This is a genomic window from Azohydromonas sediminis (genome assembly GCF_003574675.1).
Classification (GTDB): domain Bacteria; phylum Pseudomonadota; class Gammaproteobacteria; order Burkholderiales; family Burkholderiaceae_C; genus Calidifontimicrobium; species Calidifontimicrobium sediminis.
This window is the reverse complement of sequence record NZ_QOAZ01000002.1, coordinates 169673-225090: the sequence shown is the minus strand read 5'-3', so window position 1 is coordinate 225090 and position 55418 is coordinate 169673. Positions and strand designations below refer to the sequence as shown.

At 72.0% G+C, this 55418-nt stretch carries 52 protein-coding genes and 1 pseudogene (2 of these 53 running past the window's edge); 18 read left to right on the top strand and 35 right to left on the bottom strand.

The annotated features are described in order from the left end of the window. The 7 genes from dnaK to rpoD form a co-directional block, all read right to left on the bottom strand. Positions 1-993 carry the 5' portion of a molecular chaperone DnaK gene (gene dnaK / locus DRV96_RS02570; protein ID WP_119287353.1) on the bottom strand. The gene continues 936 nt to the left of window position 1, outside the view, so only the first 993 of its 1929 coding nucleotides appear in the window; the start codon lies at positions 991-993; its stop codon lies beyond the left edge, outside the window. A gap of 84 nt (positions 994-1077) precedes the next feature. Then, positions 1078-1596: a nucleotide exchange factor GrpE gene (gene grpE / locus DRV96_RS02565; RefSeq protein ID WP_119287351.1), complete on the bottom strand. Its 519-nt coding sequence runs from the start codon at positions 1594-1596 to the stop codon at positions 1078-1080. Between the two features lie 112 nt (positions 1597-1708). Then, a complete protein-coding gene (locus tag DRV96_RS02560; protein ID WP_119287479.1) occupies positions 1709-2176 on the bottom strand; it encodes an RNA-binding S4 domain-containing protein in 468 nt (155 codons plus the stop codon). Between the two features lie 8 nt (positions 2177-2184). After that, a complete protein-coding gene (gene hemH / locus DRV96_RS02555) occupies positions 2185-3276 on the bottom strand; it encodes a ferrochelatase (RefSeq protein WP_119287348.1) in 1092 nt (363 codons plus the stop codon). 63 nt (positions 3277-3339) lie between these two features. After that, positions 3340-6513: a hybrid sensor histidine kinase/response regulator gene (locus tag DRV96_RS02550; protein ID WP_162910923.1), complete on the bottom strand. Its 3174-nt coding sequence runs from the start codon at positions 6511-6513 to the stop codon at positions 3340-3342. A gap of 7 nt (positions 6514-6520) precedes the next feature. After that, on the bottom strand, positions 6521-7489 hold the full coding sequence (locus DRV96_RS02545; RefSeq protein ID WP_119287343.1) for an adenylate/guanylate cyclase domain-containing protein: 969 nt from the start codon (positions 7487-7489) through the stop codon (positions 6521-6523). A 138-nt stretch (positions 7490-7627) separates the two neighbouring features. After that, positions 7628-10012 (bottom strand): RNA polymerase sigma factor RpoD, encoded by a 2385-nt coding sequence (gene rpoD / locus DRV96_RS02540; protein ID WP_119287341.1) that lies wholly within the window; start codon positions 10010-10012, stop codon positions 7628-7630. Between the two features lie 391 nt (positions 10013-10403). On the opposite strand from rpoD, the gene dusA reads away from it, so the two are divergent. The 3 genes from dusA to DRV96_RS02525 are packed head-to-tail and all read left to right on the top strand — an operon-like array spanning position 10404 to position 13145. Beyond that, positions 10404-11402 carry a tRNA dihydrouridine(20/20a) synthase DusA gene (gene dusA / locus DRV96_RS02535; RefSeq protein WP_119287339.1) on the top strand — a complete coding sequence of 333 codons (999 nt, stop codon included), beginning with the start codon at positions 10404-10406 and terminating at the stop codon, positions 11400-11402. Further along, entirely contained in the window at positions 11399-12490 is a 1092-nt protein-coding gene (gene mtnA / locus DRV96_RS02530) for an S-methyl-5-thioribose-1-phosphate isomerase (RefSeq protein WP_119287337.1), read from the top strand. Before dusA ends, mtnA begins: the two co-directional genes overlap by 4 nt. After that, complete coding sequence (locus tag DRV96_RS02525) at positions 12483-13145, top strand: class II aldolase/adducin family protein (RefSeq protein WP_119287334.1); 663 nt, start codon at positions 12483-12485, stop codon at positions 13143-13145. Before mtnA ends, DRV96_RS02525 begins: the two co-directional genes overlap by 8 nt. On the opposite strand, the gene DRV96_RS02520 is transcribed toward DRV96_RS02525, so the two are convergent. The 14 genes from DRV96_RS02520 to aptA all read right to left on the bottom strand — a co-directional run bounded on the left by DRV96_RS02520 (position 13114) and on the right by aptA (position 30298). Next, positions 13114-14061: a DMT family transporter gene (locus DRV96_RS02520; protein ID WP_119287332.1), complete on the bottom strand. Its 948-nt coding sequence runs from the start codon at positions 14059-14061 to the stop codon at positions 13114-13116. The two genes, DRV96_RS02525 and DRV96_RS02520, sit on opposite strands and share 32 nt — an antisense overlap. A gap of 58 nt (positions 14062-14119) precedes the next feature. After that, positions 14120-15454 (bottom strand): type III glutamate--ammonia ligase, encoded by a 1335-nt coding sequence (gene glnT, locus DRV96_RS02515; protein WP_119287329.1) that lies wholly within the window; start codon positions 15452-15454, stop codon positions 14120-14122. A 7-nt stretch (positions 15455-15461) separates the two neighbouring features. Further along, positions 15462-16733 (bottom strand): 4-aminobutyrate--2-oxoglutarate transaminase, encoded by a 1272-nt coding sequence (gene gabT / locus DRV96_RS02510; RefSeq protein WP_119287327.1) that lies wholly within the window; start codon positions 16731-16733, stop codon positions 15462-15464. 10 nt (positions 16734-16743) lie between these two features. Next, positions 16744-18243 (bottom strand): aldehyde dehydrogenase, encoded by a 1500-nt coding sequence (locus DRV96_RS02505; protein ID WP_119287324.1) that lies wholly within the window; start codon positions 18241-18243, stop codon positions 16744-16746. Positions 18244-18302: 59 nt separating this feature from the next. Continuing rightward, complete coding sequence (locus tag DRV96_RS02500) at positions 18303-19682, bottom strand: DUF3138 family protein (RefSeq protein ID WP_119287322.1); 1380 nt, start codon at positions 19680-19682, stop codon at positions 18303-18305. 55 nt (positions 19683-19737) lie between these two features. Beyond that, on the bottom strand, positions 19738-20580 hold the full coding sequence (locus tag DRV96_RS02495) for an ABC transporter permease (protein WP_119287477.1): 843 nt from the start codon (positions 20578-20580) through the stop codon (positions 19738-19740). A gap of 2 nt (positions 20581-20582) precedes the next feature. After that, on the bottom strand, positions 20583-21560 hold the full coding sequence (locus tag DRV96_RS02490) for an ABC transporter permease subunit (protein ID WP_119287320.1): 978 nt from the start codon (positions 21558-21560) through the stop codon (positions 20583-20585). Between the two features lie 7 nt (positions 21561-21567). After that, a complete protein-coding gene (locus tag DRV96_RS02485; RefSeq protein ID WP_119287318.1) occupies positions 21568-22668 on the bottom strand; it encodes an ABC transporter ATP-binding protein in 1101 nt (366 codons plus the stop codon). A 49-nt stretch (positions 22669-22717) separates the two neighbouring features. After that, positions 22718-23845 (bottom strand): polyamine ABC transporter substrate-binding protein, encoded by a 1128-nt coding sequence (locus tag DRV96_RS02480; RefSeq protein ID WP_119287316.1) that lies wholly within the window; start codon positions 23843-23845, stop codon positions 22718-22720. A gap of 133 nt (positions 23846-23978) precedes the next feature. After that, complete coding sequence (locus tag DRV96_RS02475; protein ID WP_119287314.1) at positions 23979-25382, bottom strand: aspartate aminotransferase family protein; 1404 nt, start codon at positions 25380-25382, stop codon at positions 23979-23981. 14 nt (positions 25383-25396) lie between these two features. Then, positions 25397-26764: a glutamine synthetase family protein gene (locus DRV96_RS02470; protein WP_119287312.1), complete on the bottom strand. Its 1368-nt coding sequence runs from the start codon at positions 26762-26764 to the stop codon at positions 25397-25399. A gap of 65 nt (positions 26765-26829) precedes the next feature. Further along, positions 26830-27597, bottom strand: coding sequence for a gamma-glutamyl-gamma-aminobutyrate hydrolase family protein (locus DRV96_RS02465; protein WP_119287310.1), 768 nt, complete (start codon positions 27595-27597; stop codon positions 26830-26832). A 35-nt stretch (positions 27598-27632) separates the two neighbouring features. After that, complete coding sequence (locus DRV96_RS02460) at positions 27633-28937, bottom strand: NAD(P)/FAD-dependent oxidoreductase (RefSeq protein ID WP_119287308.1); 1305 nt, start codon at positions 28935-28937, stop codon at positions 27633-27635. Positions 28938-28990: 53 nt separating this feature from the next. Then, positions 28991-30298 (bottom strand): omega-aminotransferase AptA, encoded by a 1308-nt coding sequence (aptA, locus tag DRV96_RS02455; protein WP_119287306.1) that lies wholly within the window; start codon positions 30296-30298, stop codon positions 28991-28993. A 161-nt stretch (positions 30299-30459) separates the two neighbouring features. On the opposite strand from aptA, the gene DRV96_RS02450 reads away from it, so the two are divergent. Beyond that, the gene (locus tag DRV96_RS02450) at positions 30460-30939 is read left to right on the top strand and encodes an Lrp/AsnC family transcriptional regulator (RefSeq protein ID WP_119287304.1); all 480 of its coding nucleotides are present in this window, start codon (positions 30460-30462) and stop codon (positions 30937-30939) included. On the opposite strand, the gene DRV96_RS02445 is transcribed toward DRV96_RS02450, so the two are convergent. Both DRV96_RS02445 and speB read right to left on the bottom strand, forming a co-directional pair. Further along, on the bottom strand, positions 30936-31502 hold the full coding sequence (locus tag DRV96_RS02445) for a hemerythrin domain-containing protein (RefSeq protein WP_119287301.1): 567 nt from the start codon (positions 31500-31502) through the stop codon (positions 30936-30938). The genes DRV96_RS02450 and DRV96_RS02445 overlap by 4 nt on opposite strands. Before the next feature lie 81 nt (positions 31503-31583). Then, positions 31584-32510 (bottom strand): agmatinase, encoded by a 927-nt coding sequence (gene speB / locus DRV96_RS02440; protein ID WP_119287299.1) that lies wholly within the window; start codon positions 32508-32510, stop codon positions 31584-31586. A gap of 40 nt (positions 32511-32550) precedes the next feature. Here speB and DRV96_RS02435 point away from each other — a divergent pair, with 40 nt between their 5' ends. The 4 genes from DRV96_RS02435 to DRV96_RS02420 all read left to right on the top strand — a co-directional run bounded on the left by DRV96_RS02435 (position 32551) and on the right by DRV96_RS02420 (position 37316). Continuing rightward, positions 32551-33918 (top strand): transaminase, encoded by a 1368-nt coding sequence (locus tag DRV96_RS02435; protein ID WP_119287297.1) that lies wholly within the window; start codon positions 32551-32553, stop codon positions 33916-33918. Beyond that, positions 33915-34622 carry a type 1 glutamine amidotransferase gene (locus DRV96_RS02430; RefSeq protein WP_119287295.1) on the top strand — a complete coding sequence of 236 codons (708 nt, stop codon included), beginning with the start codon at positions 33915-33917 and terminating at the stop codon, positions 34620-34622. The genes DRV96_RS02435 and DRV96_RS02430 overlap by 4 nt, the downstream gene beginning before the upstream one ends. 230 nt (positions 34623-34852) lie before the next feature. Beyond that, positions 34853-36166 carry an isocitrate lyase gene (aceA, locus tag DRV96_RS02425; RefSeq protein ID WP_119287293.1) on the top strand — a complete coding sequence of 438 codons (1314 nt, stop codon included), beginning with the start codon at positions 34853-34855 and terminating at the stop codon, positions 36164-36166. 199 nt (positions 36167-36365) lie between these two features. After that, positions 36366-37316 carry a hypothetical protein gene (locus DRV96_RS02420; RefSeq protein WP_119287291.1) on the top strand — a complete coding sequence of 317 codons (951 nt, stop codon included), beginning with the start codon at positions 36366-36368 and terminating at the stop codon, positions 37314-37316. A gap of 17 nt (positions 37317-37333) precedes the next feature. Here DRV96_RS02420 and DRV96_RS02415 read toward each other — a convergent pair whose 3' ends face one another. Continuing rightward, positions 37334-38482 (bottom strand): iron-containing alcohol dehydrogenase, encoded by a 1149-nt coding sequence (locus DRV96_RS02415; RefSeq protein ID WP_119287289.1) that lies wholly within the window; start codon positions 38480-38482, stop codon positions 37334-37336. Between the two features lie 93 nt (positions 38483-38575). On the opposite strand from DRV96_RS02415, the gene DRV96_RS02410 reads away from it, so the two are divergent. After that, entirely contained in the window at positions 38576-39499 is a 924-nt protein-coding gene (locus DRV96_RS02410; RefSeq protein WP_119287474.1) for an alpha/beta hydrolase, read from the top strand. Continuing rightward, positions 39496-40377 carry a YbgC/FadM family acyl-CoA thioesterase gene (locus tag DRV96_RS02405; RefSeq protein ID WP_119287287.1) on the top strand — a complete coding sequence of 294 codons (882 nt, stop codon included), beginning with the start codon at positions 39496-39498 and terminating at the stop codon, positions 40375-40377. Before DRV96_RS02410 ends, DRV96_RS02405 begins: the two co-directional genes overlap by 4 nt. Positions 40378-40385: 8 nt before the next feature. Here the strand turns inward: DRV96_RS02405 and DRV96_RS02400 are convergent, their stop codons facing one another. Beyond that, entirely contained in the window at positions 40386-40706 is a 321-nt protein-coding gene (locus DRV96_RS02400; protein ID WP_119287285.1) for a DUF4936 family protein, read from the bottom strand. A gap of 8 nt (positions 40707-40714) precedes the next feature. After that, the gene (gene ygfZ / locus DRV96_RS02395; protein WP_419187031.1) at positions 40715-41677 is read right to left on the bottom strand and encodes a CAF17-like 4Fe-4S cluster assembly/insertion protein YgfZ; all 963 of its coding nucleotides are present in this window, start codon (positions 41675-41677) and stop codon (positions 40715-40717) included. Positions 41678-41741: 64 nt separating this feature from the next. Between ygfZ and mltG the strand changes: the two genes are divergently transcribed. From mltG to DRV96_RS02360, 7 genes are all read left to right on the top strand, one after another. Further along, a complete protein-coding gene (gene mltG / locus DRV96_RS02390; protein ID WP_119287282.1) occupies positions 41742-42743 on the top strand; it encodes an endolytic transglycosylase MltG in 1002 nt (333 codons plus the stop codon). A 15-nt stretch (positions 42744-42758) separates the two neighbouring features. Then, positions 42759-43373, top strand: coding sequence for a dTMP kinase (gene tmk, locus DRV96_RS02385; protein WP_119287280.1), 615 nt, complete (start codon positions 42759-42761; stop codon positions 43371-43373). Further along, on the top strand, positions 43370-44419 hold the full coding sequence (gene holB / locus DRV96_RS02380; protein ID WP_119287278.1) for a DNA polymerase III subunit delta': 1050 nt from the start codon (positions 43370-43372) through the stop codon (positions 44417-44419). Before tmk ends, holB begins: the two co-directional genes overlap by 4 nt. Then, positions 44416-44808 (top strand): PilZ domain-containing protein, encoded by a 393-nt coding sequence (locus tag DRV96_RS02375; RefSeq protein WP_119287276.1) that lies wholly within the window; start codon positions 44416-44418, stop codon positions 44806-44808. The genes holB and DRV96_RS02375 overlap by 4 nt, the downstream gene beginning before the upstream one ends. Positions 44809-44869: 61 nt before the next feature. Beyond that, entirely contained in the window at positions 44870-45667 is a 798-nt protein-coding gene (locus tag DRV96_RS02370) for a TatD family hydrolase (RefSeq protein ID WP_119287274.1), read from the top strand. Then, positions 45664-46308: an ankyrin repeat domain-containing protein gene (locus DRV96_RS02365; RefSeq protein WP_119287271.1), complete on the top strand. Its 645-nt coding sequence runs from the start codon at positions 45664-45666 to the stop codon at positions 46306-46308. Before DRV96_RS02370 ends, DRV96_RS02365 begins: the two co-directional genes overlap by 4 nt. 124 nt (positions 46309-46432) lie before the next feature. Next, positions 46433-46657 (top strand): hypothetical protein, encoded by a 225-nt coding sequence (locus DRV96_RS02360; RefSeq protein ID WP_119287470.1) that lies wholly within the window; start codon positions 46433-46435, stop codon positions 46655-46657. 24 nt (positions 46658-46681) lie between these two features. Here DRV96_RS02360 and DRV96_RS02355 read toward each other — a convergent pair whose 3' ends face one another. The 8 genes from DRV96_RS02355 to DRV96_RS02320 form a co-directional block, all read right to left on the bottom strand. Further along, a complete protein-coding gene (locus DRV96_RS02355) occupies positions 46682-48091 on the bottom strand; it encodes a homospermidine synthase (RefSeq protein WP_119287268.1) in 1410 nt (469 codons plus the stop codon). Positions 48092-48110: 19 nt separating this feature from the next. Next, on the bottom strand, positions 48111-48572 hold the full coding sequence (locus DRV96_RS02350; RefSeq protein ID WP_119287266.1) for a CBS domain-containing protein: 462 nt from the start codon (positions 48570-48572) through the stop codon (positions 48111-48113). 109 nt (positions 48573-48681) lie between these two features. Further along, complete coding sequence (locus DRV96_RS02345; protein ID WP_119287264.1) at positions 48682-49566, bottom strand: helix-hairpin-helix domain-containing protein; 885 nt, start codon at positions 49564-49566, stop codon at positions 48682-48684. A 5-nt stretch (positions 49567-49571) separates the two neighbouring features. After that, complete coding sequence (locus tag DRV96_RS02340) at positions 49572-50027, bottom strand: host attachment protein (RefSeq protein ID WP_119287262.1); 456 nt, start codon at positions 50025-50027, stop codon at positions 49572-49574. After that, positions 50028-50699 carry a phosphoribosyltransferase gene (locus DRV96_RS02335; protein WP_119287260.1) on the bottom strand — a complete coding sequence of 224 codons (672 nt, stop codon included), beginning with the start codon at positions 50697-50699 and terminating at the stop codon, positions 50028-50030. After that, entirely contained in the window at positions 50696-51352 is a 657-nt protein-coding gene (locus tag DRV96_RS02330) for a dienelactone hydrolase family protein (protein ID WP_119287258.1), read from the bottom strand. Before DRV96_RS02330 ends, DRV96_RS02335 begins: the two co-directional genes overlap by 4 nt. Positions 51353-51511: 159 nt before the next feature. Further along, entirely contained in the window at positions 51512-52366 is an 855-nt protein-coding gene (locus DRV96_RS02325; protein WP_162910922.1) for a Gfo/Idh/MocA family oxidoreductase, read from the bottom strand. A 58-nt stretch (positions 52367-52424) separates the two neighbouring features. Then, positions 52425-53753 (bottom strand): nicotinate phosphoribosyltransferase, encoded by a 1329-nt coding sequence (locus DRV96_RS02320; RefSeq protein ID WP_119287254.1) that lies wholly within the window; start codon positions 53751-53753, stop codon positions 52425-52427. A 142-nt stretch (positions 53754-53895) separates the two neighbouring features. On the opposite strand from DRV96_RS02320, the gene DRV96_RS02315 reads away from it, so the two are divergent. Next, positions 53896-54363, top strand: a complete 468-nt coding sequence (locus DRV96_RS02315; protein ID WP_119287251.1) for a YbhB/YbcL family Raf kinase inhibitor-like protein — start codon at positions 53896-53898, stop codon at positions 54361-54363. 13 nt (positions 54364-54376) lie between these two features. Here DRV96_RS02315 and DRV96_RS02310 read toward each other — a convergent pair. Continuing rightward, a pseudogene (locus DRV96_RS02310) lies at positions 54377-55418 on the bottom strand (CapA family protein) (it continues 68 nt past the right edge of the window).

Here is a 55418-nt window from a genome sequence, read left to right as displayed (position 1 = left end):
CTTGATGCCGGCGTCCTTGATCGCGATGCGGCACGGCTCGATCGTGCGCTCGATCAGGTCCTCGACGAGGGCCTCGAGCTTGGCGCGCGTGAGCTTGATGTTCAGGTGCTTCGGCCCGCTCGCGTCGGCCGTGATGTACGGCAGGTTGATGTCGGTCTGCGTCGTGTTCGACAGCTCGATCTTGGCCTTCTCGGCGGCTTCCTTCAGCCGCTGCAGCGCGAGCACGTCCTTCGTCAGGTCGACGCCCTGTTCCTTCTTGAACTCGGTGACGATGTAGTCGATGATGCGCTGGTCGAAGTCCTCGCCGCCGAGGAACGTGTCGCCGTTGGTCGACAGCACCTCGAACTGCTTCTCGCCGTCGACGTCGGCGATCTCGATGATGGAGATGTCGAACGTGCCGCCGCCGAGGTCGTAGACGGCGATCTTGCGGTCACCCTTGCCGGCCTTGTCGAGGCCGAACGCGAGCGCGGCCGCCGTCGGCTCGTTGATGATGCGCTTGACTTCCAGCCCGGCGATGCGGCCGGCGTCCTTCGTCGCCTGGCGCTGGCTGTCGTTGAAGTACGCCGGCACTGTGATGACGGCTTCGGTCACCGGCTCGCCGAGGTAGTCCTCGGCGGTCTTCTTCATCTTGCGCAGCACTTCGGCGCTGACCTGCGGCGGCGCGAGCTTCTTGCCGCGCACCTCGACCCACGCGTCACCGTTGTCGGCGGGCACGATCTTGTAGGGCATCAGGTCGATGTCCTTCTGCACTTCCTTCTCGGTGAACTTGCGTCCGATCAAGCGCTTGACGGCGAACAGCGTGTTCTTCGGGTTCGTGACCGCCTGGCGCTTGGCGCTGGCGCCGACGAGGATCTCACCGTCCTCCTGGTAGGCGACGATCGACGGCGTCGTGCGCGCGCCCTCGCTGTTCTCGATCACCTTCGGCGTGTTGCCTTCCATGATGGCCACGCACGAGTTCGTGGTGCCGAGGTCGATGCCGATGATCTTTCCCATGTCGTTGGACTCCTGGATGCGGAATTTGGATGTCGGTGAGTTGCGGCTGCGGCACGGGCTTTCAAGCCCCGCGTGCCGCTGGCGTCATTTCGCGGCGGCGACGGTGACGAGCGCCGGGCGCAGCACGCGGTCGGCGATCAGGTAGCCCTTTTGCAGCACCGCGACGACGGTGTTGGGCTCCTGGTCGGCGGGCACGACGCTGATCGCCTGGTGCTGGTGCGGGTCGAACTTGGTGCCCACCGGCGGGTTGACCTCGACGACCTTGTTGCGCTCGAGCGCGGCCACGAGCTGGCGCAGCGTCGCGTGCACGCCCTCGAGCACCTGCTCGGGGGTGGCGTTGGCGTTGGCGATCGCCGCCTCGAGGCTGTCGCGCACCGGCAGCAGGCTCTCGGCGAACGACTCGACGGCGTACTTGCGCGCCTTGGCGATCTCTTCCTCGGCGCGGCGGCGGGTGTTCTCGACTTCGGCTTTCGCGCGCAGGTAGGCGTCGGCCATCTCGGCGTGCTTGGCCTCCAGTTCGGCCAGCCGCGCCTCGGGCGAGGCGGCGGACTCGGCGGCGGCGGGGCCCTCGGCGGCGGCCGGGCTCGGTTCGTTGGAATTCATCGTGTGGGCTGGGGCGGTCGGTGGGCGAGTCGTTGACAGAAACGAACGGACAGCGGCGAAGTGGGGACGGCGGCAGGGATTTCAAGGGCCGGCGCCGCGGCGGCGCGGCGCGTCAGTCGCCGTCGAGCGACGCGCTCCAGCGCTGCCACGACGCCTTGACGCGCGTCAGCTCACGCCGGTCGTGCTTGGTCGGGCGGCCGTGGGTGATCGCCAGCGCCGGCTCGACGCCCTGGCGGCGCCGCTCGGCGGCCTCGCGGCGCGCCTGCACGCTGGCCGGCGTTTCCTCGTACAGCGCCTGCGCCACCGGCGCCGGGCCCCGCACCGTCGCCAGCGCGACGACGCGCACCTCGCGGCGCACGTCGCCCTGGCGGATCGTCAGCACGTCGCCGGGCTTGACGTCGCGCGCCGGTTTGGCCGGCGCGCCGTTGACGAGCACGCGTCCGCGCTCGACTTCGTCGGCGGCCAAGCTGCGCGTCTTGAACCAGCGCGCGGCCCACAGCCACTTGTCCAGGCGCACACGGCCCGCGGGGTGGCCGTGGTCGGCGGCGGTGTCGCGCGGCGCGTCGGCGGGCCGGACCATCGGCACGCTCAGTCCTTCGCGCCCAACGCCAGCGCCAGCTCGCGCTGCCGCCGCAGCGCCGCCTCGTCGGGCGGGCTGGTCGTGTCCCAGCCCTGCAAGTGGCGCGTGGCGATGTCGGCCAGCGCGGCGATCCACTCGGGGCGGTCGTTCAGGCACGCGATGTAGTGAAACTCGCGGCCGCCGGCGTGCAGGAAGGCCTGTTTGGCCTCGCCGGCGATTTCTTCCAGCGTCTCGAGGCAGTCGGCGACGAAGCCGGGGCATATCACGTCGACGCGCCTGACGCCCTGCGCGGCGAGCTGGCGCAGCGTCGGCTCGGTGTACGGCTCGAGCCAGCGCGCCTTGCCGAAGCGGCTCTGGAACGCGACGACGACGTCGTCGGGCGACAGCCCGAGGCGCTCGCCGAGCAGGCGCGCCGTCTTGCGGCACTCGCAGTGGTACGGGTCGCCGAGCATCAGCGTGCGGTGCGGCACGCCGTGGAACGACAGCAGCAGCCGCTCGCCGCGGCCGTGCGCCTGCCAGTGGTCGAGCACGCGGCGCGCAAGCGCGTCGATGTAGCCGGCGTCGTCGTGGAAGCGCGCGACGAAGCGCAGCTCGGGCAGCTGGCGCACGTGGCGTGCCCACGCGCCGACCGCGTCGACGACGCTGGCGGTGGTGGCTGCCGCGTACTGCGGGTACAGCGGCAGCACGAGCACGCGCCGCACGCCCTGCGCCTTGAGCTCGTCGAGCACGCGCGCCACCGACGGCTCGCCGTAGCGCATCGCGTGGCGCACCAGCACGCGGTGGCCGCGCGCGCCGAGGTAGCCGCCGAGCAGCTTGGCCTGCTTGTCGGTCCACACGGCCAGCGGCGAGCCCTCGGGCGTCCACACGGTGGCGTACTTGGCCGCCGACTCGGCCGGCCGCTTGCGCAGGATGACGCCGTGCAGGATCAGCCACCACCACGGGTTCGGGATCTCGACCACGCGTGGGTCGCTGAGGAACTGACGCAGGTAGCTGCGCAGCGCCGGCGCGGTGGGCGCCTCGGGCGTGCCCAGGGCCACCAGCAGCACCGCCGTGCGCGGCGGCTGTCCGTGGTGGTACGGGGGTTCGGGGTGGAAGTCCATCACGACGATTGTCGGCGATGCGCGCCCGGCGCCGGCCGGCAGGGGCTGCGCGGGGCCGGCGCGTCAGCGCGGGCCGAGCAGCTGTGCGCGCAGCGCGTGCAGCTCGTCGAGTACGGCGTCGATGTCCAGTGGCTTGGTCCAGTAGCCGCGGAAGCCCGCGGCGAGGGCACGCTGCACGTCCTCGGGCATCGCGTCGGCCGAGCACATGAACGCCGGCGCATCGGCCAGCGGCGGGTGCTCGCGCAGGCGGCGCAGCACCTCGTGGCCGCTGGCGCCGGGCAGGTTCGCGTCGAGCACGAGCACGTCGGGGCACCACTGGCCGACGAGCTCGAGCGCCTCGCGGCCGTCCTCGGCCACGCGCAGCTCGAACTCGGTGTGGCGGCGCAGCGCCTCCTCGAACAGCAGCGCGTTGATGCGGTTGTCCTCGACGTACAGCAGCCGCAGCGGCGCCGGCGAGAGCGGCAGCGGGCGCGACGGCGTGGCCGGCAGCGCCTCGACCTCGGCCGGCGCGGCGGCCGCCGGCAGCTCGATGCGCACCTGCGTGCCGGCGCCGGGCTCGCTGGCGAGCGTCAGGCGGCCGTGCATCGCCTCGACCAGGCGCCGTGCGATGACGAGCCCGAGCCCGGTGCCCTCGATCGTCGAGGTCTCGCGCCCGAGGCGCTCGAACGGCTGGAACAGGCGCGCGAGCTGGTCGGGCGTCATGCCGGCGCCGGTGTCGGCGATCGTGACGACGACGCGGCCGGCCTCGCCGGCGGCGACGGACCATTCGACGCGACCGGCGGGGCGGTTGTACTTGACCGCGTTCGAGCCGATGTTGAGCAGCACCTGGCGCAGGCGCTGCGCGTCGGCCAGCGCGTGCAGCGGCGCGGCGTCGGGGTCGCGGCGCTGGTGCACGGCGCGCGCGTCGGCCAGGGGGCCGAGCATCGTCAGGCACTCGTCGATCAGTGGGCTCAGCGCCACCGGGCGCAGCTGCAGCGCGAGCTCGCCGGCCTCGACGCGCTGCAGGTCGAGCACGTCGTTGACCAGCGTCAGCAGGTGGCGCCCGGCGTCGAGGATGTGGTCGACGTGGTCGAGCCGCGCCCCCGAGCCCAGCCGCAGCAGCTGCGCGAAGCCGATGATCGCGTTCAGCGGCGTGCGCATCTCGTGGCTCATGCGCGACATGAACTCGGTCTTGCTGCGGCTGGCCATCTCGGCGACGAGCTTCTCCTGGCGCGCCTTCTCGGCCTGCTGACGCTCGCTGAGGTCGTGCAGCAGGCCGATCAGGTGCGTCGTGCGGCCGGCGGCGTCGCGCGCGGCGACGATCGTCAGCTCGTTGACGAAGCGGCTGCCGTCGCGCCGACACCCGTCGACGATGACGGTGGCGTCGCCGCGACAGCGCAGCGCCTCGGTCAGCAGCGCACGGCCGGGGGCGTCGGGGGCGGCGAAGAAGTCGAACGGGCGGCCGATGACCTCGTCGCGACGCCAGCCGCCGAGCTGCTCGAACGCGGTGTTGACGTAGACCAGCGCCGGTGCCCCATGCTGCGCGTCGGCGATCATGATCGGAAGCGACGCCGGCGATTCGAACACGCGCTGCATCAGCAGCACGTCGCGTTCGAGGCTGCGCAGCTCGGTCAGGTCGCGCGTCAGGTGCAGCAGCTCGCCGCCGGGCATCGGCGACACCCGCGCCTCGAAGTGGCGCTCCTGGCCGTCGGCCGTCGTCAGCGTGTACTCGAAGCGCTGCACGCGCCCGAGCGTGCGCGCGCGCTGCATCGCCTCGGTGGCCAGCGCAGCCACCGCCGGCGGCAGGCCGTCCTCGAACGGGCGTCCGACGAGGTCCTCGAACGGGCGCATCAGCGACGGGTGGCGCGGCGAGCTGACGCGCGCGTAGCGACCCTGCGCGTCGATGACGAACCACAGGTCGGGCACCGCGGCGAGGACCGCGCTGAGCTGCGCGTCGGACTCGAGCTGGCGCCGCTGCAGCGCCGCGAGCGCGCGCTCGGCGTTCTTCTGCGCGGTCTGGTCGACCGACAGGTGCACGACGTGGCCGCTGGGCAGCCGCTGGTCGATCACGAGCCCCCAGCCGTTGCGCCAGCGCAGCTCGCGCGGCGTGGGCTGCTCGGCGTCCAGGCCCAGCCGCCACGCGATGAACTCCTCCTCGCGGCCCACCGCGTCGGGGTAGTGCCCCTGGTACGCGAAGTGGCGCACCAGCGACGGCCACGTCAGCGGGCCGGGCGGCGTGTTCGAGTCACCGAGCTGCGCGTACCACGCGCGGTTGGCGAGCACGACGCGCCCGGCGGCGTCGCTGACGGCCACGCCGGCCGGCAGGCCATCGAGCGTGTCGCGCAGCAGCGCCTCGGCGCGGCGGGCGGCGAGCTGCGCCACGAGCTCGTCGGTGACGACGCGGCCGGCACCGCGGTAGCCGCTGAAGTGGCCACCGAAGTCGAACACCGGCACGCCGCCGAACGCGACGCTGACGCGCCCGCGTGGCGTGTCGGTGTCGCCGATCGCGTCGTCGAAGGCGCAGCGCTCGCGCCACGCGGCGGCGAAGGCGTGCCACTGCGCGGCGGTCTCGTCGCCACGCGGGCGGTGCAGCTCGGCCAGCGGCACGCCGAGCAGCGCGTCGGCGTCGAGCCCGAGGTGCGTCGTGACGTCGTCGGAGACCCACACGATGCGGCCGTCGGCGTCGGTCTCCCACAGCCAGTCGGAGCCGGCGCGGCTGGCGTCGCGCACGCGCTGCTGGCGCAGCTGGCTCTGCTGTTCGCGGCGCCGCGCCTCGAGCAGTGCCGAGGCGACGCGGGCCAGGTCGCGCAGGTGCGCCAGCGTGTCGTCCCCCCAGTCGGGGCGCGGCACCGTGTCGATGGCGCACAGCGTGCCCACCGGCAGTGCGTCGACGTGCACCGGCACGCCGGCGTAGGCGTGCACGCCGGGCAGCCCGCTGGCCGCGGGCGTCGTGGCCGCGAGCAGGCGTGCGGCCTCCGCGGCGACGACGTCGGCGCACGCGCTGCCGGCGCGCGCGACGGTGACGGCGAGCGGACCGTGGGCGGCCTTCGGCCACACGTGCTGCGCCGTGACGAGGTGCAGCCGCGCGCCGCCGGCGCCGGCGGCGTGGGCGGCGGCACGCACGAGGGCGTCGAAGGCGGGCTCGGGGGCGGTGTCGAGGATGGCCAGCGCCTCGAGCGCACGCAGGCGGGCGACTTCCTGACGGTGCAGCAGCGGCGCGCGCGCCGGCATCGGTTCGAGGGTCGGCAGCGACGGCACGGAACGCTCAGGCGCGCACCGACGGCCGGCCGGCGGCACTCGACGGTGTCGTCGCGTGCGGGCGCAGCACCTCGAAGCGCACGATCGTGGGGCTCACGTCCAGCGGCGAGGCCCCGAGCCCGATGACGCCGCTGCCGTGCAGCGCGCAGGTGCCGCGGCGCAGCGACAGCACCTCGGTTTCGGTGCCGAAGCGCACGTAGGTGCCGTTGAAGCTCAGGTCGGTGAGCTGGAACGCGCCGCTGTGCCAGTCGATGCGCGCGTGCGAGCGCGACACGCGCGAGTCGTCGACGCAGAAGCTCGCCTGCGGGCTGCGGCCGAGCACGACGGGCAGCTCGTGCAGGTCGAATTCGCGGCAGTGGTCGAGCCAGGTCAGGCGCAGCCCCTGGGGCTCCTCGGGCGGCGGCACGTCGCCGAACTGCGTCGTCTGCTCGTCGGGCGGGCCGGTCTTGCTCAGCAGGTGCACCTGCACCGGCTCGGCACGGCCGCGCAGCCGGATGCGGTCGAGGTCGCGGAAGCGCCGGCGGTGCTCGCCGGCGAATCCCTGCAGGACCTCGGCGGTGACGAGCGTCTCGTTGTCGCCGGCGTGCTCGAGCAGGCGCGCGGCGACGTTGACGGCGTCGCCGTAGCAGTCGCCGGCCATCTCGACGACCTCGCCGCGCGCCATGCCGACTTGCAGCCGCAGCCCGCGCAGCCCCGACGACGCGCCGCGTTCGCCACCGCGCGACACCAGGCGGGCGAGCGTGTCGTGCATCGCATCGGCCGCGTCGAGCGCCTGCTGCGGGCGGTCGAACACCGCCATCAGCCCGTCGCCGAGCGTCTTGACGACGTGTCCGCCGTGCGCCGCGACGGTGCTGCACAGCGCGCCCACCGTGTGCGTGACGACCGACGTCGCCTCGGCGTTGCCGAGCGTCTCGTACAGCCCGGTGCTGCCGCGCAGGTCGGCGAACATCACGGTGCGTTCGAGGATGCGCGTCATGGCGCGCCGAGTGTACCGGCCGGTCATGGCAAAAGGCCCGGCGCAGCCGGGCCTTGTCACACGACGGTTACAGATCGGGGCGGCGGCGGGCCGGCGTGCCCGCGATGGGCGCGCCGGCCGGTGTGCCGCGCGAGCCGGTCAGAGGTTGTCGAGGTAGGTGCGCAGCTTGTCGCTGCGGCTCGGGTGCTTGAGCTTGCGGATCGCCTTGGCCTCGATCTGGCGGATGCGCTCGCGCGTGACGTCGAACTGCTTGCCGACTTCCTCGAGCGTGTGGTCGGTGCTCATCTCGATGCCGAAGCGCATGCGCAGCACCTTGGCCTCGCGCGGCGTCAGCGAGTCGAGGATCTCCTTGACGACCTCGCGCAGGCCGGCCTGCATCGCCGCGTCGACCGGCGCGACGCTGTTCGTGTCCTCGATGAAGTCGCCCAGGTGCGAGTCGTCGTCGTCGCCGATCGGTGTCTCCATCGAGATCGGCTCCTTGGCGATCTTCATGATCTTGCGCACCTTGTCCTCGGGCATCTCCATCTTCTCGGCCAGCGTCGGCGCGTCGGGCTCGTAGCCGAACTCCTGCAGGTGCTGGCGGCTGATGCGGTTCATCTTGTTGATCGTCTCGATCATGTGCACCGGGATGCGGATCGTGCGCGCCTGGTCGGCGATCGAGCGCGTGATCGCCTGGCGGATCCACCAGGTGGCGTAGGTCGAGAACTTGTAGCCGCGGCGGTATTCGAACTTGTCGACCGCCTTCATCAGGCCGATGTTGCCTTCCTGGATCAGGTCGAGGAACTGCAGCCCGCGGTTGGTGTACTTCTTCGCGATCGAGATCACCAGGCGCAGGTTGGCCTCGATCATCTCTTTCTTCGCGTCGCGGCTGGCCTTCTCGCCCTCGTTCATGCGCTTGTTGATCTCCTTGAGATCCTCGAGCGGCACGACGGCCTTGGCCTGGATGTCGATCAGCTTCTGCTGCAGCTCCTGCACCGCAGGCAGGTTGCGCGCGAGCACGGCGCTGTAGGGCTTGCCGGCAGCGGCTTCCTTCTCGGCCCACTTCAGGTTCAGCGCGTTGGGCGGGAAGGTCTTGATGAAGTGCTCCTGCGGCATGCCGCACTTGTCGACGACGATCTTGCGGATCTCGCGCTCGTAGCGGCGCACGTCGTCGACCTGCGAGCGCAGGATGTCGCACAGCTTCTCGATCGTCTTGACCGTGAAGCGGATCGTCATCAGCTCGTCGCTGATGGCCTGCTGCGCCTTGTTGTACGCCGGCGACTTGTAGCCGTCCTTCTCGTACGCCTTGCGCATCTTGTCGAAGTGCGAGCGCAGCACCGCGAACTTCTCGAGCGCCTGGGTCTTGAGTTCCTCGAGTTTCTTCGTCAGCGCCTTGCTGCCGCCGGCGCCGTCGTCGTCTTCCTCTTCGTCGAACTCGTCGAAGTCTTCCTCGGCGACGTAGTCGTCGGCCTCGTCGTCGCTGACGAAGCCGTCGACGACGTCGGAGATCTGCATCTCGCCGGCCTCGATGCGGTCGGCCATCGCGAGGATCTCGGCGATCGTCGTCGGGCTCGCGCTGATGGCCAGCATCATCGCCTGCAGGCCGCCCTCGATGCGCTTGGCGATCTCGATCTCGCCCTCGCGGGTGAGCAGTTCGACGGTGCCCATCTCGCGCATGTACATGCGCACCGGGTCGGTCGTGCGGCCGAACTCGCTGTCGACGGTCGACAGCGCGGCCTCGGCCGCCTCCTCGGCTTCCTCGTCGGTGGCCGTGCTGGTGCTGGCGCCGGCGATCAGCAGCGTGGCCGCGTCGGGCGCCTGCTCGTAGACCGCGATGCCCATGTCGTTGAGCATCGAGACGATGGCTTCGAGGATCTCGTTGTCGACGAGCTTCTCGGGCAGGTGGTCGCTGATTTCCTGGTGCGTCAGGAAGCCGCGCGTCTTGCCCATCTTGATCAGCGTCTTGAGCTCCTGGCGGCGCTTGGCGACTTCCTCCTCGGTGAGCTGCGTCTCGTCGAGGCCGAACTCGCGCATCAGCGCGCGCTCCTTCGCGCGGCTGACCTTCATGCGCAGCGGCTTGGCCTTCTCGGCCTTGTCGGCCTCGTCGGCCACCTGCGCCTCGGCGTCGACGTCGGCTTCGGTGTCGAGTTCGGCATCGACGTCGGCGAAGTCCTCCTCGGCGAGCGCGAGTTCCTTGTCCTTGGCCTTGGCGTCGTCGGCCTTGCCCTTGCGGCCGGTCTTGGTCGCTTCGGCGGCCTTGGCCGGCTTGCCGGCAGGCGCCTTGGTCGCCGCCTTGGCGGTGACGGGGGCCGCTGCCTTGCCGGCGGGCTTCGCACCGGCCGTGGCCTTGGCCGCCGGGGACGGGGCGGGCGACTTGCCGGCCGCCGGTGCCGCGGTCGCCGCCGTCTTGGCGGCGCCCTTGGCCGTGGGGGTCGCGGTCTTGGCCGTGCCCTTCACGGCCTCCTTCGGCGCAGTCTTCGTCGCCGCCTTCGGGGCGGCTTGGGTCGTGGTCTTGGCGGCGGATGCGGATTTCTTCGCGGTCATGCGATTCCTCGTCGGGGAAGGTCAGGGCGGGCCCGCGCGGCGGCCAACGGCATCGGGCGGCAGCGGGCGCGCCGGGGCGGCGGCGCGATCGCGCCGGCCGGCCCGGCGGACCGATGGCCGATACATGAGGGCGTGCGTCGGGCAGGCAAGATCGCGTGAACGTCCTGAGGGGCAGCCCTTGCGGGGAGGTTGGCCGATGGGATACCCGTGTCGCGGGTGGCCGGGGCCGGAGGTGCTGCTGTCACTCTTGCCGCTGCAACAAACTAATTATTATCCCCAAGCGGGACGCGGACGTCAAAGCGTCTCCGGACGCCCGGGCGCCCGGGCGCCGCTGACGGACAATCCACGGCGCCGACCGCCCCGCGTCGGCCGCTGCCCGCCGACGCCCCCGATGCCTGCCGCCCCCAGCCCCTGGCGCCTCGCCGTCGCGCCGATGATGGAGTGGACCGACCGCCACTGCCGTCACTTCCACCGGCTGCTGACACGGCGCACGCGCCTATACACCGAGATGGTCACGACCGGCGCGCTGGTCCACGGCGACGTCGCGCGCCACCTCGACTTCGATCCGATCGAACACCCCGTCGCCCTGCAGCTCGGCGGCAGTGATCCGGCCGAGCTCGCGCACGGCGCGCGGCTGGCGCAGCGCTGGGGCTACGACGAGGTCAACCTCAACTGCGGCTGCCCGAGCGAGCGCGTGCAGCACGGCGCCTTCGGCGCCTGCCTGATGGCCGAGCCGGCGCTCGTCGCGCAGGGCGTGCGTGCGATGCGCGACGCATGCGACCTGCCGGTCACGGTCAAGCACCGCATCGGCATCGACCGCGTCGAGAGCTACGACTTCGTGCGCGACTTCGTCGGCACCGTCGCCGACGCCGGCTGCGCCGTCTTCATCGTCCACGCGCGCAACGCCTGGCTGCAGGGGCTGAGCCCGAAGCAGAACCGCGAGGTGCCACCGCTGCGCTACGAGGTGGTGTACCGCCTCAAGCGCGACTTCCCGGCGCTGACGATCGTGCTCAACGGCGGCGTCACCGACGACGCGCAGATCGAGGCGCACCTGCAGCACGTCGACGGCGTGATGGTCGGGCGCGAGGCCTACCACCACCCGTGGCGGCTGGCCGGCTGGGACGCGCGCTTCTTCGGCGAAGCAGGACCGGCGCCGGCCGACCGCGACGCGGTCGAGCGGCAGATGGTCGAGTACATGACGCGCCAGGCGGCCGCCGGCGTGCCGTGGCCGCACGTCGCGCGGCACATGCTCGGGCTGATGAACGGCGTGCCCGGCGCGCGGCGCTGGCGCCAGGTCTGGAGCGATCACCGGCTGCGCCGCGAGACGCCCGAAGCCGTGTGGCGGCGGGCGCGGCAGGCGCTCGAGACGGTGGCGGAGGTGCCGGCGTGAGGGTCGACGGGCGCCAGCACCGCAGCCTGTGGCCGGCCCAGGCGCGCGATGCGCTGCACGTGATCGACCAGCGCCTGCTGCCGCACGCGTTCGCCGTCGAGCGCCTGACGACGCCGGCCGACGTCGAGCACGCGATCCGCGACATGGTGGTGCGCGGCGCGCCGCTGATCGGCGCCACCGCCGCCTACGGCGTCGCGCTGGCGATGAACGCCGATGCCGGCGACGCGGCGCTGGCCGACGCGGTGCGGCGCCTCGGGGCCACGCGGCCCACCGCGGTCAACCTGCGCTGGGCGCTCGAGCGCATGCAGCGCCGGCTGGCCGCGCTGCCGCCGCAGGCGCGCGCCGCGGCCGCGTGGGACGAGGCCGACGCGATCGCCGACGACGACGTCGCCGTCAACGAGGCGATCGGCACCCACGGGCTCGCGCTGCTGCGCGGCCTGGCGCCGCGCGACGGCCGGCGGCTGAACGTGCTGACGCACTGCAACGCCGGCTGGCTGGCCACCGTCGACTGGGGCACCGCGCTCGCGCCGGTCTACAAGGCGCAGGCCGCGGGGCTGGACGTGCACGTGTGGGTCGACGAGACGCGCCCGCGCAACCAGGGCGCGAGCCTGACGGCGTGGGAGCTCGGCCAGCAGGGCATCGCGCACACCGTGATCGCCGACAACGCGGGCGGCCACCTGATGCAGCACGGCCGCGTCGATGCGGTCATCGTCGGCTGCGACCGCGTCAGCGCACGCGGCGACGTGGCCAACAAGATCGGCACCTACCTGAAGGCGCTCGCCGCGCACGACAACGGCGTGCCATTCTGGGTCGCGATGCCGCTGTCGACGCTCGATGCGCGCATCGACGACGGTGTTGCGCAGATCCCGATCGAGGAGCGCAGCGCCCGCGAAGTCACGCACCTGGCCGGGCGCGCCGCCGACGGCCGCGTCGTCGAGGTGCAGCTCGTGCCCGACGGCTGCGCGGCGGCCAACCCGGCGTTCGACGTCACGCCGGCGCGGCTGGTCACGGCACTGATCACCGAGCGCGGCGTCGTGCCGGCCACCGCGGCCGACATCGCGTCGCTGGGCGAGGGCCTCGATGGCTGATGCCGCCGCGGACCCGCGCACGGCCGTCGTCGAGACGGTGCGCCGGCTCGATGCGCTCGGGCTCAACCGCGGCAGCACCGGCAACGTCAGCGTGCGCGCGCAGCGCGACGGTGCGTGCGGCTGCTGGATCACGCCCACCGGCATGGGTGCCGACGGGCTCACGGTCGACGACCTCGTCTGGCTCGGCGACGACGGCCGCGTCGACGGGCGCTGGCAGCCGTCGTCGGAGGCGCCGTTCCATCGCGCCGTCTACGCCGCGCGCGCCGACCTGCACGCCGTCGTCCACGTGCACTCGGTGCACGCGACGGCGCTGGCGTGCCTGCGCCGGCCGTTGCCGGCGTTCCACTACATGGTCGCGGTGGCCGGCGGCTGCGACGTGCCCTGCGTGCCGTACCACCTGTTCGGCACCGAGGCGCTGTCGCACGCGGTCGCGCAGGCCTTCGCCGACCGCCACGCCTGCCTGCTCGCCAACCATGGGCTGGTCGCCGGCGGCACGTCGCTCGCGCACGCGCTGAAGGTGACGCTCGAGGTCGAGTCGCTGTGCGAGGCCTACCTGAAGGCGCTCGCCGTCGGCGAGCCGGCGATCCTCGGCGCCGACGAGATGGCGGCCGTCATCGAGCGCTTCAAGTCGTACGGCCGCGCGGCGCGGCGCTGACGCGCCCGGCCGCCGCGGGCCACGTCGCGAGCACGACGCCGGCCAGCGCCAGCGCGAAGGCCACACCATGGCCGGCGCCGAACGGCTCGCCGAGCACGGCGACGCCGATCAGCGCCGCGCTGACCGGCAGCCACACCGTGAACACGCCGGCACGCGAGGCCGGCACCTCGCGCAGGCCGCGCATCCACAGCCACACCGTGACCATGCTCGCCGCCAGCGCGTAGAAGACGAGCAGCCCCCAGGTCGGCGGCGCGACGGCCGCGAAGTCGAACGACAGCGCCTGCCACAGCCCCAGCGGCGTGACGAGCGCGAGCCCCCACAGGTTGATCAGCGCGCTGATGCGCCGCGGCGACACGCGGCCCGTCAGCCGCTTGCCGATCACGACGTACGCCGCCTCGCAGAACACCGCCGCGAGCAGCAGCGCGTAGCCCCACCACGGTGCGGCAGTCGCACCCGCGTGGCCGCCGCTCTTGACGACGGCCAGCAGCGCGATGCCGGCCACGGCGCAGCCGATGCCGGCGGCCACGCGCGGGGTCAGGCGCTCGCCGAGCAGCACGCGCGACAGCAGCGCGACGGCCGCCGGGATCGCCGCCATCACGACACCGGCGGCCAGCGCCGAGGTGTGCAGCACGCCGAACAGCATCGTCACCGAAAACAGGAAGTTGCCGAGGAAGCTCTGCCAGAACAGCAAGCGGCGGTCGGCGGGTGTCGTCGGCGCCTCCCACGCCTCGCGGCGCAGCCAGGGCAGCATCGCGACGGCGGCGATGCCGAAGCGCAGCCACGCCAGCAGGAACACCGGAAACGCCGCCAGCAGCAGCTTCGACAGCCCGACGTAGCTGCCCACCAGCGCCATGCTGGCGCTCAGGCTCGCGTAGGCGAGCCACGGCACGGCGGCGGTGGGCGCGAAGGCGGGCATGCGACGGGCAGGGCGAAGCCGCGGATGATGCCAGCGCGCAGCGCCGGCGCGGCGGCGCTCAGAACCGCTCGGCGTAGCGCGCGAGCTCCCACGGCGTGACCTGCTGCGCATACGCCTGCCACTCGGCGCGCTTCAGGCGTGCGAACTCGCGCGCGAGCGTCTCGCCGAGTGCCGCGCCGACGACGTCGTCGGCCTCGAGCGCGTCGACGGCGCGGGCCAGGTCGGTGGGCAGCCGGGGCAGCGCGAGCTCGGCGTGGCCCGCGGTGTCGAGCGCGTACAGGTCGTCGTGGCACGCGGGGCCGGGGTCGAGCGCGCGGTCGACGCCGTCGAGCCCGGCGGCGATCAGTCCGGCCAGTGCGAGGTACGGATTCGCGCTCGCGTCGGGCAGCCGCCACTCGAAGCGCCCGCGCAGCGTGCGCACGAGCGCGGTGCGGTTGTTCGGCCCGTGCGCGACCCACACCGGCGCCCACGTCGTGCCGGTGATCGAGTCGTAGACCGCGAGGCGCTTGTAGCTGTTGACGGTCGGCGCGGCGAGCGCACACAGCGCCGGCGCGTGCGCGAGCACGCCGGCGACGAAGTGGCGCCCGAGCGGCGACAGGTCGACGCCGGCGCGGTCGGCGTCGAAAAGGCAATGGTCGCCGGCCCACAGCGAGACGTGGAAGTGCATGCCGCTGCCGGGCTGGTCGGCGAACGGCTTGGGCATCAGCGAGAACACGGCACCGTGCTTCTCGGCGGCGGCCTGCGCGGCGAGCTTGAACAGCATCACTCGGTCGGCGCTCGCGAGCGCGTCGGCGTGCGTGAAGTTGACCTCGTACTGCCCGTGCGCATCCTCGTGGTCGACCTGCGTGACGTCGAGCCCGCAGGCCTCGAGCCAGCTGCGCAGGTCGTGCAGCAGCGGCTGCGCGCGCGCGAGGCTCTTCAGGTCGTACGACGGCTTGTCCAGCCGGTCGTGGTCGTCGAGCGGCGCGTAGCTGCCGCCGGGCAGGCGCTTGAGCAGGAAGAACTCGGGCTCGATGCCGACCGCGAGCCGCCAGCCGCGCTCGGCCAGCCGCGCGAGCGCGCGCCGCAGCACCTGGCGCGGACAGGCGTCGAACGGCTGGCCGCCGACGACGCCGTCGCCGACGATGCGTGCCACCCCGGGCTGCCACGGCAGCGGCTGCAGCGTCGAAGCCTCGCCGCGCGCGATGTATTCGCTGCGCGGGCCGCTGCGCGCGAGCCCGGTGCCCCAGATCGACGGGCCGGCGAAGCCGGCGCCCGTTTCGAGCACGGTGGCGAGGTGCGCCAGCGGCACGAGCTTGCCCTTCGGCGTGCCGTGCACGTCGGTGAACTGCACGAGCAGCGTGTGTACGCCGGCGTCGTGCAGCCGCTGGCGCAGCGCGGCGGCGTCGCTCACGGGCGCATCAAGCCGCGCGCAGCGCGTCCCTCAGGATGCCCAGCGCCTCGTCGAACACGGGCTCGGGAATCGTCAGCGGGAACAGGAAGCGCACGACGTTGGCGTTGACGCCGCAGGTCAGCAGGATCAGGCCCCGCTGCAGCCCCTCGCCCTGCACGCGCTTCGTGAAGTCGGCGTCGGGCTCGCCACCGCCGGGCCGCGCGAACTCGACGGCCACCATCGCGCCGAGCCCGCGCACGTCGGCGATTTGCGGCACGGCGCTGCGCATCGCGTTCAGCTCGGCCATCAGCCGCTCGCCCAGCCGCGCGCCGCGCTCGGGCAGTTTCTCTTCGACCATCACGTCGATCACTGCGTGCGCGGCGGCGATGGCCAGCGGGTTGCCGGCGTAGGTGCCGCCCAGCCCCCCGGGCGCCGGCGCGTCCATGATCTCGGCCTTGCCGGTGACGGCCGACAGCGGCATGCCGGCGGCGAGCGACTTGGCGATCGTCATCAGGTCCGGGACGACGCCAAAGTGCTCCATCGCGAACATCTTCCCCGTGCGCCCGAAGCCGGTCTGCACCTCGTCGGCGATCAGCACGATGCCGTGCTCGTCGCACAGGTCGCGCAGCCAGCGCACGGCCTCGGACTGGATCACGTTGAAGCCGCCTTCGCCCTGCACCGGCTCGAACACGATCGCCGCGACGCGGCTCGGCTCGATGTCGGCCTTGAAGAGGTGCTGCACCGCCTTCTTCGTCTCGGCCAGGCTGGCGCAGTGGCACGGGAACGGCGCGTGGTAGATCTCGGGCGGGAAGGGGCCGAAGCCGGCTTTGTACGGCTGCACCTTGCCGGTGAGCGACACCGCGAACAGGCTGCGGCCGTGGAACGCGCCGCCGAACGCGATCACGCCGCTGCGCTTCGTGTGGGCGCGCGCGATCTTGATCGCGTTCTCGACCGCCTCGGCGCCGGTCGAGAAGAACGCCGTCTTCTTCGCGTGCGTGCCGGGCGTGAGCTGGTTGAGCTTCTCGGCGAGCGCGACGTAGCTCTCGTACGGCACGACTTGGTAGCAGGTGTGGCTGAAGCGCTCGAGCTGTGCCTTCACCGCGGCGACGACCTTCGGGTGGCCGTGACCGACGTTCATCACCGCGATGCCGCCGGCGAAGTCGATGTAGCGCCGTCCTTCCACGTCCCACAGCTCGGCGCCCTGCGCGCGCTCGGCGAAGAAGGTCGCCATCACGCCGACGCCGCGCGGCGTCGCCGCCGCCTTGCGCGCCATCAGCTGTTCGTTGCGCGAGCGCTGCATCGTCGTCTCCTTAGGCGGCATCGATGCGCAGCCACGTGGTCTTCAGCTCGGTGTACTTGTCGAACGCGTGCAAGCTCTTGTCGCGGCCGTTGCCGCTTTGCTTGTATCCGCCGAACGGCACCGTGATGTCGTCCTCGTCGTACTGGTTGACGTGCACGGTGCCGGCGCGCAGCGCGCGCGCGACGCGGTGCGCGCGGTTGACGTTGTCGCTCCAGACGCTCGCCTGCAGGCCGTAGGGGCTGTCGTTGGCGATCGCGATCGCCTCGGCTTCGGTGCCGAAGCGGATCACGCCCATCACCGGGCCGAAGATCTCCTCGCGCGCGATCTTCATCGAGTTGGCCACGCCGTCGAACACCGTCGGCTCGACGTAGAAGCCGCCCGTCTCGGCGCGCGCCTGCCGCCCGCCGGTCACGCAGCGCGCGCCTTCGCTCAGGCCCGCGTCGATGTAGCCCATCACGGTGTTCAGTTGCGTCGCGTCGACCAGCGCGCCCATCACGGTGGCCGCGTCGAGCGGGTCGGCCGGGCGGTACTTCGGCGCCTCGGCAGCGACGATCTCGACGAAGCGGTCGGCGATCGATTCGTGCACGAGCACGCGCGACGGCGCGTTGCAGCTCTCGCCCTGGTTGAAGAACATGCTGCCGGCCACCGTCTTCGCGGCGCGCTCGAGGTCGGCGAAGTCGTCGAACACGACGAACGCGCTCTTGCCGCCGAGCTCGTTGTAGACGCGCTTGAGGTTGCTGCGGCTCGCGTACTCGAGCATGCGCCGGCCGGTGCGCGTGCTGCCGGTGAAGCCGATCGCATCGACCTCCATGTGCAGCGCGAGCGCCTCGCCGGCCTCGTGGCCGAAACCCGGCACGACGTTGAACACGCCGGGCGGCAGCCCGGCCTCGAGCGCGAGCTCGGCCAGCCGCAGCGCGGTGTACGGGCTCTTCTCGCTCGGCTTGAGCACGACCGAGTTGCCGGCGGCGAGCGCGGGCCCGAGCTTCCACGCGGCCATGATCATCGGGTAGTTCCACGGCACGATCGCGCCGACGACGCCCACCGGCTCGCGCGTGATCAGCGCCAGCGCGCTGCGGGCGGTCGGCGCGATCTCGTCGTAGACCTTGTCGACGGCTTCGGCGTACCACGCGATGCAGCGCGCAGTGGCCGGCACGTCGACCGACAGCGAATACTGGATCGGCTTGCCCATGTCGAGCGTCTCGAGTAGGGCGAGTTCGTCCTTCGCGGCGAGGATCTTGTCGGCGAAGCGCTGCAGCACCTTCTTGCGTGCCGCCGGGGGCCGCCCGGCCCAGCGGCCGTCGTCGAACGCGGCGCGCGCGCTGCGCACCGCGGCGTCGACGTCGGCCGCCTGGCCGCGCGCCACCGGCCCAAGCAGGCGGTGGTCGATCGGCGAATGCTTGTCGAAGGTCTGGCCGTCGGCCGCGGCGACGCGCCGGCCGTCGATCACGGCACGACCGTCGGGGCGCAGGTCGGCGGCGCGGGCGCGCCAGTCGGTGGCCGCTGTGCTCATGGGGTTCTCCAGGCTGTCAAGGCCGCGGGTGCGCCGCGTGCGGTGCGCCCGCGAGGACGTCAGAACGCGACGACGACCGACGCGCCGAGCAGGTGATTCAGCTTCTTGTAGCTGTCGCTGCCGACGTCATAGAACACCGGACGGTCGGCGCGGTCGAGGCGGTACTCGGCCTTCAGCGTCGTGTGCTCGTTGAACAGGTACTTCAGTCCGAGCGACAGCGCGTAGCGGTTCGCACCGCGGCTGCAGCCGTCGGTCGTCGGGTCGGCGCAGTCGAGGTTGGCGTCGGGGCCGATGCCGTTGCGGTAGTCGCCCTCGTAACCGTCGACCGTCCAGTAGCCGTTGTAGCCGAACAGCCCGCCGCCGTTCTTCGTGTTGTTCAGGTAGTCGACGCGCACCAGGCCCTGCAGCCGCGGCGTGAAGTTCCAGCCGGCCATGCCCGAGACGCCCCACCAGCGCGAGTCGCGGAAGTTGCCGTCGGCGTCGGGAATGATCGCGCCCTTCTTCTGCATGCCGAAACCGATCTGGCCGCCCAGCGTCAGGTCGCCGCGCGTGTACCAGCCGTCGACCTCGAACAGGTGCGTCATCGTCTTGCTGCAATCGTCGTCGACGCAGTTGAAGTTGGCCGTCTTGCCGTGCAGCCCGGCGAAGCCCCAGCCCGAGAACTCGCCGCGCTCGTAGTCGGCGCGGTAGACGAGCACCGGCTCGCGCGACTTGGCCTGGACGATCGTCTCGTTGACGTTGGCCAGCATCGCGCGGATCCACCACTTGCCGCGCGTCAGGTCGAGGCCGACGCCGGTGTACGTCGTCGGCAGCGTGAAGTCGAACAGCAGGTTGTGCGTGATGAACGGGTTCAGCGTCGGCTGCATGTACTCGTAGCCCGACCAGTCGGGGATCTGGCCGGCGATCAGGCGCGTCTGCAGGTCGGTCAGCGGCACCGAGACGCTGGCTTCGTCGACGATGCTCTTGGTGTCGACGACGGCGCCGGGACTGCGGTTGGGCATCAGCGACAGCTTCCAGATCGTGCCGCTGTCGGTCTCCTTGGTCAGCGTCAGGTTCACCGCGCCGATGTACGAGGTGTCGTAGTAGTAGCCGTCTTCCTGCTGGTTCAGGAACTGGAAGCCGGCGCGCTTTTGGTTGCGGTTCCAGATATACGCTGCCTCGGCCCAGCCGGTGATCTTGAGCCCCTTGTAACCCTGGTCCTCGAAGTTGTCCTGCAGCGCCTCGGTCTTGACCGCGATGCGGTTGAACTCGGCCGCCTGCTGGGGCGTCATGCCCCACTGGCCGCCGGGTGGCTGCGTCTGCTGCAGTTTCTTCTCGAGCTCGTTGACGCGGTCGCGCAGGGCCTGAAGCTCCTTCAGCAGCTCGGCGTTGGTCTGCGCCCAGGCCGGGAAGGCGGCCGCGAGCGCCAGGGCGAGCAGGGTGGGGCGGATGCGGTTCATCGGGTCTCTCCTCGGGCTACGGGTTCGGTTCGAAGCGTCGGGCTCGGCGGGGTGTTCAGGCACGGTTGGCGGCCTTCATCTCGAGCGCGCGCTGGCGCTCGGCGCGCGCGATCAGGTAGCTGGCGGCCACGACGCCGATCGCGACGATGACGACGATCACGGTGGCCATCGCGTTGACGGTCGGGTTCAGGCCCAGGCGCGCGCGCGAGAAGATCACCAGCGGCATCGTCGTCGAACCGGGGCCGGACAGGAACGCCGAGATCACGACGTCGTCGAGCGAGATCGTGAACGTCAGCAGCCACGCCGACACCAGCGACTGCGCGATCATCGGCAGCGTGACGAGCCAGAACACCTGGCTGGGCCGTGCGCCGAGGTCCATCGCCGCTTCCTCGAGCTGCGGGTTCAGGTCCTGCAGCCGCGACTGGATGATGACCGCCGCATAGGCCATGCCCAGCAGCAGGTGGCCAAGCCATATCGTCACCAGACCCCGTTCGGGGAAGCCGATCGCGCGCTGCACCGACACCAGCATCAGCAGCAGCGACAGCCCGACGACGACCTCGGGCATCACGAGCGGCGCGTTGACCATGCCCGAGAACAGCGTGCGCCCGGTGAAGCGCTTGTACTTGACGAGCGCGAACGCGGCCAGCGTGCCGAGCACGACGGAGCCGCACGCGGTCAAAAACGCGATCTTCAGGCTCAGCCACAGGCCGGTGAGCATCTCGCTGTCGCGCAGCAGCGCCTCGTACCACTTCAGCGTGAACCCGCGCCACACGTTGGGCACCGGCGAGTCGTTGAACGAGTAGACGACGAGCGCGACGATCGGCAAGTACAGGAACAGGAAGCCGAGCGCGAGCCAGCCGCGGCCGAACCAGCGGTTGAAGGCGGGCGAGGTGGCGATCCTCACGTGCGCTTCTCCTGCGCCTCGGCCTGGTACTTGTTGAACAGCGCCAGCGGCACGATCACGAGCAGGATGATCACGACGGCGACGCTGGAGGCCATCGGCCAGTCGTTGTTGCTGAAGAACTCGTCCCACAGCACGCGGCCGATCATCATCGTCTCGGGGCCGCCGAGCAGTTCGGGAATCACGAACTCGCCGACGCACGGGATGAACACCAGCATCGAGCCGGCGATGATGCCGGCCTTCGACAGCGGCACCGTGATCGTCCAGAACGCCGTCCACGGCGTGGCGCCGAGGTCGGCCGCGGCCTCGAGCAGCCGCAGGTCCATCTTGGCCAGGTTGCCATACAGCGGCAGGATCATGAACGGCAGGTACGTGTACGTCATGCCGAGCACGAGCGAGAACGGCGTGTGCATCAGCCGCCCCGGCGACGTGATCAGCCCGAGCTGGTACAGCAGCTGGTCCAGACCGAGGCCGATGATCCAGTCGGCGACCAGCCCGCCCTCGCTGAGCAACCCCTTCCACGCGTAGACGCGCAGCAGGAACGAGGTCCAGAACGGCAGCATCACGAGCATCACGAGCGCAGGCTGCAGCGTCGGCTTCGCGCGTGCCATGAAGTACGCGAACGGGTAGCCGATCAGCAGGCACAGCACGGTCGTCGCCAGCGCGTACTCGATGCTCGCGATGTAGGTGCGCAGGTACAGCGCGTCCTGGGTCAGGAACGCGTAGTTCGAGAAGTTCAGCACCAGCTGCAGCACGCCGTCGTGGAACGTCACCAGGTCGCCGAAGGCCACGCCCTCCATCTGCGACACGCTGATGCGCGCGACGATGACGAACGGCAGCATGAAGAACAGCAGCAGCCACAAATAGGGCGTGCCGATCACGAGGGCACGCCCGCGCAGCGCCTGGGGCAGCCGCTCCCACAGCGGCTTCGTGCCGGCGTCCGCAGCCGCTGCAGGGTCGTCGATGACGGCGCTCATCGGCGTCTCACTGCGTCAGCACGACGGGCGCCGTGCGTGACCAATGTGCCCACACCATATCGCCCCATGTGAACTCGTCGTCGCGGTGGCGCTGGATGTTGGCCAGGCTGACCTTGAGCATCGCGCCGCTGGCGAGCTGCACGTGGTAGACGGTGAAGCTGCCGAAGTACGACAGCTCCTTGATCGTGCCGGCCACCGAGTTGAACTCGTCGGCCGGCTTGCGCCGCGACAGGTGGATCTTCTCGGGCCGCAGCGCGACCGAGACGGCCATGCCCTTGGTGCCGGTGATCCCGTGGCCGACGTAGTGCTTGCAGTCAGCGCAGTCGATCACGACGTGGTCGGGTTCGTCGACGATCACCGAGCCGTCCATCAGGTTGACGTTGCCGATGAAATCGGCGACGAAGCGGCTCGTCGGTGTCTCGTAGATCTCGCTCGGTGCACCGACCTGCAGGAAGCGCCCCTCGCTCATGATCGCGATGCGCGAGGCCATCGTCATCGCCTCTTCCTGGTCGTGCGTGACCATCACGCAGGTCACGCCGACGGATTCGATGATGTTGACCAGCTCGATCTGCGTCTGCTCACGCAGCTTCTTGTCGAGCGCCCCCAGCGGCTCGTCGAGCAGCAGCAGCTGCGGCTGCTTGGCCAGGCTGCGCGCCAGCGCGACGCGCTGCTGCTGCCCGCCCGAGAGCTGGTGCGGCTTGCGCTGCGCGAAGCGCTCGAGCTGCACGAGCTTGAGCATCGCCTCGACGCGCTCGGCGATGCGGGCCTTGGGCATGCCCTCGCGCCGCAGGCCGAACGCGATGTTGTCCCATACCGTCAGGTGCGGGAACAGCGCGTAGCTCTGGAACATCATGTTCATCGGGCGCTCGTACGGCGGCAGCGTCGCGAGGTCGCGACCGGCCAGCACGATGCGGCCCGAGGTAGGCTTCTCGAAGCCGGCGAGCATGCGCAGCAGCGTGCTCTTGCCGCAGCCCGACGAACCGAGCAGCGCGAAGATCTCGCCCTTGGCGACGTCGAGGCTGACGTGATTGACGGCCTTGAAACCGCCGAAGTCCTTGACCACGTCCTGGATCTGCAGGAACGTGGCGTCTTTGTTCTCTGGACCCATGAAGGGGGTGTCCTCTGCCGCGCGAGTCAGTATCGTCGACGCGGTGGCGTCACAGTCCGGTCTTGAACGTCGTGAACGTGCGCGTCATCAGCCGGCGCAGGTCGTTGTTCAACGGCTCGGGCGGAATCATCTTGGCCATTTCGGCGGGCGACAGGAACACCGTCGGGTTGTTCGCGACCTCGGGGCGCACGAACTGCTTGGCCGCCGGCACCGGGTTGGCGTAGAAGACCTTGTTGACCAGGCCGGCATTGACCTCGGGGCGCAGGATGTAGTCGATGAACTTGTGCGCGTTGCCGGGACGCGGCGCGTCGGCCGGGATGACCATCACGTCGAAGAACAGCAGGCCGCCGGTCTTCGGGATCAGCGCCTCGATGTTCTGCCCCGTCTTGCCGTCGATGGCACGCTGGCGTGCAATGTTGATGTCGCCCGACCAGCCCATCGCCACGCAGATCGAGCCGTTGGCCAGATCGTTGATGTAGCCCGACGAGCTGAACAGCGTGACGTAAGGCCGCACGCTCTTGAGCAGTTGCGCCGCGGCGGCGTAGTCCGCGGCGTTTTTGCTGTACGCAGACTTGCCCAGGTGGTGCAGCGCCGCCGGGACCACCTCGGTGGGCGAGTCGAGGAACGACACGCCGCAGCTCTTGAGCTTGCTGACGTACTCCGGCTTGAAGATCAGGTCCCACGCGTTTTCGGGCATCGGCGTGCCGCCCAGCGCGGCCTTGACCTTGTCGACGTTGATGCCCACCGTCGTGAAGCCCCACAGCCAGTTGACCATGTAGTCGTTGCCGGGGTCCATCTTGGCCAGCTGGGCCTGCACCGCCGGGTCGAGGTTCTTCAGGTTCGGGATCTTGCTCTTGTCGATCTTCTGCAGCAGGCCGCCATCGATTTGCAGCTTGGCCCAGTGCGACGACGGCACGACGATGTCGTAGCCCGTCTTGCCCGCCACCAGCTTGGCGTGGACGATCTCGTTGTTGTCGAAGTTGTCGTAGCGGACCTTGATGCCGGTTTCCTTCTCGAAGTTGGCGATCGTGTCCGGCGCGATGTAGTCCGACCAGTTGTAGATGTTGAGGACCTTCTCCTCCTGCTGGGACCACGCGACGGTGGACGCCAGCGCCAGGGCGGCGACGGTGAGCAGGCGGGTGCGCACGCCCCGGAACCGGACAGACGACAGCTTCATCGAGGAGCCTCCAGCGAAGGGTTGGGGAAGAACGGATCGGAACCGGTGACCGTTCGGTGACGGCCGCGAAGGCGCAAGTCTAGTCGCGCCCGCCGCGCCGCTGGCTGAGGGTCGGCACCGAATCCGGGGAGCGTCACAGCCAGCCGCGGCCGCGCACGTCGGCCAGCGTGAGGTCGAGGCAGCGGCGGATCAGCGCGGCCATCTCGTCGATCTGCGCGCGCGTGATGACCAGCGGCGGCGCGATGATCATGCGGTCGCCGACGGCGCGCATGATCAGGCCGTTGGAAAAGCAGTGGCCGCGGCACACCATGCCGACCTCCAGCTCGGCCGGGAACGGCGTGCCGCTCGCCTTGTCCTTGACCAGTTGCAGTGCGCCCATCAGTCCGCAGGTCTGCGCTTCGCCGACCAGAGGGTGCTCGGCCAGCGTCGCGAACACGCTTGCAAGATACGGGCCCACGTCGTCGTGCACGTGCTCGACGAGCTTGAGCTCGCGGATCAGGCGGATGTTGGCGACCGCCACCGCGCACGCGACCGGGTGGCCCGAGTAGGTGTAGCCATGCGTGAACTCGCCGCCCTGGCGGATCAGCACGTCGGCAACGCGGTCGCCGACCATCACGCCGCCGAGCGGGATGTAGCCGCTCGTCACCCCCTTGGCGAAGGTCATCAGGTCGGGGCGTGTGCCGAAGCGTTCGCAGCCGAACCAGTGGCCGGTGCGTCCGAAGCCGCAGATCACCTCGTCCGACACGAGCAGGATGCCGTACTTGTCGCAGATGCGCTGTATCTCGGGCCAGTAGGTCTCGGGCGGCACGATAACGCCGCCGGCGCCCTGCACCGGCTCGCCGATGAAGGCGGCGACCTTCTCCGGGCCGACCTCGAGGATCTTCTGCTCGAGCCAGCCGGCGGCGACGCGGCCGAACTCGTCGCGCGACAGGCCCTGCGGGCGGCCGAGCTCGAACCAGTGCGGCTGCTCGATGTGCACGATGCCGGGGATCGGCAGCCCGCCCTGCGCGTGCATCGCGCTCATGCCGCCGAGCGACGCACCGGCCATCGTCGAGCCGTGGTACGCGTTCCTGCGGCTGATGATGACCTGACGCTCGGGCTGCCCGAGGAGGTCCCAGTAGCGGCGCACCATGCGCACGACGGTGTCGTTGCCCTCGGAGCCCGAGCCGCTGAAGAACACGTGGTTGAACTGCGGCGGCGTCACTTCCGACAGCAGCTCGGCGAGCTCGATCGCCGGCGGCGTCGCGGTCTGGAAGAACGCGTTGTAGAACGGCAGCTCCTGCAGCTGCCGCGTCGCCGCATCGACGAGCGCCCGCTGGCCATAGCCGACGTTGACGCACCACAGGCCCGACATCGCGTCGAGGATCTTGTGGCCGTCGCTGTCCCAGAGGTAGATGTTGTCGGCGCGCGTAATGATGCGCGCACCCTTGCGGGCCAGTGACTGGAAGTCGGTGAACGGGTGCAGGAAGTGGGCGGCATCGGCAGCCTGCCACTCGGCGGTGGTGCGCTCGCGGCGCGGGGCGAGGACGGCATTCATTACGGTCTCCCGGTTCAGACGTGGAGGAGGAGGTGCTCGCGCTCCCAAGGCGAGATCACCTTCATGAACTCGGCGTACTCGATCTCCTTGACCTCGGTGTAGATCGTGATGAACGCCTCGCCGAGCACCTCGGCCAGGTCCTCCTCGCGGCGCAGCTTCTCGAGCGCCTCGCTCAGGCTGCGCGGCAGCTGGTAGTCGCCGAGGTAGGCGTCGCCCTTGCACTCGGGGGTGGGCTCGATGCGCTTCTGGATGCCGAGCCAGCCGCAGGCCAGCGTCGCGGCGAGCGCGACGTAGGGGTTCGCGTCGGCGCCGATCACGCGGTTCTCGACGCGCCGGTTTTCGGGCGGCGCGACGGGGCTGCGGATGCCCACCGTGCGGTTGTCGGTGCCCCACTGGATGTTGATCGGTGCGGCGGTGTAGCGAGTCAGCCGCCGGTAGCTGTTGACGTAGGGCGCGAACAGCGCCATGCACGACGGGATGTAGCGCTGCAGGCCGCCGATGTACCAGCGGAAGAAGTCGCTCGCGTGGCCGTCGCGGTCGCTGAACAGGTTGCGCCCGGTGGCCAGGTCGGTGATGCTCTGGTGCACGTGCATCGCGCTGCCCGGCTCGCCGGCGATTGGTTTGGCCATGAAGGTGGCGTACATGTCGTGGCGCAGCGCCGTCTCGCGCAGCAGCCGCTTGAAGAAGAACACCTCGTCGGCGAGCTGCAGCGGGTGGTCGTGGAAGAAGTTGATCTCCATCTGCCCGGCACCGATCTCGTGGATCAGCGTGTCAACGCCGAGGTCCATCTTGTTGCAGTAGTCGTAGACGTCCTCGAACAGTGGGTCGAACTCGTTGACGGCGTCGATCGAGTACATCTGGCGCGACGTCTCGGCGCGGCCGCTGCGCCCGATCGGCGGCTTCAGCGGCACGTCGGGGTCGGTGTTGCGCGCGACGAGGTAGAACTCGAGCTCGGGCGCGACGACGGGCTTCCAGCCCGCCGACGCGTAGAGGTCGCACACGCGCTTGAGCACCGAGCGCGGGGCGAACGGGATCAGGCGCCCCTCGCGATCGTAGCAGTCGTGAATGACCTGCGCGGTGGGGTCGGTGGCCCACGGCACGATGCGCACCGTGCCGGGGTCGGGGCGCAGGTGCATGTCGTGGTCGGTCGGGCTGATGATGTCGAAGAACGGCCCCTCGGTCGGCGCGACGCCGGTCACCGTGGTGGCGACGACGACCTCGGGCAGCCGCATTCCGCGGTCCTCGTTGAACTTCTCGCGCGGCAGGATCTTGCCGCGCGCCACACCGGTGAGGTCGGGCACGAGGCACTCGATCTCGGTGACGCGGTTCTGGTTGAGCCAGTGCTCGAGGTCGGCGAACGTGAAGTCTTTGCGGTTGGCCATGGGAACACCTGTGTCGGTTTCGGGCCGCCGGCGGCGGCCGCTGCGGGGCGTGGCGGTGGCCGTCGCTACGACCCCGGCCCGCTGCGCCGGTCGCGGTAGGCGCGGCACGCGTCGCCGAACGCGCGCAGCAGCGCCATCGACACCGGGTTGCTCGCCGCCTGCCACTCCGGATGCCACTGCACCGCGATCGCGAAGCCGGGGGTGTCGGTCGTCGAGAACGCCTCGACGACGCCGTCGGGCGAGCGCGCCTCGATGCGCAGCCCGGGTGCGAGCCGGTTCACGCCCTGGCCGTGCAGCGAGTTGACCGCGAAGCGCCGCAGCGGCAGCAGCGCTTCGAGACGCCCGCCGGGTTCGACGACGACTTCGTGCGCCGGACCGTACTGCACGTCGACCGGGGCGTCGTCGTCGGCGCGGTGGTCGGCGAAGCCGGGCACCCGGTGGATCGCCTGGTGCAGCGTGCCGCCGAGCGCGACGTTGGTCTCCTGCAGTCCGCGGCAGATCGCCAGCAGCGGAATGCCGCGCGCGAGCACCTGCGGGATGAACGGCAGCGTCCACGCGTCGCGCGCGGTGTCCAGCGGCAGCGACGGGTCGTGCACGCCTTCGTCGAAGTGCTGCGGATGCACGTTCGACGGCGAGCCGGTCAGCAGCACGCCGTCGGCCAGCGCGAGCAGCGTGGCCAGCTCGGCGTCGCGGGCGCTGGGCACCACCAGCGGCAGGCACCCGGCCAGGCGCACCGCGTCGACGTACTTCTGGCCGGCGATGTGGAACGGGTGGTGCCCGAGCACGCGGTTGCACGCGGGCACCAGCACGACGGGAAGGCGGTCGGAGCTCATGACAGTCGGTGTGGCAGTGTGCGTGACAGGCCGGCTCAGAACAGGTCGCGCAGCCGGTACCACGCCATGCCGGCCACCAGTGCGGGCATGCGCAGCAGCCGCCCGCCCGGAAACGGACGGTGCTTCAGGCGCGCAAAGGTGTCGAAGCGCGAGGCGTCGCCGGCGATCGCCTCGGCGACGAGCTTGCCGGCGAGCCCGGTCAGCGCCAGGCCATGGCCCGAAAAGCCCTGCAGGTAGTAGACGTTGGCGCCGACACGGCCGAAGTCGGGCGCGCGGTTCATCGAGATGTCGACGAAGCCGCCCCACGCGTGCTCGACCTCGACGCCGTCGAGCTGCGGGAAGGTGCGCAGCATGCGCCGGCGCATGCTCGCGGCGAGGTTCATCGGCGTCGCGGTGCTGTAGCTGACGCGCCCGCCGTACAGCAGCCGGTGGTCGGCGCTCGTGCGGAAGTAGTCGAGCACGAAGTTGGTGTCGCACACCGCCGCACCGCACGGGATCAGCGCGCGCGCCCGCTCGGCGCCCAGCGGCCGGGTCGCGACGATGTAGGTGCCGACGGGCATGATGCGCGCGGCCAGCTGCGGCGCCACCGCCGGCGCGAACTGCTGCAGGTAGACGTTGCCCGCGAGCAGCACGCTGCGCGCGCTGACGTGGCCGTGCGCGGTGCGCAGCCGCACCGTGTCGCCCGTCTCGAGCGCAGTGACCGCGCTGCGCTCGTAGATGCGCACGCCCAGCCGCGCCGCGGCGCTGGCCAGCCCGAGGCTGTACTTCAGCGGGTGCAGGTGGCCCGAGCGCGGGTCGTACGCGCCGGCGGCATAGCGCGGGCTCGCGATCCAGTTCGGCAGGTCGGCGCGCTCGATCCAGGTCTGCGCATAGCCGTACACCGACGCGATGCGGTCGACCCAGGCGCGCAGCTCGCGCGCCTTGCGCTCGTTCGTCGCGACGCCGAGATAACCGTCGCGCCAGTCGCAGTCGATCGCGAAGCGCGCGATGCGCTGGCGGATCAGGTCCAGCGCCTCGATCGACATCGCCCACACGCGCTTGGCCTCTTCGAGACCGAGCTGCTGCTCGATGACCTCCTGGTCGCACGCCAGCCCGTGGATCGCCTGCCCGCCGTTGCGCCCGCTCGCGCCCCAGCCGACGTCCTGCGCCTCGAGCAGCACGACGTCGAAGCCGCGGTCGTGCAGCTCGATCGCCGCGCTCAGCCCCGCGAGCCCGCCGCCGACGACGGCGACGTCGGCGCGGACGTCGCCTTGCAGCGTGGGGAAGGGCGCTTCGCGCGACGCCGTGGCGGCGTAGTACGAGTGACGGGTCAGTTCGCGGTCGGCGTCGAGCAGCGGCATACGGTACGCGCTAGGCAGGCCCTCGGGGTCGGGTCGGTGATGGCGGTCGGGGGTCAGGCGGCGCGCTGGAGCGCGCCGGCGATCGTGTCCACCAGCCGGTCGATGTGCGACTTCTCGATGATCAGTGGCGGGCTCAGCGCGATCGTGTCGCCGGTGGTGCGGATCAGGACGCCGCGTTCCCAGCAGTCGAGGAAGACGCCGAATGCGCGCTTCGTCGGCTCGCCCGGGATCGGCTCGAGCTCGATGCCGCCGACGAGCCCGATGTTGCGGATGTCGATCACGTGGGGCAGGCCCTTGAGCGAGTGCAGCGCGTCGGCGAAGTAGCCCTGCAGCTGCGATGCGCGCGTCAGCAGCCCTTCGTCGGCGTAGGTTTCGAGCGTGGCCAGCCCGGCCGCGCAGGCCAGCGGGTGCGCCGAGTAGGTGTAGCCGTGGAAGAACTCGATCAGGTGCTCGGGGCCCTGCATGAAGGCGTCGTGGATCGCCTGCTTCACGAACACGGCGCCCATCGGCACCGCGCCGTTCGTGATGCCCTTGGCCACCGTCATGATGTCGGGCGTGACGCCGAAGGTCTGCGCGCCGAATGGCTGGCCGGTGCGGCCGAAGCCGGTGATGACCTCGTCGAAGATCAGCAGGATGCCGTGGCGGTCGCAGATCTCGCGCAGCCGCTGCAGATAGCCCACCGGCGGGATCAGCACGCCGGTCGAGCCCGCCACCGGCTCGACGATCACGGCGGCGATCGTGCTCGCGTCGTGCAGCGCGACGAGGCGCTCGAGGTCGTCGGCGAACTCGGCGCCGTGCGCCGGCTGGCCGACGCTGAACGCGTTGCGCGCCGGGTCGTGCGTGTGGCGGATGTGGTCGACGCCGGCCAGCAGCGTGCCGAACATCTTGCGGTTGGCGACCATGCCGCCGACCGAGATGCCGCCGAAGTTGACCCCGTGGTAGCCGCGCTCGCGCCCGATCAGCCGCGTGCGCTGGCCCTCGCCGCGCACGCGGTGGTAGGCGATCGCCATCTTCAGCGCCGTCTCGACCGCCTCGGAGCCCGAGTTGGTGAAGAAGACCTTGTTGAGCCCCGGCGGCGTCAGCTCGACGAGCCGCTTGGCGAGCGCGAACGCCTTCGGGTGGCCCATTTGGAACGGTGGCGCGTAGTCCATCTCGGCGGCCTGCTCGGCAATGGCCTGCACGATCTTGGGCCGCCCGTGGCCGGCGTTGACGCACCACAGCCCGGCCACGCCGTCGAGGATCTCGCGCCCCTCGGGCGTCCAGAAGTGCATGCCGGCGGCCTTCGCCAGCATGCGCGGCGCCTTCTTGAACTGCCGGTTGGCGGTGAACGGCATCCAGTAGGCGTCCATGTCCTGCTTCATGGGGGGTGCTCCTCGTGCGACGCAGCCTCGGGGTGTCCCGTGTCGGCCCGAAGCAAGTGCCAGTCTAGACAGCCGCAGGCGCAATGTGCTTGCGGAACGGGCCCGTGCGGACCCCGAGCCTTCGCATAAGATGCGAACCAAACCGTCACGTGGGACAAAAAATGCGAAACCCCGCCTTCCCGGCGCAACTCGATGCGATCGACCGCGCGATTCTGCGCGAGCTGCAGGACGACGGCCGGCTCACCAACGTCGAGCTCGCGCAGCGCGTGCACCTGTCGCCGTCGGCGTGCCTGCGGCGCGTCAAGCAGCTCGAGGACGCCGGCGTCATCGCGCGCTACGTCGCGCTGCTGAACCCGAAGGCGGTCGGCCAGCACGGCACCAGCTTCACGATCATCAACCTCGAGAGCATGAACACGCCGCTGCTCGAGGCCTTCGAGCAGGCGGTGCGCGACGAGCCGCAGGTGCTCGACTGCTACTACGTGGCCGGCTCGAACGACTACCTGATCCGCTTCGCGTACCGCGACGCCGAGGACCTCGAGCGCTTCCACACGCAGGTGCTGATGCGGCTGCCGGGCGTGGCGCGCTCGAACTCGATGCTCGTGCTGCGCACCGTCAAGCGCACGACGGCGCTGCCGGTCTAGGCCGGCGATGTGCCGGTCGGCGGCGTCTCACCGAGGCGCTGTCGCGCAGCGGCTTGCGCGGCGGCGAGGCGGCGCTTGGCCTCGGGGTAGATCAGCGACTCCTCGAGCGCGATGTGCTCACGGTACAGCTCGGTGAAGACCGGCAGCGCGTGCTGCAGCAGCGCGAGGTCGTACCCGTTGTAGCCGTTGGCCACCGCGTCGAGCTGCGGCGCCAGTTCGAGCCAGTCCTCCTCGAGCCAGCCGTGGTCCTGCTGCAGCCGGCGAACGTGCTGCACGAGTTCCTCCGAGCCGTCGGCCAGCAGGCCCGGGAACACGCGGCGCTCCTCCTCGGCGTGGTGGTCGCGCGCGTGGCCGTTGAAGAAGGCGGCGATGTCGCGCGCCAGCTCGCTGGCCCGCGCGTCGATGCCGTGGCGGTCGAGGCGATCGATCAGCTCGGCGAGCAGGCCGAGGTGCGCCACCACGGCGCGATGCGCCTCGTCGAGCACCTCGAAGCCGTCGGCAGGCACCACGCCGGGGCGTGATGGACGGGCGGATGGGGTCGCGCGGGCAGGGGTCGGGGTCATGGCGCCACTCCTTGCGGGTTGGCCCCCATTCTTGTGGCGCAAGCAGGGTCAGACTTGCGCGAGGTCAAACCGGACGACGGTTCAGCGCGCGTTCCGGCCGGCGATCTGGCCGCACAGGTAGGTCCAGACGAAGTTCGCTGCCGCGTAGCTCGTCAGTTCGGCGTGGTCGTACGGCGGCGCGACCTCGACGCAGTCCATGCCGACGCAGTGGTGCGCGGCCAGTCCTTCGAGCAGCGAGAGCACCTGGTTGGTGCTCAGACCGCCCGGCTCGGGGGTGCCGGTGCCGGGGGCGAACGCCGGGTCGAGGCAGTCGATGTCGAGGCTGACGTACAGCGGCGGCTGCCCGTGCCCGGCCAGCCGTGCGCCGATCGCGTCGAGCACCGGCGCGAGCTGCGCCGGGCTCTCGAGGCCGCGCAGGTCGCGTGCGGTGTAGATCAGCCCGCCCTGGTCGCGCACGTACTCGCGCGCCTCGCGCTCGCCGGCCGAGCGGATGCCCAGCTGCGTGAAGCACTCGCGCACGACGAGGCCCTCGGCGATCGCCTCGTAGACCCAGGTGCCGTGGCCGCTCGGCTCGCCGAAGTGGTCGCGCCAGGTGTCGCAGTGCGCGTCGAAGTGCACCACCGCCAGCGGCCGCCCGAGCCAGCGCCGGTAGGCGCGCAGCAGCGGCAGCGTGATGCTGTGGTCGCCGCCGAGCCACACCATGTGGTGGCGGCGCACCAGCGCGTCGGCCAGCGGCGCGAGCGCCTCGCGCATCGCCGCCAGCGAGGTGTTGGGCAGCGGCAGGTCGCCGGCGTCGCCGACGCGGCCGAGCGGCGTGACGTCGAACCACGGGTGCGTCGCGTCGCACAGCATGTGGCTCGCCTCGCGGATCGCGCGCGGCCCGAAGCGCGCGCCGGGGCGGTTCGTCGTCGAGCCGTCCCACGCGATGCCGGCCACGGCATACGGCTGGTCGGTCGCGGGGCCGGCCTTCAGGAAGCCGCTGTCGGACAGGAACGCGAAACTCGTCATGGCAGGGGCGCGAAGCGCGCTCGGACACAATCGTCGGCCGATGATAAGCACGCCCCCCGTCCCCGACCCGCAGCGCCTGCGCGCGCTGCACGAGCGCGAACGCCGGCGCTACGTCGACACGCACCCGCGCAGCGCCGCGCTGGCCGCGGCGAGCGCGCCGCACTTCCTGTGGGGTGTGCCGCTGCACTGGATGCGCGACTGGGCGCTGCCGCACCCGCTGTTCGTCGAGCATGCGCAGGGCCACCGCGTGCACTGCGTCGACGGCCACGCCTATGTCGACTTCTGCCTCGGCGACACCGGCGCGATGTTCGGCCACTCGCCGCCGCCCATCGCGCAGGCCGTCGCGGCGCAGGCCGCGCGCGGGCTGACCGCGATGCTGCCCGGCGCGATGCTCGCCGCGGTCGGCGAGGCGCTGCAGCGCGTGTTCGGACTGCCGCGCTGGCAGGTCACGCTCAGCGCGAGCGACGCCAACCGCTTCGTGCTGCGCTGGGCACGCGCCGTCACCGGCCGGCGCAAGGTGCTGGTGTTCGACGGCTGCTACCACGGCACCGTCGACGACACGCTCGTCGACATGGCCGGCGACGGGCGCACGCTCACGCGCGCGAGCCTGCTCGGGCAGGTGCACGACCTCGCGCTGGGCACCGTCGTCGTGCCGTTCAACGACGCGGCGGCCGTCGACGCGGCGCTCGCGCGCGGCGACGTCGCGTGCGTGCTGACCGAGCCGGCGCTGACCAACTGCGGCCTCGTGCCGCCGGCGCCGGGATTCCTCGACGCGGTGCAGGCCAGCTGCCGGCGGCACGGCGCGCTGTTCGTGCTCGACGAGACGCACACCGTCAGCAGCGGCCTGGGCGGCTACGCGCGCGTGCACGGGCTCGCGCCCGATGCCGTCATCGTCGGCAAGGCGGTGGCCGGCGGCGTGCCGTGCGCGGTCTACGGCGTCACCGACGACCTCGCGCGGCGCATGATGGCGGCCAAGGATGCGGCGCCGGAAGGGCACTCCGGCATTGGCACGACGCTGTCGGCGAGCCTGCTCGCGCTCGCTGCATTGCAGGCCAGCCTCGAGCACGTGATGACGGCCGACGCCTACGCGCGCATGGAGACCACCGCCGCGGCGCTGCAGGCGGCGCTGGAAGGCGTCGTGCAGCGGCGGGGGCTGCCGTGGAGCGTGACGCGGCTGGGCGCGCGCATGGAGCTGCAGTTCTGCCCGCAGCCGCCCAACGACGCCGCGGCCGCGCGCGCGGCGATGGACGAGGCGCTCGAGCGCGCGCTGCACCTGTTCCTGCTCAACCGTGGCGTGCTCGTGACGCCGTTCCACAACATGCTGCTCGTGCCGCCGATGGCCGGTGCCGACGACGTCGCCGCCGTCGCGCAGGCGCTCGACGACTTCCTCGCCGAGGTCGCTGCATGAAGCCGGTGCTGGTGCTGCAGCACGAACACCAGGACGGCCCGGCGTATCTGCTGCAGTGGCTGCGCGAGCGCGGCATCGCGACCGACGTGCGCAACACGCAGGCCGGCGACGCGTACCCCGCGTCGGTCGACGACCACGCGGCGCTCGCGATCCTCGGCGGCTCGATGAGCGCCAACGACCCACTGCCCAGTCTGCGCGACGCCGAGCGGCTGATCCTCGACGCGATGGCCAAGCAGCGGCCGGTGATCGGCCACTGCCTGGGCGGCCAGCTGATGGCGCGTGCCTTGGGGGCCCGCGTGGCGACGTCGCCAGCGCCCGAGATCGGTTGGTCCACGATCGACGTGCACGCGCATGACGCCGCTGTCGACTGGTTCGGCGCCGCGGGCCCGGTCACGGTGTTCCAGTGGCACTTCGAGGCTTTCGAGCTGCCGGCAGGTGCGGTGCCGCTGGCCGGCAGTGCGGCGTGCCGCCATCAGGCGTTTGCGATCGGGCCGCACCTGGCGATGCAGTTCCACGTCGAGCTCGACGCCGAGAAGCTGCAGCGCTGGGCCGACGAGGTCGATCCCGCGCTCGCAGCTCGGCACGCGACGGTGCAGGCGCGCGAGTTGATGCGCGCCGGCGCCGAAGGCTTGCTGCGCGCGCAGCAGGCGCTGGCCGACCGGCTCTACGCGCGGTGGTGGGCCGCGGCGCTGCCGCCGCGCTGACGATTTGCCGCATCGCGGCATCAGTGTTTCGCAATACGAAAGAACGCGATGCGGCGCTGCAGCATCGCGTTTCACTTTCCGAAACTACTGTTTCGCTGCATGCAATGAAATGCGCAAATCATTGATTCTCAAGAGTTTATTTTTTTGTCTTCTATAAGACATAAGTCTTCGCGCCGAGGCCGGTCGCGGCTACGCTTGTGCCACCGATTGACCCTTGGCAGGAGAGCCCCATGACCCTCACCCGTGAACAACAAATCGCCGCCCTCGAAAAGGACTGGGCCGAGAACCCCCGCTGGAAAGGCATCAAGCGCGGCTACAGCGCTGCCGATGTCGTGCGTCTGCGCGGCTCGGTGCAGATCGAATACACGCTGGCCAAGCGTGGCGCCGAGAAGCTGTGGAAGCTGATCAACGGCGAAGCCGCGAAGGGCTACGTCAACGCATTCGGCGCGATCACGGCCGGCCAGGCGATGCAGCAGGCCAAGGCCGGGCTCGAGGCGGTGTACCTGTCGGGCTGGCAAGTCGCCGCCGACGGCAACACCAGCGAGACGATGTACCCGGACCAGTCGCTGTACGCCTACGACTCGGTGCCGACGATGGTGCGGCGGATTAACAACACCTTCAAGCGTGCCGACGAGATCCAGTGGAGCCGCGGCATCGGCCCCGGCGACAAGGGCTACATCGACTACTTCCTGCCGATCGTGGCCGACGCCGAGGCCGGCTTCGGCGGCGTGCTCAATGCGTTCGAGCTGATGAAGAACATGATTGCGGCCGGCGCCGCTGGCGTGCACTTCGAGGATCAACTCGCCGCGGTGAAGAAGTGCGGCCACATGGGCGGCAAGGTGCTCGTGCCGACGCAGGAGGCGATCGAGAAGCTGATCGCCGCGCGCTTCGCCGCCGACGTGATGGGCGTGCCGACCATCGTGCTGGCGCGCACCGATGCCGAGGCCGCCAACCTGCTGACGAGCGACCACGACGCCAACGACAAGCCGTTCCTGACCGGCGAGCGCACGCAGGAAGGTTTCTTCCGCGTCCGCAACGGCCTCGAGCAGGCGATCAGCCGCGGCGTCGCCTACGCGGCCTACGCCGACCTCGTGTGGTGCGAGACGGGCACGCCGGACCTGGGCTTCGCGCGCGAGTTCGCGCAGGCGATCCACGCCAAGTACCCGGGCAAGCTGCTGTCGTACAACTGCTCGCCGTCGTTCAACTGGAAGAAGAACCTCGACGACAAGACGATCGCGCGCTTCCAGGACGAACTGTCGGCGATGGGCTACAAGTACCAGTTCATCACGCTGGCCGGCATCCACATCAACTGGTTCAACACCTTCAAGTTCGCGCACGACTACGCGCGCGGCGAGGGCATGCGCCACTACGTCGAGCAGGTGCAGGAGCCCGAGTTCAAGGCGCGCGAGCTGGGCTACACCTTCGTGTCGCACCAGCAGGAGGTCGGCGCGGGCTACTTCGACGACGTGACCACGGTGATCCAGGGCGGCTCGTCGAGCGTGAAGGCGCTGACCGGCTCGACCGAGGAAGAGCAGTTCCACTGACCCCTGTGCTCGGCGACCGGCCTCGGTGACTGCCGAGCGGTGGTGACGCGACCCGGCTGCGGTGCGGCCGGGTTTCTTTTTTTTCGTGGCGGCGTCGCGGTTTCGCCGTCCGGTGACCCGGCGGCATACTCCGGACCGTTCTCGCCACCGGCCAGTACGGGCGCGACCTCCCGACCGTCCCGATCCTGCCCGCCTCGCCTTGCCGCCGACCCGCCTGCCCGTCGCCTGCGCACTCGTGCTGACCGCCTGCAGCGCGGCGCTCGCCGCGCCCGATACGGCCGACGCCGTGGCGCCAGCGGCGCCCGGCGGGCTCGAGGCGTTGCGTGCCTGGGCGCGCTCGGCGACGGTGGGGCTGGCGCGTGGCATCGACAGCTGGTTCGGCGAGCGGCCATTCGAAGACGGCGGCAAGGTCGAGCAGGGCCGCCTCGAACTGCGCACCAGCTGGCGGCGCGACGAGGGTTTCGACGTGTCGGTACGGCTCGATGCCCGCTTCGAGTTGCCGAACCTGCGCGAGCGCGCGTATGCCTTTCTCGGACGCGACGTCGAGCGCGACGTCGTGACCGACAAGCCGTCGGCGTTCGCGCGCCAGGAGCGCACGCTGGCCGACACCGAGCGGTCGTCGTACTTCGCCGGGCTGGCGGTGCCGCTGAGCGACCGCATCGAGCTGCGTGCCGGTCTGCGCAGCGCGTTCGAGGTCTATGCGCAGGCGCGTTACGCGAACGCGTGGGCACTTGGCGAGACGCTGCGCCTCGACGTGCGCGAGACCGTGTTCTGGACCGACGTCGATGGCTTCGGCTCGACGACGGCGCTGGCTTTCACCCGTGCGCTGTCGCCGCGGCTCGAGGTGCGCTGGCTCAACGGCGGCACCGTCACGCAGCGCAGCGAGGGCTTCGAGTGGTCGAGCCTCGTCGGGACGTATCGAAGTTTCGGCACCGACCGCGAACTGGCCGCCGAGGCGCTGGTCAGCGGCAAGACGGCCAGCGACGCCGCCGTCGGCGACTACGGGTTGCGACTGCGCTGGACCCAGCCGCTGTACCGGGACTGGCTGATCGGCCAGTTCACCGTCGGCCACTTCTGGCCGCGCGCCGACGCTGCGTCGCCCCGCGAATCGGCATGGGCGCTCGGCGCCGTCGCGCTGATGCGGTTCTGAGCGCACCCGAACCGGCGCTACAGCGACGCCTCGAGCATCGCGCGGTAGTCGTCGCGCGTCGCGATCACCGGGTTGGTCTTGTGGCAGTGGTCGGCCATCGCGCCATCGATCACGCGCTCGAACACGTCGCGCGTGACGCCCATCGCTGCCAGTCCTCGCGGCAGCCCGAGGCGCGCATTCATCTCGCGGATCGCCTCGGCGACCTCGGTGCCGGCGCTGTCGCACGAGCCGATCCCCATCGCGTGCGCCATGCGCTGCAGCCGGCGCTCGCGCCGGATCGACTCGGCCTGCGCGTTGAAGCGCACGACCGCCGGCAAGAACATCGCGTTGAGCGTGCCGTGGTGCAGCTTCGGGTTCACGCCGCCGAGGCTGTGGCTGAGCGAGTGCACGCAGCCGAGCCCCTTCTGGAACGCCATCGCGCCCTGCATGCTCGCGCTCATCATGTTCCAGCGCGCGTCGCGGTCGCCGCCGTCCTTCGTCGCGCGCTCGAGGTGCGCCCAGCCGCGCTCGAGGCCGTCGAGCGCGATGCCGTCGGCGGGCGGGTTGACGGCCGGGGCCATGAACGTCTCCATGCAGTGCGCGATCGCGTCCATGCCGGTGGCGGCCGTGAGCATCGGCGGCAGGCCGAGCGTGAGCGCCGGGTCGAGGATCGCCGCCTTCGGCACCAGGTGCCAGCTGTGGAAGCCGAGCTTGCGCCCGTCGTCGACGATCAGGATCGCGCCGCGCGCGACTTCGCTGCCGGTGCCGGCGGTGGTCGGCACGGCGATCAGCGGTGCGACGCGCTCGGTGATCTTCGGGCTGCCGCCTTCGATCGTCGCGTAGGTCACGAGCGGGCCGTCGTGCGTCGCCGCGATCGCGACGCCCTTCGCGAGGTCGATGCTCGAACCGCCGCCGACGGCGATCAGGCCGTCGCAGCCTTGCTCGCGGTACAGCGCGGTGGCGGCGCGCACCGCGGCTTCGGTCGGGTTCGACGGCGTGCCGTCGAACACGGCGTGCGGCACATCGGCGAGCGGCGCGAGCGCCTGCGCCAGCACGCCCGCGGCGCGCACGCCGGCGTCGGTGACGACGAGCGGCTTGCGGATGCCGACGCGCGCGCACTCGGCGGGCAGCAGCTGCACGGTGCCGAAGTCGAGGTGGATCTGCGTGAGGTAGAGGATCGTGGCCATCGCGGTCGCAACAGGCAGGGCAGGGCGGTGAGTATGCTTCACGCCCCTGCCACGCCACTGCCGCCCGTGTCGACCCACCTGCTGACGCCGGTCATGGCCGGCCTGCTCGAGCGCATCCGGCGCGCGAACCGCCCGCCGTGGCATGCGATGAGCGTTGCCGACGCGCGCCGCGCTTACGAGGCCGCCGCCGAGGTGCTCGAGCCGCCGCGCCCGACGCTGCCGCGCGTCGAGGCGCTGACGGTTCCCGCCGCCGACGGCACGCCGCTGCCGGCGCGGCTGTACGCGCCGGCCCCGGGCGACGCGCCGCTGCCGGCGCTGCTGTACCTGCACGGCGGCGGTTTCGTGATCGGCAGCCTCCCGACGCACGATGCGCTGTGCCGCGAGCTCGCGCAGCGCAGCGGTGGTGCGGTGCTCGCGCTCGACTACCGGCTCGCGCCCGAGCACCGCTTCCCGACCGCGGTCGACGACGCGTGGGCGGCGCTGCAGTGGCTCGCCGCGCACGCGGCCGGGCTCGGCCTCGACCCGGCGCGGCTGGCCGTCGGCGGCGACAGTGCCGGCGGCACGCTGGCCGCGGTGGCGGCGATCCTCGCGCGCGACCACGCGCTGCCGCTGGCGCTGCAGCTGCTGATCACACCCGGCACCGCGCCGGCGCCCGAGACGCCGTCGCACCGGCTGTTCGGCCACGGCTACCTGCTCGACGCGGCGACGATCGAGTGGTTCTTCGACCAATACATCGACCGCGACCAGCGCCACGACTGGCGCTTCGCGCCGCTGCTGGCCGACGACCTCGAGCGCGTTGCGCCGGCGTGCGTGATCCTTGCCGAGTGCGACCCGTTGGTCGACGAGGGGCTGGCCTACGCCGACCGCCTGCGCGCGGCCGGCGTGGCGGTCGAGCTCGACCTCGTGCGCGGCGTCACGCACGACTTCATCAAAATGGGGCGCGTGCTGAAGGAGGCGCCCGCCGCCCAGCAGTTCGCCGCCGACGCCCTGCGCCACGCCTGGAGACCCCCCCGATGACGACCCGCCGCGACTTCCGCTTCTTCGACACCCTGCGCGTGCGCTGGGCCGAGGTCGACATGCAGAAGATCGTCTTCAACGGCCACTACCTGATGTACTTCGACACCGCGGTGGCCGGCTACTGGCGCGCGATGGCGCTGCCGTATCACGACACGATGGCGCTGCTGCAAGGCGACCTCTACGTGCGCAAGGCCACGCTCGAGTACCACGCGTCGGCGCACTACGAGGACCGCCTCGACGTGGGCCTGCGCTGCGCGCGCATCGGCAACTCGTCGATGCAGTTCACGGGCGGCGTGTTCCGCGGCGACGAGCTGCTGGTGTCGGGCGAGCTGGTCTACGTCTTCGCCGACCCGTCGACGCAGACCTCGCAGCCGGTGCCGGCGCAGCTGCGCGCCGCGCTCGACGCGTTCGAGCGTGGCGAGCCGGTGCTCGACGTGCGCACCGGCACCTGGGACGAGCTCGGCCGCGAGGCGCAGGCGCTGCGCACCGCGGTGTTCGTCGACGAGCAGAAGATCCCGGCCGAAGTCGAGTGGGACGCCGCCGACGCCAACGCGGTGCACGCGGTGGCCTACAACCGCTTCGGGATGGCGCTGGGCACCGGGCGGCTGCTCGAGCATTCGCCCGGCGTGGCCAAGATCGGGCGCATGGCGGTGCGCCACGACATGCGCGGGGCGGGCATCGGCGCGGCGATCCTCGAGGCGCTGGTGGCCGTCGCGCGCGAGCGCGGCGATGGCGAGGTGCTGCTGCATGCGCAGCGCAGCGCCGAGGGCTTCTACCGTCGCCAGGGTTTCGCGGTGCGCGGCGAGCCGTTCGATGAGGCGGGGATCGCGCACGTCGCGATGGCCAAGCTCATTGCGCCGCCGGCGACGGCCGGCTGACGACGCGCTCAGCGCGCCGGCTCGAACACCTCGACGTGGCGCTCGCCGAGACGCCCGGGGGGCAGCGCGAGCGCGGCGGCTTCGATCGCCGCGGCCAGCGCATCGTCGACGCCGTCTTGCGCGGCGTAGGTTTCCATCAGCGTCACCGGCTGGCCCGCGACCGGCGGACGGCGCCACAACTCGGCCCGCAGGCCCGGGTGGTCGCGCCGCAGCCGCTGCTGCATCGCACGCACCGCGTCGACGGTCGCCACGAGGTGGTCCGCTTCGACGCGGTAGTAGACGAACAGCGCCCGGCCCGCGGGGGCCGACGACGCAGGCGCGGCCGGCATCGTGGCGTTCAGCCGGGCTCGGCGACGGCGTAAGGCATCGCGACGCGCTGCAGCACCGGCCCGTCGGGCGCGCCGAGGTGCAGCGGCTGCTCGAGCGCGGCGAGCTTGACCTCGACGAGGGCGAGGTGGCCGCCGTCGGGCAGCGGCGCGGCGTTGGCGACCATCCCGGCCGGCTGCGACGGGTCGTCGGCGGCGAACACCTCCTGCCCGGCCGCGGCCGGCGCGTCACTGCGCCACAGGAAGGCGCGGCGCTTGAGCGTGCCGCGGTACTGGCTGCGCGCGACGACCTCTTGGCCGGGGTAGCAGCCCTTCTGGAAGTTCACGCCGCCCACGAGCTCGAGGTTGACCATCTGCGGCACGAACTGCTCGACCGTCGCCGCAGTGACGATGGGCACGCCGCTGGCGACCTCGAGCGCCTGCCACTGCGCGAGCGGCAGCGCGGGCATGTCCGGCAGCGCGTCGCCGGCCGGCTGCACGAGCAGCGCGCGGACGCTGCCGGCGGCGTCGGGCAGGCGGATCAGCCGCCCGGCGGATGTTTCGGCCACGCGCCACGGTGCCGCGGGCCACGCCGCGCCGGCCCACGCGAGCGCCGACGCTCCGGCCAGCCCGACGAGCCGCCACGCGGCGCCGGCGTCGGCGAGCTTGCACTTGGCGCGCAGCACGAACATCGACAGCCGCTTCAGCGTGGCTGGCAGCACGTCGGCGCTGCACGCGAGAAACACCTCCTCGGGCTGCGGGCGCCAGACGACGAACGTCGCCAGCAGCCGACCCTTGGCCGAGCAGTAGCCGGCCAGCCGCGCATTGCCGTCGTCGAGGTGCTCGACGTCCTGCGTCAGCTGGCCGTGCAGGAAGTGCGCCGCGTCGGCGCCTTGTGCCGAGATCAGGCCCCAGTGCGTCAGCGCGACGGCGCCGTCGGCGGGGATCGACGGCATCGGCAGCACGGCAGCGGCGGGCGAGACGGTGGTCGTCATGGCGACGATTATCATCAGCCGCAATGGGGCACACGATCGGCAGGGGCGTCGGCGCGGGGCGCGCATGAGGTGGCGTTGGCTGCTCGTCGCGCTGGCCGTGCCTGCGTTGCTCGCCGCCGCGGCGGCCGGCATCGCGGCCTGGTGGCTGCAGCGGCCGCTGGCACTCGCGCAGCCGGTCGTCGAGGTGTCGATCGAGCGCGGCACCTCGCCGCGCGCCGTCGCGCAGGCCTGGGTCGACGCCGGCGTGCGCACCTCGCCGGAACTGCTGTACCAGTGGTTCCGCTGGTCGGGCGACGCACCGCGCATCCGTGCCGGCAGCTACGAGGTCCACACCGGTGTCACGCCGCGCGAGCTGCTCGACAAGATGGTGCGCGGCGACGAGGTGCTCGAAGCCGTGCGGCTGATCGAGGGCTGGACCTTCCGCCAGTTCCGTGCCGCTCTCGCCGCCGCGCCGAACCTGCGCCCGACGATCGCCGGCCTGAGCGACGCCGACGTGATGGCGGCGATCGGTGCGCCGGGCAAGCCCGCCGAGGGCTGGTTCTTTCCCGACACGTACCTGTACAGCCGCGGCGTCAGCGACCTGACGTTGCTCAAGCGCGCGCACGCGGCGATGCAGCGCCACCTCGACGCCGCGTGGGCGGCACGGGCCGACGGGCTGCCGCTGAAGTCGCCCGACGAGGCGCTGATCCTCGCGTCGATCGTCGAGAAGGAAACCGGCGTCGAGGCCGACCGGCGCCTCGTCGCCGGCGTGTTCGTCAACCGGCTGCGCATCGGCATGCGGCTGCAGACCGACCCGACCGTGATCTACGGGCTCGGCGAGGCGTTCGACGGCAACCTGACGCGCCGCCACCTCGAGACCGACGGCCCGTACAACACCTACACGCGCGCCGGGCTGCCGCCGACGCCGATCGCGATGCCGGGGCTCGCGTCGCTGCGCGCGGCGGTGAACCCCGAGCCGACGAGGGCGCTGTACTTCGTCGCGCGCGGCGACGGCTCGAGCGTCTTCAGCGAGACGCTCGAAGACCATAATCGCGCCGTCAACCGCTACCAGCGCGGGCAGCGCTGAGGGATTTCGCCTTCCATGCCGCGCGGCCTGTTCATCACGTTCGAGGGCATCGACGGTGCCGGCAAGTCGTCACACCTCGCGGCGTTCGAACAGTGGCTGCGCGCGCGCGGCCACGACGTCGTGCTCACGCGCGAGCCCGGCGGCAGCGAACTGGCCGAGGCGCTGCGCGAGCTGATCCTGCACCGGCCGATGGATGTGCTGACCGAGACGCTGCTCGTCTTCGCCGCGCGCCGCGACCACCTGCAGACGACGATCGAGCCGGCGCTCGCGCGCGGCGCCACCGTGCTGTGCGACCGTTTCACCGACGCGACCTTCGCCTACCAGGGCGGCGGGCGCGGCTTCGACCTCGACGTGCTGCGCACGCTCGAGGGCTGGGTGCACCCCGGGCGCCAGCCGGACCTGACGTTCTGGTTCGACCTCGACCCGGCCGTCGCCGCCGAGCGGCGCGCGGCGGCGCGCGCACCCGACCGCTTCGAGCGCCAGGACGCGGCGTTCTTCGCGCGCGTGCGCGACGGCTACGCGGCGCGCGCGGCGCAGTCGCCGGCGCGCTTCGTGCGCATCGCCGCCGACGGCGACTTCGCCGCCGTGTGGGCGCGTGTCGAGCGCGCCGCGACGGAGCGGCTCGGGTGAGCGCCGCACCGCCGCTGCTGCCGTGGCTGGCCGCGCCGCTCGAGCGCGCGGCCGCGCTGCGCGCGCACGCGCTGCTGATCCACGGTCCCGAAGGCGTCGGCCAGTTCGAACTGGCGCTGGCGCTGGCGCAGCACGGGCTGTGCGAGGCCGAGTCCGGCCCGCGTCCGTGCGGGCAGTGCGCCGGCTGCCGGCTGCTGGCCTCGCATGCCCATCCCGACTTGCGCATGCTCGTGCCCGCGGCGCTGCGCGACGCGCTCGGCGCGGCGGCCGCCGCCAGCGACGACGAGGCCGACGACGGCGCTGTCAAGGCCGCCAAGGGCAAGCCCAGCCGCGAGATCCGCGTCGACGAGGTGCGCCAGGTGATCGACTGGACGCGCACGACCGCCACCCGCGGACGCGGCAAGGTGCTCGTGCTGCACCCGGCGCAGGCGATGAACGCGGTGGCCGCCAACGCGCTGCTCAAGACACTCGAGGAGCCCCCCGCCGGCGTGCGGCTGCTGCTGACCTGCGCCGACCCCGACGCACTGTTGCCGACGATCCGCAGCCGCTGCCAGCGCATCGCGCTCGCGCTGCCCGCGCGCGACGCGGCGCTGGCGTGGCTGCAGTCGCAGGGGGTGGCCGGCGCCGACGTGCTGCTCGCCGCCGCCGGCGGGCGTCCGCAAGAGGTGCTCGCGCTGCGCGCCGACGGCTTCGACGCCGAGCGCTGGCAGCGTGTGCCGGGTGCGGTGGCGCGCGGCGACGCCGGCGTGTTCGCCGGCTGCAGCGTCGAGCGGGTCGTCGACGTGCTGCACAAGCTCGCGCACGACCTGCTCGTCGTCGGGGCAGGTGCCGCACCGCGCTTCTTTCCCGCCGACAGCCTGCCGGGCGGGGCGTCGATGCCGGCGCTGGCGGCGTGGGCGAAGACGCTGCAGCGCGTCGCGCGCCACGCCGAGCACCCCTGGCACGCGCCGTTGCTGATCGAGTCGCTCGTCGCGCAGGGCCGCGGCTGCTTCACGACCTCGGCGCCGCGCAGCCGGGCAGGCACCGCTACACTCGCCGCTCGATGAACGATCCCGCCCCGACCCGCCCCGGTGCACTGGCTCCCGCCGGCTCGCCCGCGCGGCCGAGCGTGATCCAGCTCGTGTTCCGCGACAAGAGCGCGCTGTATGCCGCCTACATCCCGGTGATGACCGACGGCGGACTGTTCGTGCCGACGACGCGCGAGTACCGCCTCGGCGACGACGTGTACCTGCTCGTCACGCTGCCCGACGATCCGCAGCGCTACCCGGTGGCCGGCAAGGTCGGCTGGATCACGCCGGCCAACGCGTCGGGCGGGCGCACGCAGGGTGTCGGCGTGCGCTTCCCCAGCGACGAGAAGACGCGGCTGCTGAAGCTCAAGATCGAGGAACTGCTCGGCACGATGATCTCGTCGAACAAGCCGACGCAGACGCTCTGAACCCCGCGCGGGCGGGGTGTCCCCGAGGTGATGCCGCGCCGCCGCGCCGGCCCCCTTCCCGATGTACGCCGACTCGCACTGCCACCTGAGCTTTCCCGAACTGCACGGGCGCATCGACGCGATCCGCGCGGCGATGGCCGCCGCGCACGTCGACCGCGCGCTCGTGATCTGCACGACGCTCGAGGAATTCGACACCGTGCATGCGCTCGCGCTGCGCTACGACAACTTCTGGGCCAGCGCCGGCGTGCATCCCGACAACGAGGGCGTGCGCGAGCCGTCGGTCGACGACCTGCTCGCGCTGGCCGCGCGGCCGCGCGTCGTCGCGATCGGCGAGACCGGGCTCGACTACTACCGCCTCGGCGAGCGCACCGTCGCCGACATGGCGTGGCAGCGCGAGCGCTTCCGCGTGCACATCCGCGCCGCGCGCGCCAGCGGCAAGCCGCTCGTGATCCACACGCGCAGCGCCAGCGCCGACACGCTGGCGATCCTGCGCGAGGAGGGCGGCGACGCCGCCGGCGGCGTGTTCCACTGCTTCACCGAGACGGCCGAGGTTGCGCGCGCCGCGCTCGAGATGGGCTTCTACATCTCGTTCTCGGGCATCGTGACGTTCCGCAACGCCGACGACTTGCGCGCCGTCGCGCGCTTCGTGCCCGACGACCGCCTGCTGATCGAGACCGACAGCCCGTATCTCGCGCCGGTGCCGCACCGCGGCAAGGTCAACGATCCGTCGCTGGTGCCGCACGTCGCGGCGCGGCTCGCGGCCGAGCGGGGGGTGAGCGTCGAGCACGTCGCGGCCGTCACGAGCGCCAATTTCGAGCGCCTCTTTGGTTTGCCGGCGCACGCAGGGGTGACACGATGAAGTTAAAGTATCACTTTAAATTCTGTGCTCTGTTGATTCTGGCGGCATGGTTTTCGATCGCCAGAGCCGGCGCCTACGAAGACTTCTTCGCGGCCCTCGAGCGCGACGACGCGCGCACCGTCACCGCGCTGCTGCAGCGCGGCTTCGACCCCAACAGCCGCAACCCGGAAGGCCAGGTGGCGTTCTTCCTCGCGCTGCGCCAGCCGGCGCCGGCGGTGGCCGAAGCGCTGTGGGCGCATCCGCAACTGCAGGTCGACGCCGTCAACGGCGTCGGCGAGACCCCGCTGATGATGGCCGCGCTGCGCGGCCAGGTCGGCTGGATGCGCCGCCTACTCGAGCGCGGCGCGCGCGTGCACCAGGAAGGCTGGTCGCCGATCCACTACGCCGCCACCGGCCCCGAGCCGCAGGCCGTCGAACTGCTGCTCGACCGCGGCGCGCCCGTCGATGCGCGCAGCCCCAACGGCACGACGCCGCTGATGATGGCCGCGCGCTACGGCAGCGAGCGCAGTGTCGCGTTGCTGTTGCAGCGCGGCGCCGACCGCCGGCTGCGCAACCAGCGCGACCTCGACGCCGCCGACTTCGCGCGCGAAGCCGGCCGCGAGGCGCTCGCGCGGCAGCTGGCCGCGCCCACCGGCCGCTGAGCGGCGCGCGCGCCGGCGTGTCGGAAGAAATCCGACACGATCCTTGGGCGCTGGCCGACTGCGCGCGCGAGCGCGTCACGCCTAGAGTTCATTCACACCGTTGGTGACATCGTCGGAGGTCGTGATGCACAGCCCGCGTGTCGTGAGCAACCCGTTCGCCCTGATGACCAATCCGCAGGCCGTCGTCGCCGCGATGGAGGCGTCGGACCGCCTGCGTGCGCTGCGCCGGCGCGTGTGCCGCCCGCTCGACCGCATCGGGCTCGGGGAGGGCGGTGGCGTGGCCGACGCCGCCGCCGACGGCTGGGGCGACGACGCCGAGCCGCTCGCCGACGACGCGCCCGGCGCCTGAGACCCGCGCGATGCGCGTCGCGCGTCACGCGACGCGGAAGTTCTTGAACTGCCAGGGGTCGTCGCGGTCGACGTCCTCGTCGAACAGCCAGCCGCGGTCGGTGAGCGGCGTCCAGTCGGTGTAGACGCCGAACACCTCGCCGAGGTACGGGCGGCACCACGCGAGGATTTCGTCGTGCGGCAGCTCGTCGGGCTCGACGACGCCGCGGTCGGGGTGCTGCATCGCCCACACGACGCCGGCGAGCACCGCCACCGTCACCTGCAGGCTCGTCGCGCTGTTGTGCGGACACGCCGCGCGCGCCTGCTCGATCGACAGCCGCGAGCCGTACCAGTACGCGCCCCGCGCGTGACCCATCAGCAGCACGCCGAGCACGTCGGCGCCCGCGGCGATGTCGTCCTTCAGGATGCGTTTGCGCGGCTGCACGCGCCAGTTGCGGCCGGCGAGTTCGTGCACCGACAGCACGGCGTCGTCGCAGGGGTGATACGCATAGTGCACGGTCGGCCGGTACTGCGGTCGCGCCGCGTCGCCGAGCGTCAGGTAGTCGGCGATCGAGATCGCTTCGGCGTGCGTGATCAGGAACGCGTGCTGCGGCCCAGCGGCCGGCGTCCAGCTGCGCACGCGCGTGCTGGCGCCAGGGCGCTTCAGGTAGATCGCCGCCTGCGAGCCGCTCGCATGGCGCTCGCCGTCGCTCGGGAAGTGGCGCTCGTGCGTGCCCCAGCCCAGTTCGGCGGGCTGCAGCCCCTCGCCGACGAAGCCGTCGACCGACCACGTGTTGACGAACTCGCCGACCGCCTTCGGTCGCGTGCCGACGTGCGTGTCGCGCTCGGCGATGTGGATCACGCGCACGCCGAGCTGCTGCGCGAGACGCGCCCAGCCCTCGCGCGAGCGAGGCGTCGGTGCGTGGATGCCGGTGTCGCGCGCGATGTCGAGCAGCGCCTGCTTGACGAAGTGCGACACCAGCCCCGGGTTCGCGCCATGGGTGATGACCGCCGTCGGGGCACCGGCGCGTCTCAGCGCGAGCGATTCCTCGCGCATCGCGTAGTTGGTGCGCTGCTCGGCAGGCAGGTCGCCGCCGTCGTAGGTGCCGGCCCACGGCTCCGAGACCGTATCGAGGTACAGCACGCCGCGCGGCTGGCACCACGCGATCAGCGCCGCGCTGCTGACGTCGACCGAGAGGTTGAGCAGGAAGTCGCCCGCACCGAGCAGTGGGGACAGCACCGCGTCGTAGTTGGCCGGCGTCAGCGCGGCATCGACCATCGCGACACCGTACTCGCGCGCGATCTCGTGGCCATCGTCGCCGGGTGTCACGATCGTGATCTGCGCCGGCGCGATCTCGATGTGGCGCAGCAACAGCGGCAGCACGCCCTGGCCGATGCTGCCGAAGCCGACCATCACGAGGCGGCCTGCGAAGCGGTGGAGTCGTTCGAACGCCATCGTTGCGCAGCCCTCCCGCTCAGCGCCGCATGCGCGTCTCGCGCGCCTGTTCGGCCTCGATCGCGGCCACCGTCGCGCGCAGTTCCTCGGCGATGATGCCCAGCAAGTCGTCGAGCGTGACCAGACCGGCCAGCAGCCCCTGGGCGTCGACCACCGGCAGTCGGCGCAGGCCCTTGCTGCGCATCGTGCGCAGCAGGTCGATCACCGACGCATCCTCGGCCACGACGACCAGGTCCGCACTCATCACGTCTTCGACGCGCAGCGTGCGCGGATCGACGTCCTTGGCCACGACGGCGGTCACGATGTCGCGGTCGGTGAGGATGCCCACCGGCACGCGCCCGGCGGGCGTGTCGTCGGTGACGACGAGGCATCCGACGTGGTGGCTGCGCATCAGCTGAGCCGCCTCGTTGACGGGCATCGCGCGCTCGGCGAAGGTCACCAGGCGCGTGCAGATCGCGCCGGCGTCGAGTCTTTCTCCCATGATCGTGCTCCTGGGCCGCGGGGGCGGCCCGACCGGGGTGGACTGTATGCGCTCGGCGGGCGCCGGCGTTGATGTCGGTCAAGTGCCGTGGCGCGGCGCCGGCGCGCCGTCAGGCCCCGGCCGCCACCTCGCGGCATTCGCTCTCGCGCCCGCGCACGACGCGCCGGCCGGCCATCGGGCCGGCGGTGGCGGTGACGACGGTGTACTGGCGCTCGGCGTGGTCGCGGTCCTCGGCGTAGATCACGACCCAGTCGCGCGTGCGACCGAGCTCGTGCGCGCGCGCCGTGTTGGAGTACAGCGCCGTGAAGTGCCAGTCGCCGCGCTGCGTGTGCAGCACCGGCAGCCACGCCTCGCCGCTCGGGTTGAAGCGGCGTGGCGCGATCTTGGGCAGGCGGTCGGCCGCCGCGGCTTCGCGATATTCGCGGTCGACGTCGAGCAGCGCTTCCACCGGCGGCTGTGCGCCCGCGACGGCCGCGCGCGCGCCGCGGCGCAGCGCGCGGCGACGGTCGAGCAGCGCCGTCAGCGCGGCGCGCAGCGCCGCGGCACGGCGGGGGCCGACGCGCGGCAGCCGCTCGAGGCGTCCGTCGTGAGCGGCGACCTCGAGCGCCTCGAGGGTGTCGACGCCCAGCTCGTCGTGGATCAGCCGCGCGAGCTCGGGGCCGATGCCGGGGACCGTGCGGAACACGGCCTCGGCATCGACGTCGCCGCGCAGCCGCTCGAGCTTGCCCCAGCGCCCGCAGGCCAGCATCTCGGCGATCGCCGCGGCGATGCCGGGGCCGACGCCGGGCAGGGCGTCGAGCCCGGCCAGTCCCTCGCGCTCGAACACGCGGCGCACGCTCTCGGGCAGCGCCGCGACGGTGTCGGCCGCGTGCCGGTACGCGCGGGCACGGTACGGGTTGCCGCCCTGCGCGTCGAGCAGGTCGGCCATCTCGCGCAGCAGCGCCGCGATGTCGGCGTTGTCGGCGGGGGCGGGCGCCGGCGGCGCCGCGTCCATCGCGCTCAGCCGGCCTGCTTGAGCAGCGCGTCGACGCGCCCGCGCAGCTCGTGCAGCGGCAAGGCCGTCAGGTCGACCGGCTCGCTGACGCGCACGGCCTTCGCGGCGGCGTCGCCGAGCTGCCCGCGCAGCAGGCCGAGGAACGCCGGCGACGCGAACAGCGCCAGCCTGCCGCAGCGCCCTTGTGCGATGGCGTCGTCGAGCCGTGCCGCCAGCTCCCGCGCGAAGCGCTCGTGCTCCTTCGCATGCACGTCGGTCGGCGGCTCGTAGGCGCTGTGGCCGCGCTGGTGGCTGCCCAGGCTCAGCTCGGTGCGCCCTGGGCGGTCGTCGTCGAGCTCGCGGCCCGGCTGGCGGCTTTCGGGGTGGACGAAGTCGGCGACCTCGACCAGGCTGCCGTCGGCCTGCCGCTCGCACACACGCGCCTTCGCCGCGTTGGCGGTGACGATCCACAAGGTGTCCATTCAGTGTTCTCCTGCTTCCGGGGTCGGGCCGACGGCGTCGAGGGCGGCGAGCACCTCGGCGTCGTCGAGTTGGTGGAAATCGTCGTAGTGCAGCCCGATCGCGTGGAACGGGTACGGCTCGGCGAGGCACACGATGTCGTCGACCTCGGCGCGCAGCGCAGCCAGCGTGTCCGACGGCGCCACCGGCACCGCGAGCACGAGTCGTTTGGGCTGGCGCCGGCGCAGCGCCTTCAGCGCCGCGCGCACCGACGTGCCGGTGGCGATGCCGTCGTCGATGACGATCGCCGTCGCTCCCGCGACCGACAGCGGGGCGCGCCCGCGGAGGTAGACGCGCCGACGGCGCTCGATCTCGGCCAGCTCGTGGGTGGCCTGCGCGTCGATGTAGGTGCGGTCGGCGCCGCACAGGCGCTGCACCTCCTCGTCGATCACGACTTGCGGCTCGTCGCCGTCGACGACGGCTGCCAGCGCGAGCTCGCGCTGCCACGGCACGCCGATCTTGCGCACGAGCAGCAGGTCCAGCGGCGCATGCAGCGCACGCGCGACTTCGGCGGCCACCGGCACGCCTCCGCGTGGCAGGGCGAGCACGACGATCGGCGGCTCCAGTGCCATCGTGGCCAGCCGCCGCGCGAGCAGGCGGCCGGCCTCGGTGCGGTCGGCAAAGCGGTCCTTCATCGCGGCGCATCCTTTCGCAGGTGTTCGACGAACCATTCGGCCGCGTGGCGCGCCGCCGTTTCGAGCGTGCCCGGCTCCTCGAACAGGTGCGTCGCGCCGGGCACGACGTCGAGACGCTTGTGGCAGCGCAGCGCCGCCAGCGCCTCGCGGTTGAGCTCGAGCACGACGTCGTCGTCGCCGCCGACGATCAGCAGCGTCGGCGCCTGCACGCGGGGCAGCTCGTGCAGCGCCAGGTCGGGCCGGCCGCCGCGCGACACGACGGCAGCGATCGCCTGCGGGCGTGCCGCCGCCAGGCGCAGCGCCGCGGCGGCCCCGGTGCTGGCCCCGAACAGGCCCACCGGCAGCGCCTCCAGATCGGGGCGCTGGTGCCGCACCGCGTCGAGCGCGTCGCCGACGCGGTGCGTCAGCAGGTCGATGTCGAACACCTTGCGCCGGTCGTCGGCCTCGTCGGCGGTGAGCAAGTCGAACAGCAGCGTCGCCAGCCCGTGGCGTTGCAGCACCTCGGCGACGTAGCGGTTGCGCGGGCTCAGGCGGCTGCTGCCGCTGCCGTGGACGAACAGCACCAAGCCCGCCGGCGCCGGCGGGCTCGCCAGATCGCCGGGCAAGGCCAGCGGCCCCAGCGTCAGCGCGTCGTGCCGGATGGCGGGTTTCATTCGGGTCTGTGGGCGTCGGGTCTCACGCCGGTCGATTCTGAGGATCGGCCGTGCCGGCGCGTTGATGTTGGTCAACCAGCGGCTGTTGAGCGTCGACGGATCCGGCCGGATAAATGCGCGACGATGTGTATTATGTAAACTTAATGATGCACCAACGCCTCACGGCCGCAGCGCGTATCGGTGTGCGCCATGCGGCAGGCCCCGTACCTGCCGCGCCGCGTCGAGCATCGCGCGCGCCGCGAAGTCGTGCAGGTCGAAGCGCGCTTCGAGCAGCAGGCTCGCGTGGGGGCCGCTGGCGGCGGTGCCGAGCCGCTCGAGGACGACGCCTTGGTGCTCGCGGTCCTCGAGCGCACCGGCGTCGTCGACCGCGAACACCTGCGTCGGCACGCCGACGAACAGCGGATCGGCGGCGAGGCGCTCGCGCACTGCGTCGAGGCGCGCACCGCGCTCGAGCTCGACGTAGACATAGCGCGTGCCGGCGACCTCGGCTTCGAGCGCCGCCCGCACGCCGTCGATCGCCGCCGCGGCCGCGCTGTGGTGCAGCGCGGTGCCCGGGTGGCGCTGCTGCACCGTCTGACCGCGCGGGATCATTCGCTCGAACGACGCGACGAAAGCCGACCACGCACCCGGGTTCCAGCCGGCGCCGACGACGGCCGACGTGCGGTGCCGGCGCGCCGCGTCGTCGAGCACTTGGTGGTGCCGCACCAAGGCGGCGCCGTCGAGCGCGGTGCACTCGACGACCGGCAGCCGCTGCTGCAACAGCGCGAGGGCGACATCGGTCGCGTCGCCGGCGGGCACGCACACCAGCGCAACGTCGACCGCCGACAGTTCGCGCACGTGGCCGACGACGGCGGTGCGCTGCAGCCGCCCCGGCGCGTGCGCCGGGGCGTCGGCGCGGCGGACGATGCCGGCGAGCGCGAGCTCGGGGTCGTCGAGCAGCGCGAGCGCGCACGCGGTGCCGAGCCGGCCGAGGCCGACGACGGCGGCCTGCAGACGTGTCGCGGTTCCGGTCATCGCCTCGTGCGCCATCGTTGCGCGGGTCCCGCCCATCGCCGGAGTGTCACCGCCGGTCTCAGCGCGTGGCGGCGTCCACCGCGGTCGCGAGCGCATGCAAGCCGGCCGAGATCTCGACCGGATACGCGTCGGCCACCGGGTCGAGGCCGCGCAGCGGCTCGGGCAGCGCGCGCAGCTGCTCGGTGCAGCGCCTTCGGGCGTCGGCGAGCGTCGGCGCCGCGCCGACGCGCCGGCCGCCGCGCATCACCGGCTGCAGCAGCGGCTCGCCGTCGAGCGGCTCGCCTTCGAGCTGCACGCGGTCGGCGAGCATGCGGCCATGGGCGTCGAAACGGCGCACGACCTGCTTGACGCCGGGCAACGTCGCCTTGCCGGCCGAGCGCTTGCGCCGCGCGACGCCGGCGTAGACCTGCAGCTTGTAGACGGCGTCGAGCGACGGCGCGTCCGACGACGTGTCGAGCGCGGTGCCGATGCCGAAGCCGTCGATCGGCGCGCCGGCGGCGAGCAGCTCGGCGACGCGCCACTCGTCGAGGTTGCCGCTCGCGAAGATGCGCACGCCTCGCAGCCCCGCGGCGTCGAGCCTCGGTCGCACCGCCCTCGCCTGCGCCGCCATGTCGCCGCTGTCGAGCCGGATGCCGCCGATCTCGATGCCCTCGGCGGCCAGACGCGGCGCGAGATCGATCACGCGCTGCACGCCCTGCAGCGGGTCGTAGGTGTCGACGAGCAGCGTCGGGCGCTGCGGGCGCGAGCGCGCGAACGCGACGAACGCGTCGGCCTCGCTCGCGTGTGCCTGCACGAACGAGTGCGCCATCGTGCCGAAGGCCGGGAGGCCGTACCGGCGCGCCGCCTCGGCGGTCGCGGTGCCGTCGAAGCCGGCCAGGTAGGCCGCGCGCGCGGCGAACAGCGCCGCTTCGGCGCCGTGGGCGCGGCGCATGCCGAAGTCGACGAGCAGCCGCCCCGGCGCGGCCAGCACGACGCGCGCCGCCTTCGACGCGATCAGCGTCTGGAAGTGCACGATGTTGAGCAGCCGCGACTCGACGAGCTGCGCCAGCGGCAGCGGCGCCGTCACGCGCAGGATCGGCTCGTCGGCGAAGAACACCGTGCCCTCGGGCATCGCGTGCACGTCGCCGGTGAAGCGCAGCGTGCGCAGGTGGTCGAGCAGCGCGGGCCTGAAGCCGCCCTGCCGCTCGACCCACGCGATCTCGTCGTCGGTGAAGGCCAGCGTCTCGAGGAACTGCAGCGCCTGCTCGAGCCCGGCGGCGACGAGGAAGTTGCGCTGCGCAGGCAGCTTGCGCACGAACAGCTCGAACGTTGCCTCTTGCTGCATGCCCTCGTCGAGGTAGGCCTGCAGCATCGTCAGCTGGTACAGGTCGGTCAGCAGGGCCGTCATTGGGCACCGGGCGAAGCCGTCACGCGGTCGATGCTATCCCGCTTTGCGCTGGCGCAAAGCCGGCGCCGCGCGGCCGGGCATGCTGCGCCCCGGGGCGCCGGGCCACGGCGCCCGTGACGAGGTGCCACCCAGAGGGGCCACCATGCGACTGACCTCCCCCGCTTTCGAGCCGAATGGCCCGATTCCCGTGCGCCACACCGCCGACGGTGCCGACGTCGCGCCGGCGCTCGTGTTCCACGACGTGCCACCGGGCGCGCAGAGCCTGGCGCTGATCGTCGAAGACCCCGACGCGCCCGACCCGGCCGCGCCGGTCAAGCCGTGGGTGCACTGGGTGCTGTACGACCTGCCGCCCGACGCGCCCGGCCTGCCCGAAGGCGGCACGCCGCTGCCGGCGGGCACCCGCGAAGGCCTGAACGACTGGCACCGCCGCGGCTGGGACGGCCCGAGTCCGCCTGTCGGCCGCCACCGCTACGTGTTCCGGCTGCACGCGCTCGACGTACGGCTGCCCGCACTCGCCGCGCCGACCGCCGCGGCACTGCGCCACGCGATGCACGGCCACGTGCTCGCGACCGCCGAACTGGTCGGCACCTACGCGCGCCGCGCGCGCTGAACTCGCGCTCGCGTCAGGCCGGTGCGAGTGTCCAGCCGCCGTCGGCGCCGTCGCGCCAGCCGGCGGTGGTGTCGGGCTGCAGCAGCCGGCGCAGTGCGTCGACGGCACCGGCGTCGGCCGGCTGCAGGCGCAGCCGCCGGCGCTGCAGCGGCCACGCGTCGAGGCGCCGCAGCCGCCCCGAGGCTGGGTCGAGCCGCAGCCGCCACAGCAGCGCGACGTCGTGGCGCCAAGGACCGTGGCCGCCAATGCCTTCGTAGTCGTTGATCAGGTCGCCGCAGCCGTGCAGGATCGCGTGGCCGGCGTACAGCTCGACAGGCAGCGGGTGGTGCGCCGAGTGGCCGTGCACGACGTCGGCCGCACCGAGGTCGACGAGCCGGCGCGCGAAGTCGCGCTGCGCCTGCGGCACGGCCGGCACCCAGTTGCCGCCCCAGTGGATCGAGACGACGACGAGATCGCCCGCGCGGCGGTGCCGCCGCACGCATTCGGCGACACGCTGCGCCGACGACGGCGAGAGGTCGGGCAAGCGCGCGACGCCGGCGCGGTGGTCGGCAGCGGCCCAGTCGGCGGGCACGCCGCTGTCGTCGGTTGCGAGGCCGAACACCAGCAGCCGGCGCCCGCCGCCGAGGTCGATCGCGGCCGGGCGCCACGCCGCCTACGCGTCGGCCCCCGCCCCCACCGTCGCGATACCGGCGGCGTGCAGCGTCGCCAGCGTCTCGCGCAGCGCGTCGCGGCCCCAGTCGAGCACGTGGTTGTTCGCGAGCGTGCAGACGTCGACGCGCGCGACCGTCAGCACGTCGACGTTGGCCGGGTGCATGCGGTAGTGGATGCCCTTGTGCGGCCACGGCGCGCCGCCGGCGGTGACGGCGGTTTCGAGGTTGACGACGCGCGCGTCGAGGTCGGGCGCGAGGAACTGCGCGAGCGCGGCACCCCACGGCTCGTGCGGCGCCAGCGGCGTGCCGACGGGGCCGTTCGCCGCCTCGGCGAGCCGCAGGTACTCGCGCGCGTCGTCGACGACCGGCTCGTACAGCTGCGGCGGCACGTGCTGGCGCAATGCC

What these genes read in the sequence shown, in the direction of transcription:
- grpE (WP_119287351.1), bottom strand. Translation starts at nt 1,596, where the DNA reads ATGAATTCCAACGAACCGAGCCCGGCCGCCGCCGAGGGCCCCGCCGCC.
- DRV96_RS02560 (WP_119287479.1), bottom strand. Translation starts at nt 2,176, where the DNA reads ATGGTCCGGCCCGCCGACGCGCCGCGCGACACCGCCGCCGACCACGGC.
- hemH (WP_119287348.1), bottom strand. Translation starts at nt 3,276, where the DNA reads ATGGACTTCCACCCCGAACCCCCGTACCACCACGGACAGCCGCCGCGC.
- DRV96_RS02545 (WP_119287343.1), bottom strand. Translation starts at nt 7,489, where the DNA reads ATGACGCGCATCCTCGAACGCACCGTGATGTTCGCCGACCTGCGCGGC.
- rpoD (WP_119287341.1), bottom strand. Translation starts at nt 10,012, where the DNA reads ATGACCGCGAAGAAATCCGCATCCGCCGCCAAGACCACGACCCAAGCC.
- dusA (WP_119287339.1), top strand. Translation starts at nt 10,404, where the DNA reads ATGCCTGCCGCCCCCAGCCCCTGGCGCCTCGCCGTCGCGCCGATGATG.
- DRV96_RS02525 (WP_119287334.1), top strand. Translation starts at nt 12,483, where the DNA reads ATGGCTGATGCCGCCGCGGACCCGCGCACGGCCGTCGTCGAGACGGTG.
- DRV96_RS02520 (WP_119287332.1), bottom strand. Translation starts at nt 14,061, where the DNA reads ATGCCCGCCTTCGCGCCCACCGCCGCCGTGCCGTGGCTCGCCTACGCG.
- gabT (WP_119287327.1), bottom strand. Translation starts at nt 16,733, where the DNA reads ATGCAGCGCTCGCGCAACGAACAGCTGATGGCGCGCAAGGCGGCGGCG.
- DRV96_RS02505 (WP_119287324.1), bottom strand. Translation starts at nt 18,243, where the DNA reads ATGAGCACAGCGGCCACCGACTGGCGCGCCCGCGCCGCCGACCTGCGC.
- DRV96_RS02500 (WP_119287322.1), bottom strand. Translation starts at nt 19,682, where the DNA reads ATGAACCGCATCCGCCCCACCCTGCTCGCCCTGGCGCTCGCGGCCGCC.
- DRV96_RS02490 (WP_119287320.1), bottom strand. Translation starts at nt 21,560, where the DNA reads ATGAGCGCCGTCATCGACGACCCTGCAGCGGCTGCGGACGCCGGCACG.
- DRV96_RS02485 (WP_119287318.1), bottom strand. Translation starts at nt 22,668, where the DNA reads ATGGGTCCAGAGAACAAAGACGCCACGTTCCTGCAGATCCAGGACGTG.
- DRV96_RS02480 (WP_119287316.1), bottom strand. Translation starts at nt 23,845, where the DNA reads ATGAAGCTGTCGTCTGTCCGGTTCCGGGGCGTGCGCACCCGCCTGCTC.
- DRV96_RS02475 (WP_119287314.1), bottom strand. Translation starts at nt 25,382, where the DNA reads ATGAATGCCGTCCTCGCCCCGCGCCGCGAGCGCACCACCGCCGAGTGG.
- DRV96_RS02470 (WP_119287312.1), bottom strand. Translation starts at nt 26,764, where the DNA reads ATGGCCAACCGCAAAGACTTCACGTTCGCCGACCTCGAGCACTGGCTC.
- DRV96_RS02465 (WP_119287310.1), bottom strand. Translation starts at nt 27,597, where the DNA reads ATGAGCTCCGACCGCCTTCCCGTCGTGCTGGTGCCCGCGTGCAACCGC.
- DRV96_RS02460 (WP_119287308.1), bottom strand. Translation starts at nt 28,937, where the DNA reads ATGCCGCTGCTCGACGCCGACCGCGAACTGACCCGTCACTCGTACTAC.
- aptA (WP_119287306.1), bottom strand. Translation starts at nt 30,298, where the DNA reads ATGAAGCAGGACATGGACGCCTACTGGATGCCGTTCACCGCCAACCGG.
- DRV96_RS02450 (WP_119287304.1), top strand. Translation starts at nt 30,460, where the DNA reads ATGCGAAACCCCGCCTTCCCGGCGCAACTCGATGCGATCGACCGCGCG.
- DRV96_RS02445 (WP_119287301.1), bottom strand. Translation starts at nt 31,502, where the DNA reads ATGACCCCGACCCCTGCCCGCGCGACCCCATCCGCCCGTCCATCACGC.
- speB (WP_119287299.1), bottom strand. Translation starts at nt 32,510, where the DNA reads ATGACGAGTTTCGCGTTCCTGTCCGACAGCGGCTTCCTGAAGGCCGGC.
- DRV96_RS02435 (WP_119287297.1), top strand. Translation starts at nt 32,551, where the DNA reads ATGATAAGCACGCCCCCCGTCCCCGACCCGCAGCGCCTGCGCGCGCTG.
- DRV96_RS02430 (WP_119287295.1), top strand. Translation starts at nt 33,915, where the DNA reads ATGAAGCCGGTGCTGGTGCTGCAGCACGAACACCAGGACGGCCCGGCG.
- aceA (WP_119287293.1), top strand. Translation starts at nt 34,853, where the DNA reads ATGACCCTCACCCGTGAACAACAAATCGCCGCCCTCGAAAAGGACTGG.
- DRV96_RS02415 (WP_119287289.1), bottom strand. Translation starts at nt 38,482, where the DNA reads ATGGCCACGATCCTCTACCTCACGCAGATCCACCTCGACTTCGGCACC.
- DRV96_RS02410 (WP_119287474.1), top strand. Translation starts at nt 38,576, where the DNA reads ATGGCCGGCCTGCTCGAGCGCATCCGGCGCGCGAACCGCCCGCCGTGG.
- DRV96_RS02405 (WP_119287287.1), top strand. Translation starts at nt 39,496, where the DNA reads ATGACGACCCGCCGCGACTTCCGCTTCTTCGACACCCTGCGCGTGCGC.
- DRV96_RS02400 (WP_119287285.1), bottom strand. Translation starts at nt 40,706, where the DNA reads ATGCCGGCCGCGCCTGCGTCGTCGGCCCCCGCGGGCCGGGCGCTGTTC.
- ygfZ (WP_419187031.1), bottom strand. Translation starts at nt 41,677, where the DNA reads ATGACGACCACCGTCTCGCCCGCCGCTGCCGTGCTGCCGATGCCGTCG.
- mltG (WP_119287282.1), top strand. Translation starts at nt 41,742, where the DNA reads ATGAGGTGGCGTTGGCTGCTCGTCGCGCTGGCCGTGCCTGCGTTGCTC.
- tmk (WP_119287280.1), top strand. Translation starts at nt 42,759, where the DNA reads ATGCCGCGCGGCCTGTTCATCACGTTCGAGGGCATCGACGGTGCCGGC.
- DRV96_RS02375 (WP_119287276.1), top strand. Translation starts at nt 44,416, where the DNA reads ATGAACGATCCCGCCCCGACCCGCCCCGGTGCACTGGCTCCCGCCGGC.
- DRV96_RS02370 (WP_119287274.1), top strand. Translation starts at nt 44,870, where the DNA reads ATGTACGCCGACTCGCACTGCCACCTGAGCTTTCCCGAACTGCACGGG.
- DRV96_RS02365 (WP_119287271.1), top strand. Translation starts at nt 45,664, where the DNA reads ATGAAGTTAAAGTATCACTTTAAATTCTGTGCTCTGTTGATTCTGGCG.
- DRV96_RS02360 (WP_119287470.1), top strand. Translation starts at nt 46,433, where the DNA reads ATGCACAGCCCGCGTGTCGTGAGCAACCCGTTCGCCCTGATGACCAAT.
- DRV96_RS02355 (WP_119287268.1), bottom strand. Translation starts at nt 48,091, where the DNA reads ATGGCGTTCGAACGACTCCACCGCTTCGCAGGCCGCCTCGTGATGGTC.
- DRV96_RS02350 (WP_119287266.1), bottom strand. Translation starts at nt 48,572, where the DNA reads ATGGGAGAAAGACTCGACGCCGGCGCGATCTGCACGCGCCTGGTGACC.
- DRV96_RS02345 (WP_119287264.1), bottom strand. Translation starts at nt 49,566, where the DNA reads ATGGACGCGGCGCCGCCGGCGCCCGCCCCCGCCGACAACGCCGACATC.
- DRV96_RS02340 (WP_119287262.1), bottom strand. Translation starts at nt 50,027, where the DNA reads ATGGACACCTTGTGGATCGTCACCGCCAACGCGGCGAAGGCGCGTGTG.
- DRV96_RS02335 (WP_119287260.1), bottom strand. Translation starts at nt 50,699, where the DNA reads ATGAAGGACCGCTTTGCCGACCGCACCGAGGCCGGCCGCCTGCTCGCG.
- DRV96_RS02330 (WP_119287258.1), bottom strand. Translation starts at nt 51,352, where the DNA reads ATGAAACCCGCCATCCGGCACGACGCGCTGACGCTGGGGCCGCTGGCC.
- DRV96_RS02325 (WP_162910922.1), bottom strand. Translation starts at nt 52,366, where the DNA reads ATGACCGGAACCGCGACACGTCTGCAGGCCGCCGTCGTCGGCCTCGGC.
- DRV96_RS02320 (WP_119287254.1), bottom strand. Translation starts at nt 53,753, where the DNA reads ATGACGGCCCTGCTGACCGACCTGTACCAGCTGACGATGCTGCAGGCC.
- DRV96_RS02315 (WP_119287251.1), top strand. Translation starts at nt 53,896, where the DNA reads ATGCGACTGACCTCCCCCGCTTTCGAGCCGAATGGCCCGATTCCCGTG.